Here is a 41,077-nt window from a genome sequence, read left to right on the forward strand (position 1 = left end):
AGGCATCCCTCTTTGCCGAAAAAGAACTCGCTCAAGTGACTCTCCAATCGATTGGTGATGCAGTTATTACTACCAATGCTCAAGGTAATGTGCGATTTTTCAATCCTATCGCTGAGCAACTGACAGGCTGGAAGGCTCATGAGGCTAAGGGACTCCCCCTGTCTACAGTCTTTGAAATTGTCAATGAAGTAACGCGACAGCCATTAGAGAATCCGAGCGACAAGGCTTTGTTGGAGAAGCGAATTGTGGGCTTAGCTAACCATACTACACTCATTGCGCGCGATGGGATTGAGTATGCCATTGAGAACTCAGCAGCACCGATTCGAGACTACCAAGGTCAAATTATCGGGGCAGTCATCGTCTTTCATGATGTTACCGAATCGCGCAATATTGCTCGTCAACTCTCTTGGCAAGCCAATCACGATGCTCTGACGGGTTTAATCAACCGTCGAGGATTTGAGCAGCGACTAATTGAGGCGATCGCCTCTGTTCAAGATAGCAATCAGCAGCACGCTCTCTGTTATTTAGATTTAGATAAGTTCAAAGTCGTTAACGATACCGCAGGTCATATTGCTGGCGATGAGCTACTGCGCCAAATCACTAGAGTTTTACAAAAGGGAGTCCGCGCTAATGACACACTGGCTCGCTTGGGAGGTGATGAGTTTGGTCTTTTACTTACTAAATGTCCCCTCTCTAAAGCAACTCAGATTGCGGAAAAGCTCAAAGACATAGTGCATCAGTTTCGGTTTATTTGGGATAGCAAAACCTTTATCATCGGGGTCAGTATTGGAGTTGTTGCCATTAACCAAACCAGCCAAGATTTGATGGAGGTTATGGGGGCGGCTGATGCTGCTTGTTATGCTGCCAAAGGCAAAGGTCGCAACTGTGTTCATGTTTATCGTCTAGACGATGGCGAACTCATATAATTAGACAACGTAGTGAGAGGCAGTTGATTTCCCAAATCAGCCGTGGGTTAGAAACCAATCGTTGTTGTCTCTACTCCCAAAAGATTGCCTCTATTACCTCTAATATCAAATCCGTTAGCATCGGAATAGTAAATTAGAGTTCACTGTTGACTGTTCACGGTTGACTGTTCACGGCGTCAACAGTCAACCGTCAACATCATAAGGAGTGTAACCGGAAATGATATTAATGATATTACCGCACTTTTTTAGCTATTTCCATCCTGCGAGTTTTGCGACTTGTTCTGTCCCGGTTTTTTGGCCGATCGCACCCTCTTCCTTCAGAATTACCACGGCGAACCGATCATTGTAAAAGCGGCCCAATAATAAGGATGCGACAAATTTCGATCGCCCCTAGTGACTAACTCCGACGGTAAAGGCAGAGCTTGATTGTTGCCCGATCGCACCAAATAACCATCTTGCAAGCGCACTTCTCCCCGCAGCATCGCCAATTGCGCTTGCCGCAAAGCCTCAGCCTTAATCGGCGCTGTACGCAACTGCTGGTAAAACTCAGTCATCAGCCCCAAAGTACCGACATCGCTGACATACCACAAACTCGCCAAAGCCGATTTTACCCCCGCGTGCACCGCCAACCCCGCAAACCCCAACTCAGCTTGTTCGTCTCCCACCGCCGTAGTACACGCACTCAAAACCAACAACTCCACCTGCGGGTTAGATAACTTCAACTGATCCAACTGATTCAACTGCAACTTAGTATCCCAAAACTGAATGTAAGAATTTTCCGCCCCCCCAGGCTGAAAATCGCCGTGAGTAGCTAAATGAATAATTTTGTATTGCGGTTGATTGCGCTTCTGCTTCAAATTTGCCAAAGTAAAAGCTTCATTGAGAAAAGACGAACCCGGCCAAATCTTGCCCACAATTGTCGATATTTCCAGCGGCACCGCAGGCAAAGGATTTTGCTCGTACTTGGCAGGAAAATTTGACGCACCCATCGCTAAGACTTCAGAACCTTTAACATCAGCATAGCGAGTATCAGTTAAACTCAAACTGGGAATCAGCCCCAAACTATACTTTTCTACCAAAAACTGCTTGCCGTCGTAAAGAGCCGCCAAAGGCAAAGTTCGCAAACCGGCATCCATCGAAAACACCAAAGTATCAATATTGTTAGCATCCAATTCCGGTTGCAGCGGTGCAATTAACCACTGGTAAAGTTCCTCGGCAGGTTCCTTGTAATCAGCAGCATTCAATCTCCTAGGACTTCTGATAGAATTAGTGAATTGTTTAGCAACTTGCAGCACTGTCTCGCGGCTTGCAGGCACGCTTTTAAAAACATTTTTGCCGTCTGGCAATAACAACACAAGTTCTAAATGTTTCTCTTTCGCCCACACGTAAAGGATGGCGGGTTTAACTCCCGTCAAGCGATTAACGCTGCTGAGAGTATCTCGAATACTTTGCTGCGTGACCGACTTTTGACCGAGATTGCCCCCAAAGTAACGTTCAAATTCCCGGCCCTGAGTTATATCCCTTTGCTGCACTGCGTCGATCGGATTTATTTGCGCGATCGAGTTCGATCGAGAAATCTCAGGAACCCTCACATTCCCCATACTTTCTGCTGTCACCGCACTCGCCGGTTTCTGTGGAGTTGTTGGCACGCTGGCGTTTTCTGTCGCTGCAGGCGTACCAAAATTGCCTTTTAACACCGACGGCGACAGCAGTACCGGGCCTGCAGCAGTCTGGTTAGACTGAGCCTCAACAGGCGCAGCAGCAGGTTCTGGCGAGACATTTGTGGTACTGATCTTTGGCTCCGACACTGGGGGGCCGAGACTCACCTGAGTCACAATTTGTTGAGAATTGTCTGTAGTTTGCAGTTCCACGCTGGTAGTTGGTGCCGGACTCGGCACGATCGCCAGCGGCCCGATCGCAGTTGAGGATGTGGCAGTATTCGACTTCGAGCTTCCCGTCCCAACACTCGCCGCCGTGCAGGTTCCCGACGGGCAAGTGCTTTGCAGCAGCGTCTGTGTACCCGATTGAGCCAGCCCGTCTGTAGAAATGCTGACCTCGGCGCGATCGGCCGCCGTTCCTGTTCCCGCAGGCCGAAACGCTCCCCCAGCTTCGATTGCCACATCGCCGCCGGTATTGCCACGAGCTTTGATCGAAACAACTTCAATATCTTTCTGCCCGGTAATTTGGCTCGAACCGGCACTTCCCGATTGCGAACTCGAGTTGATCACCCCTGTAACGATCCGACCCGGCGCCGCAATCGAAATATCTCCCCCGCTTCTGGCACCAAAAGCATCGATGTTGCCGGTTTCTACCGCACCGGCGCTGCGAATATTGATAGGGCCCGCCACCCCGGAAGTTGAGCGAGATGAAACCGTACCAGCAGTCAACTTGCCTTGACTGCTAGTGATGTTAATCCCCGCAGTCGAGGTAACGTCTCCGACGTTTACAGTACCGCCCATCAGAGAGATCGTGGCCTTATCAGTGCCGACGATCGCACCCGTTCCCACGATCGCGCCTGTACCATTGGGCGATCGAATAGTCGTCGGATCTTGAAATGTCACCGCCACTGGCGTTGAATTTGGCGTTGAATTTGGTGTTCCAGAAGGAATCGAAATCACACCGCTACCGTCAGCGCGCCCGATCGTGATCGAAGCAAACCCATTCCGAAAAGTGTTCAATTCAGCAGCAGTCAAGTTCAGAGCTTCTGTATCGCCAGAACCTTCAATTGTAATATTTTGACTTGGATCAGCCGGTTGCAGCACCAGATTGCCGTTGCTGGCGATCGAATTTTTGTCACCCGTCAAGTCAATTTCGTTGCCCGTCAGGGTAATATCTCCCGGTGTTTTCGAGCCACCAGCTTCGATCGCCCCGGCAGTGACGCCATTGCGCCCCGTCAGCGTCACCTTCCCCGCGCGATCGCCCCTTGTGTCGATCGCCCCGGCAGTCACCGTGCCCTGTGCAGTAACACTAACATCTCCCGCCGAATTGCCTATATCTTCGGAAGGATTGACAGAAGTGTTGATAGTGCGGGCAGTTCCAGTAAGTAGCTGACCAGTTGTGACATTGCCTGCGGTGCTGACGATGCGAACTTCCTGATTGTTGGTAGTGATATTTCCGGTTCTGATATTGCCGTCAGCTTTGAGAGTAATTGAGGCATTGTCGGCCGCTGTCAAAGAATTTGTGGTAGTGATTGTTCCCAAACCCGCTGGCGATTGAATAATTAGTGGATCATAAAATGTGAAATCGTTGGCAATCAGAATTGAACCTATACCGTTGCTGCGCCCGATCGTAATTCCAGCAAACCCATTTTCCAAACTTCCGAGGTCGTTTGCCGTCAGATTCAAATAAATATTAGTGCCGACATCTCCAGAACCGCCGATCGCAATATTTTGACCGGGACTCCAAGGTTGCAGTACCAAAAAGCCAGTACCGCTGACCGAATTTTTGTCACCTTTGAAATTAATTTCATTACCAGTCAAAGTAATGTTTCCCGATCCCCCTGCGAGCGAGCTAACTCCCAGAATATTCTGAGCTGTCACAGTTACATTTCCCGTCGCTTCCGGGCCGCTGGCATCAAGTTTTTGGGCCGTTACGTTCAGCCCTTCGAGCAAAATATTTCCGCTGCTGCCGGTGCTGGGATTCGATGAAGAAATATTGTTTGCAACAGTCGATCCCTGACTAATCAAACTAATATTTCCGCCGTTGCTCGACAAATTGCCCGCAGTAATTTGACTTCCCGAAATGGCGATCGCACCGCCAGCCGTGCTAATTGTATCGGCCGCATTCATCGAAAAAGCACCCGCACCATTGCCATCCGCATCTGATCTAAATGTTACCGAACCAGTAGTTGCTTGAAAGCTCAACTGATTGTCCGCCAAATCAGCAATTGTAATATCATTGAGCGCTTCGAGAACCACATTTGACGTAGCCGACATACTTTCCAAAGCTCTAGCCGAAATAGTCAGCGAAGGCTCAGAATTGTTTTGCTGTTCTGGTGGCGTTCCTGTTGCCAAAATATTATTGTTGGCAATTATTGCCGCATCGCCCGCACCTTCTGCGGAATCTGTAATTACAATATTTTCTGGATCTAACAGCAAAGTCCCCAAACCGTTTGTCCCAGAGGTATCGACAGTACCGTTAAAAATCAATCTTTGCTTGCCCGAAACTTCCACAAACCCGCCAACACCTGCGGTTGCCGTTGCAGAAACACCATTCGCGCTAATGCTGCCCAAAAATGCTGTTGTGTTGTCAGCCCAGACCACAACTCTGCCGCCGTTGCCTGATTCAGTTGCGTTGGCTGCGATCGAACTTTTGCCATCCACGTAAGTCATCCTGGCATTGGGCACAGTTCCCTCGCCTCGGTAATCTCCCCCGATCCGCACCGTTCCGCCGCCGTCGGGGCCCGAAGCCTCAATCTTCGCTCCAAACAGCCCTACCTTGTCGCCCAACACGTTGACGCTTCCTCCGACACCCCCCCTGGCAGACACGTCGGCAGCACCCGCTAGCAGCGCAGTTCCCGCCCCTCCAGGCACTGTTTGCCCGCCTGTGAGTACGACTTCACCTTGAGCGTTCGTAGTTATACCCGTAGCGTTAGCTACGCCGGGGCCCGAAAGCAGCCGAGGTAAACTCAGCGGAGAGAAGGGAACAGCTTCCGAACCCGACACTCCGGCTGCTGGAGAAACTTCTAAACTCAGCAAAAGTCCGTTTTGACTCAACCGCACCAGATTTTCGCCCCGGACAGCCGCCACAGTAATTTGACCGCCTGGGGCTGAAAGTTGCCCTGTACTGATGACCGTACCGCCCAGCAAAGTCAAATTTTGCCCCGTGCCGACAGCCAAGTTACCTGCATTGACAATACTCCCCGGCTGTGGGCCAAAAACAAAAGCATTGGGCATTCCGACTAGGGCTGCGTAGTCGTTCGCCCCAGTACCGTTAAACCAGCCGTTGTCAAAACCGATACCGGTAGCGGTGGTAGCCAAAAAAGACCCGGACACATCGAGTCGGGCATTCGTTCCAAAAATAATCCCTGCAGGATTCATGAGGAACAAGTTAGAATTGCCACCACTAACTTGAATTAAACCGTTAATTAAGGAAGCGTCGCCCCCGACAACGCGGCCGAGGATATTTTTAACGCTTGGGTTGGAGATGAAATTGGCAGTTTCGCCCGAATTCAGATTGAACCGAGTAAAACTGTGGAACAAATTTGCTCCGTCTCTGGAGGTAGTGCCGCCTTGAATGTCGTAGCGAGGAGGCGACCCTGTACCTGGGGCGGTGACAGCGGTTCCGGTGCCGTCTGGGGCTGGAGTAATAGATTGTGCAGCAGCAATTTGAGATTGGGGATAAATTGCCACGAGTACCCATCCGTTGCTGTTTTCTTTGAGGAAAACGAGGTTGGGGAAAAAATCTACTATCAAAAATCCAGCAAGGGGAATTGCTGCCAGAATCGACCGCACAGCACGTTGAGCATTCATAAGTTTGCCTCGGTCTAGACCTTAATTCGAGTTTAAAATTGAGATTTTAGGTAAAAAAGAGTCGATCGCACCCCAATGCTGACACTTCCTAACGCGAACTCTCGATCGCAAATCTTAAATTTTAAGTCTAAATTTGATTGTGTCACCAACATAGCAAAGACTGACAGTAAGTGTCGAAACACAGGAAGTTTAAACAGAGAAAATTATGAGCGATCGAATTGTGCGTCTGATTGGTTTAACTGGGGGCATCGCCACCGGTAAAACCGCTATATCTAATTATCTGAGAGATGCCTGTGGATTTCCGATTTTAGATGCCGATATTTACGCCCGCGAAGCTGTGAACCCCGGTTCGCCAATACTTGACTCTATTGTAAAACGATACGGCGTGGGTATTTTGCTCCCGGACGGCAATTTAAATCGGCCCGAGTTGGGAAGTATTATTTTTTGTAACGCAGACGAGCGGCAGTGGTTGGAACAACAGATTCACCCTTACGTGCGCCGCCGATTTGTTGAGGAAACTCAAACCTGCATTGCAGCAGCGAGTCCGGTATCCCAGGACACACAGAATTTAGGTACAAAGACTCAAAAAACCGGCTTTTTTCACTCTCCTCAAAAGCTAGAACCGAGTATTGTTGAAAAAAAACCCGGTTTCTGCGCCCCGACGGACACGTTGACTTTGGTTTTGGTAGTGCCGCTGCTGTTTGAAGCTAACATGACTGACTTGTGTACCGAAATTTGGGTAGTGTACTGTTCACCCGAAGTGCAGTTAGAACGACTAATGCAGCGAGACGGCTTGAGTTACGATCGAGCTAATGCCCGCATTAACGCCCAGTTACCCCTAGCTCAAAAGTGTCAACAAGCTGATGTTATTTTGGATAACTCGTCAACCATCGACTCGCTATTCCTGCAGGTAGATGTGCAAGTCAGTCGCTTTGAGATTTGAGATTTGATATTTGAGATTGACTCCGCGATAGCGGTTTTAAAACCATGTTTTTTTAATCCCTGCGTGCCAGTTAGTCGATTTGAGACGTGAGATTTGAGATTCAATCCACGATTTTGTGAAGGGGCTTTTTTTCCCCAACCGCTTTCGACTCCTCCTTCGGAGTGGCGCGTAAACGCTCTTGTCACAAAGCAAGATCATAAAAAATCAGAAAAAATAAAAGGTTCACAATTTACAGCATATTCCAGCTTCATGAAGTACAGTAGCAGCTATATTATGTGGTGTTAATCTGTGGGCTGCGTCGCTGCTTCATATTTCATAAAACTTGCAGATAGCCCGTGGGCGGCGCCCCTTACACGGGCGATAGCTTTTATTGTATGTACCACATATACATGGAATAGGCTGTATTTAAAAAGACAATAGCAACCATTTATGAAGTTAATGTGAAAAATTATGCATTGCCCCCTTTAAGGAATTTCATTCACCAATATATTTATATGTAACGTGCTGATGGCGCGCCTGGGTACTCTCCTGTTGTGTCTTTAATCCCCGGGTTGCCGCTTCACCTCAATAAAATATGAAGTTAATCATAAAAGTAGTAAAACTTTACAATTGGGGGTTTTTGTTTCTTTCTTGGAAGAATGTTTCAAAAGGATTCCAGGGGCGATACCCTTTTAGATTTGAGATTTGAGATTTGGGAATAATTTATAACTACCAGGGTGGGGAATACGGGCATAGAAGAGTAGCATTCTTTTTTTTGAACATGGTCTTGAGTTCTGCTGGTTGCCCGCAAGTACCAGAGAACTAGAAATTACCAGCGAACAAGCGAGCTAGATGATGGATTTCACCCGCTTTTAACCAAAAATAAAAAAAATTGCAGGTGCCCTCACTTACTAATTGATGACTTCGCCACAATTATTTTTTTTATCCTGATAGCAGAGTACAGACTGCGTATCAAGAAGGGGAAAATACAAACACCAAAATTTATGATGCGCGTTTACTCTTCCATCCTGATGTCAAGCCTGTTACTGAGTGGTACCGCAGTTAACGCTCAAAGCTTAGAAACTCGATCGACCTTTTTTGCTCAAGACAACCCTACTCCAGAAATTTTAACCACTCTAGCTAGCACTCCGACCTTTGACGCAGATAACGGTAAAGATGAGCCGCCACCACGAGGCACCGGGAGATAAAGCCGAAAAAAGCGATAATTGCAGGGAATTAGGGGTAGAATGGGAGAATTAAAAATTGGGAGAAGAAGAGAAAAATTAAAGCGGCTCAAGGCATAATTGTTCGCTATTGCGGTTTTTTGGCCAAGCGTCCTCAAAATATCAGACACAACCAACGGGCGGGAAATGTTGCACTCAAAAAATAAAGAAAGGTAAAGCGCGAGTAGGAATCTTACGCTTTACCTTTTTTTTTCAACTTTTGCAGCTTTAACTTTCTTCCGCAGCTTCGCCACCAACAACGACATCGCGAATCCGCAAACTCGGCCCGCCGCAGCCCACGGGCAAACCACTTTGTCCTGCCTTGCCGCAGCCGCCGGATTCATCCCAGTAGAAATCGTCGCCGATCGCCTCAATATCAGCTAAAGTGCTGAAAACATTACCCGAAAGAGTAACATCCCGCACCGGATTGTCTAGTTTTCCGTCGCGGATCATCCAAGCTTCGCCGGCACTGAAAGTAAACATTTCGCCGTTAGTCATGCCGCCTTGCCAATTGCGCGCATAAACTCCTTCTTTGATACCAGAAAATAAGTCAGCGACTGGCGTGTCACCGCGTTCGATCCAAGTATTCGTCATGCGGACGATCGGCGGATAATGATAATTCAAACAGCGAGCATTGCCAGTAGGCGTTTCTCCCAACTTGCCCGCCGTTTCCCGCGAGTGCAGTCGCCCGACTAAAGCGCCGTCTTTAATTAACTGAGTAGTAGTCGCGGGAGTACCTTCGTCATCGTAGAAATAGCTGCCCCGGTGTCCCTCTGGCGATGCACCATCGAAAATTTGCAAGTTTTTGGGGCCGAACTGGCGGCCGAGGGTCATAATTTCCAAAATGTCGGGATTTTCGTAGGCCATGTCGGCTTCGGAAAGGTGTCCGAAGGCTTCGTGGACGAATAATCCGGTCAAAATCGGGTCGATGACGACGGTGTAGGTGTTGCCTTGGACGGGGGGTAAGGCTAGGGAATCTACGGCTCTCTGGGCGGCGCTGCGAACTTGAACATCGAGATCGGTTAAGTCTTCGTAAGCTTTGCGGGAACCAGTGGTTTCGCGGCCGGTTTGTACGGTTTCCCCGCTGCGGGCTGTGGCGGCAAAGCGCATTTCCATGTCTGCCCAACCTTGTTCGAGCATGGTGCCTTCGGAGGTGGCGAGGATGATGCGCTGGGTGCTGTCGCCGTAGCGCACGGAGATTGTGGCGATGCGCGGGTCAATGCTGCGGAGAATGGCCGCGTAGCGATCGCACAATTGCTTTTTGTCAATTAGGGGAACCAGACGGGGGTCTGTTCCTGTCAGCGGCAGCAAGCAAATGTCTTGTACTGGGGTGACAGGCGCGAGGATCGTTTCTTCTTCGCCGATCAGTTTTGCCGCGGCGATGGCTTCTTCAATTCTTTCGGCGAGGGTGGAAAGTCGGTTAAAACTGGCAAAGCCCCAGCCGCCTTTGTGGCAAGCTCTGACTTGGCCGCCAATTGAGACTCCTTCGCTGAGGGTTTCAATTTTTTCGCCCCGCAGCAGGATGTCGGTGCCTTCGGCTTCTTCCAGTCGAATTGCCAGATAATCGACTTGGTGGCGGTAGCGTGCCATTAAGTCTGACAGCAGATTTTTCGAGTCGGCGATCGAGGTGGGCATAAGGAAAGCACGGTGTTTAACTTACTTCATTTTGCACTTTTGTCAGGGCGATCGTCCAAAATATCGCCCCAAGCGCGGAGATTGCGACTTATTGGTACGGTTCTGCCAATATCGTTAGTTGACAAATGTGGATATCCTGTGAGTTAGGAGGAAGGCGCAAGAAATTATGCGGGATTTTTCGATCGTGCTGGTGCTTGACTCCTAACTCCTGAACTTTCCTATACATAAATACTTCACCCTTCATGCCTCCGAAGGTGGGTTTATAACTGTGAATACTTACTTTTTACCGACAATAAGCGAAATTTTAGCCTCCGAAGGCCAAGAAAATGACCTCAGTCTCTTTGATGCTAAGTTGGCGGGAGAAAACAACCGTCATCGGTGTCCTGCAAGCCGTGGGGCTTCTCGGCTGAAAGCTGAACACGAATGGTACGGGGCGATCGCAGCTTTGAATCAAATGCTCGATCGGCAAAAAGCAGGACAAAAAACAGATGTCGATATAGCAAATTGTCGATCGACAATCCCCCATTCCTGTCAGGGATTGGTGTTGTCGGGCCCGTCTTCGGTTTTGACTCACCCCGCTTTGGCCAACGGCTTTGCCAATTGGATTTTTACCAGTATTCCTGACAACGATGCAGCTTTGTGGTCTTTTCGGGCTAGACAAACTTTAGCTTTAATGCCGGCGGCTGATGTGCAAACATCAGTGCCTGCAGCGGCCCCGGCTTTGGCTTTGACAAGTGGCGATCCCTTAGCCAACGAGCAGTTTTGTTTGGTTTTAACTGTTAGTTTTAGCCTGGTGATGGTTTTGGGTGAAAATTCTGCGGGAATTCCGGCTTTTCTATTTTCTTTCGATCCGCAAGTAGTGGCGAAAGCGTGGGAAGTTTTGCGGCGCCGGGTGACTGAAAGCGACAGTTTGCTTGCCAATTCTGACGCCAGCTTCAATTTACCAGTTAGCCAATTAACTAATAATTCTACTAAATTAGATGCGCTGTTCGAGCAGTTTTTGCCTGGGGAGCCAAATTATCAAACAGTGATGCAGTTCAGCCGCTTGCTGTTGCATAATTTGCCTTTGGGTAAAGATGAAGCAGGCAGGATGAAGGATGAAAGAATTGATGATGGTTTGAACCCGATGCCTCAAAAGTTATCGGCTACAGATATCAACTGTAAATCTCCAATTCCTCTGGCTACTAAAGAGGTGGAATTGCTACAGGCGATCGCCCACGAAGTCCGCACTCCTTTGGCTACCATTCGCACGCTGACTCGGCTGCTGCTGAAGCGCCCCAAGCTCGATGCGGTAGTGATCAAGCGTTTGGAAATGATTGATGCTGAGTGTACCGCTCAGATCGATCGCTTCGGTTTAATTTTCCGCGCCGTGGAATTGGAAATGTCGCAAGCTAAAAATTCTGGCGTGCAGCTAACAGCAATGTCCCTGGGGGAAGTGCTGCAAAATAGCATTCCCCGCTGGCAAAAACAGGCGAGTGTTCGCAACCACACTTTGGAAGTTATTGTGCCGAAAAAATTGCCTGCGGTTGTCAGCGATCCGACGATGTTGGATCAGGTTTTAACTAATTTGATTGAGAATTTTACTCGAACTTTGCCCTCGGGGAGTCGCATTCAGGTGGAGGTGACATTGGCGGGTGATCAGTTAAAGTTACAGTTGGAATCGGAACACCTACCTGAAGCTAATGGCGCATCGACTTTTGCAGCTAAGGCGAATGGTCCTTTGCGATCGATCGGGCCTTTGTTGATGGTGCAGCCGGAGACGGGAAGTTTGAGTTTAAACTTGAGCGTGACTAAGAATTTATTTCGGGCTGCTGGCGGGAAGTTGGTAATTCGCCAGCGGCCCCAAAAGGGTGAGGTGATGACGGTATTTTTGCCGCTGCAATAGTGATTAGTGATTAGTGATTAGTGATTAGTGATTAGTGATTAGTGATTAGTCATTAGTCATTAGTTTTAATCTATTAAAATCTCAATGACAAATTCCGTTCCTTCTCCCGGTGTAGAAAAACAACTCAGTTTGCCGCCGTGTTTTTCTTCTACAATTTGACGTGCGATCGCCAGTCCTAACCCAGTTCCTTTGCCCACATCTTTAGTGGTAAATAGATGGTCGAAGATACGATTTTTCACGTCTTCTGACATTCCTTTTCCATTATCGGCGATGGAAATTTTTACCTTTTCACTTTCTAGTTTTGTCCGAATAGTGATGTGATTGGGATGGGCTTGAATTTCCGCAAAAGTCCGTCCTTGATTCGATTCTTCTAAGGCATCGATCGCATTCGCCAGCAGATTCATAAATACTTGGTTTAATTGTCCCAAATAACATTTGACTTTGGGAATCTTGCCGTAATTTTTAATGATTTGAATTTCAGGATGCTTTTCGCTAGCTTTCAGGCGATGGCGTAAAATCATCAAAGTGCTATTGAGTCCTTCATGGATATTGGCCTCAACTTTATTGGCGGTATCGGCGCGAGAGAAAGTGCGGAGGGAGGTGCTGATGTTTTTGATGCGCTCGCATCCTATTTTCATGGAACTCAACATTTTGGGTAAATCTTCTACTAGATAATCTAAATCTATTTCCTCTGCTTTCTTAATCAATTCTGCTTCGGATGGAGGAAACTTTTCTTGATAGAGGCGCAAATAATCAATTAAATCTTGGACTCCAGCATTAGCTTCATTAAGGTTGCCGGCAATAAAACCAACGGGGTTGTTGATTTCATGGGCAACCCCTGCCACGAGATTACCTAATGCTGACATCTTTTCACTTTGGATCATTTGCATCTGAGTTTGCTGAAGTTCATTCAAAGTCTGCTGCACTTGGTGATAGAGGCGGGCATTCTCTAGAGCGATCGCCGCTTGACTAGAAAGAAAATTCAGCACTAGGAGGCGATCGCGACTAAACACCCCACTGGTTATCCGATTTTCTAGATACAAAATGCCGACCAAATTCCCCTGATTTAGAATTGGCAAACCCAGCAAACTCTCTGGGTGGTGGTGGTCTAAATAATCGTCCATCACAGGCAGATCAGTTTTGGCGTGATCAATGACAACTGCTGCTAGGGTGTTTTTGACATACTGGATTAATTTAACAGGAACGGTGGGATTATTCTCTAGGGGTTCCCTTTGCAGGCTAATGTGTTCCCTGGTAGCCATCGCCCGCACTTGCCATTCTTGATCTTGGCAGAGCATTAGTGCACAGCGATCGGCTCCAGAGTTTTGTAACATGGTTTGGGTGACAATTTGCAGCAACTCATCCAGGTCGATCGTGCTGGAGATCATTTGGGAGATTTGCAGCAGGGTCGTAAAATCTAGAGCATGGTTGATCGAGGTGCTTGAGGTAGTGGGGTGGGTACTCGAATGAATTGAGTAGGTGGGATTGGTGAGGGTGGATAGGGTTTCTAAAATAGTGACGGGTTGGGCGGACTGTTGTAAGATGGGGCGCAGCAGATCGGGATAACGTTTTTCTAAGTCATCGGTTTTGGCTTTTGCTCCCCAGCGAGCGTAACAATAATAGGCTTCCTGCATATAGCCTGCAGCGACTTTTTCTTTGCCCCAGCCGAGGTAGAATTTAGCGGCGAGTTCGTGGGCGAGGGCTTCTTCGTTGAGGAATTGGTTTTCTTTAGCGAGTTGAATGGCGCGATCGTAAAACTCAGCAGCCTGCCATTTTTCTTGAGCAACACGAGCCATCTCCGCCTCTAAAAGCAGAAATTTGGACAGACAGTTTTCAGGACAGTTGTCTGCCCACCTTTTAAGTTGTTGCCGATTATTCTGAACAACTTCTTGATAATCTTTTGGGTGTTTTTCCGGTGCTTCCCCATAAAGTTGCAAGATAGTCAAAGAATGATAAAAACAATGCAGAACCCGTTGAAATTGTCCATAAAGTGTATTAGAAAACTCTGCCGCCGCTACTAACATTTCATAAGCTTTAGTATACTCACCATAGGTAAAAAACAAAAATGCTTTAGCGAAATAGTAAGTGCTACTGCCATAGCCATAGCCAATTTCATTGAATGTTGCTAGCGCCGACTCTTCATCAAATGTTTCAGAGCTAAGGCTATACTTCCCTATCGTTAGCCCTTGCAAATTCTCTAGCAGTTTGCACTGAAGAATTAGGGCAAATGCTGTCGTAATCTCCGTCCGTTCCGCAAAGCTGATGTACTTTTCATGTCGAGCCAGCAAACTGTGAATATCGCTTGAGACGATCGCCTGCTGCCAGAAACTGAACAGAGCACTGTGATGACACCAAGAAAAATCCCCTACCTCCATTGCCCCCTGATAAGCAGCTTGTTGCAGAACAAGATTGGAACTGACGTGCTTGCGCCAATGGTTGATAAAGTTGCCGAAGGACATATAAATTTTGCCATTGAGGGTGGTGTTATGAAATTTTTCATTCACCTTCAACCCTAAAAGTCCAAACTCATAGCCCAATTCATAGTCTTGAAAGCGTTGGCAGAGAATTGTTCCATACCAAACATAAACAAAACCCGCCACATTTGTATTCCCGTATTGCAAACAGAGATTGGTCATGTGTAAAACAACCAACACTAACAACTCCTGATTAGTTAGGTAAGTGGGCGGTACCATGTTCATTAGCAGTTTGATCAGCATCTGGCGTTCTTCATCGACAATGAGGGGTGCGTCGATTAGTCCTGCAACTGGGCGCTGATTTAAGGTTTTTTTAACTTCCCGATCCATCCCTTCTAACTCTGCTTCATTTGGCATAATCGCCAGTTCTAAACCTAACAGTTTCAGCCCTTCTATTCCTACCTGAATCGCCTTTTGATACAGGGCCTTATTTTGATAATGAGTTAGCTGAATTGCAATAACTTTAGCTCGGTCAAAAATATATTTGGCAGAAGTAAATGCGATCTCTGTCAACTTTTCAGCTTCCTCAAAATTTCCTGCCAAAAATTCAGCCTCAAGGCTTTCTAAATATATTGTAAATGTTAATTTATATGCAGATTCCCATTTATTGCTGGGTAGGAAGCTTAAACCGAAAGCGAGATATTTGGTCGCCGATTCATAAGCCGTTGATAGTTTGGCTCTCTGCCCTGCAAAGAGGCTAATTTTAGCAAGCTTTGTTCGTTCTTCTTGCTGCGTTATTAGCTCCGAGCCAATGATAAAATGATTAATAATATCAAACACTTCTTCTCCTCTTTCAACTTCTGAGAAATTCGGAAGAAGTAACTGTCCAATTTTGAGATGAGTTGCTTGCTTTTGGTCATCAGGAATTAATGAATAAGCAGCTTGCTGAACCCGATCGTGGAGAAACTTGTAGTGAGGTAATTGAGCGGCTGTTGTTGGCAAGGCGGGGCTGGTTGTCCGCTCTTCTTTTCCTAGATAAAACTTGTAAATTTCACTGGTTGGTAAGATGAATCCTTCTTGCAATGATTTCCATAAATCCGCAGCAGTTTCTTCCGGTGACTTCTCGCTGACTACCGCCAATGTATTCAAATCAAAGTGCGCTCCTATGCACGCAGCCAACTTCAGCACATCCTGAGTTTCTGGCGGCAACTTCTGCAATTGCACCGCCATAAACTCCACTACATCATCGGTGATAGTTAGGGCTTTGACTTTGGCAATATCGCACTGCCACCCCTCTGTTACCCCTTTCTGCCCCCCGTTAGTAAGGGGGGATGAAAGGGGGGTGGGGTTAAACGCAATCAGCCCATCTTCCTGTAGCGCCCTGAGAAATTGCGTGGCAAAAAATGGATTGCCTTTGGTTTTTTGATAAACTAACTCGGTTAATGGCTGAGCAAGAAGGATCTCGCACGAGAGCGTATCTGCTATCAAATCGTTAATATCGACTTGACTCAGAGGTTCCAAGGTAATAGCATTTACCGTTACTTGGGATTTTTCCATCTCTGCTACTGCCAACATAAATGGATGAGCCGGAGATACTTCGTTATCTCGATATGCCCCAATTACCAGCAAATTCTGACTATCTTTTTCACTCATCAACACTTGCAAAAGCTTCAGGGATGCTGAATCTGACCATTGCAAATCATCCAAAAAAATCACTAAGGGATGTTCTTTGGTAGCAAAGACAGAGATAAATTTTTGAAACAGTAAATTGAAACGATTTTCGGCGGCACTTCCCGAAAGTTCAGAGACAGGCTGTTGTTTGCCAATAATTCGTTCCAACTCAGGAATTACTTCTACAATAACTTGACCATTTTCGCCAAGGGCCTTGATAATTTTCCTTTGCCATTGTTTGAGCTGAGCGTCGCTTTCTGAGAGTAATTGATCCATTAAATCTCGGAAGGCTTGCACAAAAGCACTAAAGGGAATGTTACGTTGAAATTGGTCGTATTTGCCTTTGATAAAATAACCGCGTTGGCGAACTATGGGTTTGTGAATTTCGTTAACTACAGCGGTTTTCCCAATGCCGGAAAATCCGGCAACTAGCATCATTTCGCTGCGGGACAAGTTCGAGTCACGCCAGTCCTCTTTAATCAAGGCGAGGTCTTCTTTTACATCATTTATATCGGTTCCAGGCTCTTCTGGAGAACGAGATTTAGAGGGGTTTGCTACTCGATCGAATGCTGCTAATAATGCAGCGACTTCGGTTGCTCTGCCGTAGAGTTTTTCGGGTATGATAAAGCGATCGCAAAAATCCCGCCGCCCAATGGTAAAACTCTCTATTTTACCTGTATTATTGAGTTGCTGCCAACAGTTTTCTAAATCGGCTTTCAGCCCTAATGCACTCTGATAGCGAGATTCGGCATTTTTGGCCATCAATTTGCTGACAATTTCCGAGAGGACAAGGGGTATTTCTGGATTAATTTCACGTACAGATGGCGGGTGCTGGGCAATATGACAGTGGATCAATTCCATCGGATCGCTGGATTGAAATGGCAATTTTCCTGTCAGCAATTCGTAAAAAGTTACACCTAATGAATAAAAATCTGTGCGGTAGTCAAGGCCGCGATTCATCCTTCCTGTTTGTTCGGGAGATAAGTAGCTGAGTGTTCCTTCGACCACGTTGGGACTCATCAGCATTTGAGTTTCTCGCGGCAGCAAAGATGCAATACTAAAGTCAATGAGTTTGATTTGTTTAGTCTCAGGATTAATCAGAATGTTAGCTGGTTTAATGTCTTTGTGAACGATGCGGTGGCGGTAAAGTATATCTAATGTATTGCTTAGGTCGATCGCAATTTGGAAAAAATCCACCAGAGATTGCACCGTTTTTCCTTTCCCCGTCCATTCCTTCAGAGAAATTCCCCCGAAGTCTTCCACAATCAGCGCATAGCCGTTCCGGTAGGATTCCAAGCTGTAGGTTTCGATGATTCCGGGCAAATTCAGGTTTTTGGCGATCGTGTATTGATTGCGAAAATGCAAGAGTTCGCTGAAGCTGGGATACTCATTCCGCAAGACTTTGATGGCGACCGGTTTTTGGTCGCAGAGGCGAGTTCCGCGATAAACTAGGGTGCGAGTGCCTGAGTAAATGCAAGCGAGAATTTGATAGTCAGTTAGTTCTATCATAGCAATAATTATTTTGCTGTTAAAATATTTTGTATTACTATTATAATCTAGTGCAAATCAGATTCTAGCTTCGTATCAATACTTAAAAATACAATAAATTTTACAGCCAGCGAACAGCTAACAGTTAACTGTTAACAGTTAACTGTTAACCGAATCTAGTTAACTGAATTTATTCTGGCTTTCAAGGCATCTCGCGCTTGTTCTCGATCGTCAAAATGGACTTTTTCGGTGCCCAAAATCTGATAATCTTCGTGTCCCTTTCCTGCAATTAGCACGCCATCTCCCGGTTTAGCGTCCATAATAGCACTGCGAATTGCAGCGGCTCGATCGCACATCACGATCGGCTTTACTGCGGCGGGAATTCCTGCTAAAACATCCTCCAAAATGCGATCGGGATTTTCCGTGCGCGGATTGTCGGAAGTAACAACAGTTAAATCGGCTAATTCTGCAACGATTTTACCCATGATCGGGCGCTTAGTGCGATCGCGATCGCCGCCGCAGCCAAACACGCAAATCATCTGACCCGGAATAAACGGCCGCGACGCTTTCAACAAGTTCTCCAAGCTGTCTGGAGTGTGCGCGTAATCGACAATGACGCTAATATCTTGGTCGGGACTAATTTGCACCCGTTCCATCCGTCCCGGAACTCCCGAAAACTGAGATAATTTCTCCACAATTGCGGACAAATCTAAACCCAATTCTAAAACAGCACCGACAGCAGCCAACATATTTGATAAATTGAACTGACCGACTAAAGGCAAAGAAAAAGCAGTTTCACCCTTGGGAGTGTGCAGCATTCCTTTAACTCCATTAGGCTGATATTCTAAATCATCAGCATACAAATCTGCCGTTTTCAGAACAGTGCTGTAACTCCAAATTCGGTCAGACTTTAAACTTTCAACTATCCGCTGCCCGTAGGGGTCATCAATATTAATTACAGCGCGATTCTTGAGGTAATCCGACCCAAACAAAAGCGATTTTGCCTCAAAATAATCTTCCATATCGCGATGATAATCGAGATGATCTTGAGTCAAGTTTGTAAAGACAGCAACTTCAAAACTACAGCCCAAAACTCGCTGCTGCGCTAAAGCGTGGGAACTGACTTCCATCACGCCGTGTTTGCATCCGGCTGCTACAGCTTCTGCCAGTTGTTTTTGGAGGTCAACCGCAAAAGGTGTGGTGTAAAGTGCAGTTTGTTGAAAGCCCGGCCAGCGAGTGTAAAGCGTACCGAAAATCGCCGTCGGCAACTGCATTTCATTGAGCAAAAATTCGATTAAATGAGTTGTTGTAGTTTTGCCGTTCGTACCCGTAACGCCGACAAGTTTTAATTTGCTAGCTGGATTGCCGTAAAAAGCAGTTGCTATTTGGCCGCAAACTTGAGCCATATCCGCTGCTGCGATGACGCAACTACCCCCGTCTTCGGAAGGTGTTTTCTCGGCTGCTTGGGTGGAAATTACGGCGGCAATTGCACCGCTGGCGATCGCACTTTGCCAAAAATCTCCCCCATCAACCCGAGTTCCCGGCATTCCCAAAAATAAATCCCCCGCCTGACAAGCGTGGGAATTAGTAGATAAACCCTTGACTTCGGCATCGAGGGCGGGATGTTTGGCGTCAAAGGAAATGCTGGGAACTGCTGCTAATAATTCTCTCAATTTCATCTGAAAAACTCCTCACTTGGATGTGTTGAATCTATTCTTACTCATCTATTTGCAAATATTTCTGTAACATTTGTTCCAATTGGACAATTGTGCAGCGGGGAGAAGGACGGGGCAAAAGTTCTTCCGGGGACAATGCAGCATCGCTAGCAGAATTTATTGGCTGAGGCTGCACTTTAAACAAAACTGGAACTTCGTACTGATAAGCTTGAAACCAGTCGTCGCGTTCAGTAATATCTCGGACTTCGAGTTGAAACTTCAGGCTTTCAATCTGTTCGAGTTTTTCTTGCAACCCTTCGCACAAGTGGCATCCGGGTTTGCTGTACAAAATCAATCGCATCATAAGAGTACAATTAGACTCGATCTTAAATTCTCGAAAGTGCGATCGCAAGTTGACGAACCCAACGCGAGTAAGACGCAACTCACGGCTTTATTGGTTGCAATGCGCGATCGAAGTTATCTTAGCATTGGCGGCGAACAGATTACCGCGCTTGACCATCAACACACTACAACCCCATCCCTCTCTTTCTCTGTCCCCTCTGCGTCTCTGCGGTTAAAAAATAAATCTAGTCCACCAATGAAAGAGTTAAATTTATTCACATCACCTAATTGTCAACTTAAATTTGACTAATAAATCAATGTTTAGTATAGTATATAAATAGCCCTACACAAAGGAGGCAGTATGGACTGCACCGAATACGCAGAAGCAAAGCGAAAAGCAGCTAAAAAAATTAGCGCCGACATTCGAGAACGCTGGAACAATCGCATTGTTCAGCGGGAATTGCACTTGATGGGTGAAGCGGGGGCCGTGCAGTATTTATCTGATTATGGGCGCGGCATCGGTACGGCAAAAGTTATCGGTTTTGCACTGTGTGCGGAGTCGGAAGGATACCCCGAAATGGCGATCGGATTTTGGAAAAGAGCCTTTGAATTGGAAACCGGAGAAAAGCCGATCACCCTCAATGCTCCAAACAATTCTACCACCGATCTCGCTCCTGATAAACAATCAACTTCCGCCCCAAAAATAGAAACTGCCAACAATCCTATTGTGGCAGAATTGCCGCCGCACTTGCAGCCGGGAAGGATTGTGACAATGCAGCCAGTTGACGCGCCGAGCGATCGTTCTTATTATATCGAAAATCCCGATTATTGGGGACAACCAAAGCGCGACGGCAATCGAGTCGTTGTTATCGCGACGCCAGATAAAGTATACTACCAATCGCGATCGACTAACCTGCGACAGCAGCCATCGGTTGAAATTGAACAAGCATTAATCGACACAGCCGCTAAAATGGGCATCTTTGTTTTAGACGGCGAACTATATTACAAAAGCTGTACCGGCAGCGAACACCGCACGGGGGCGCAAGCTGCTACAGTTAATATTGAAAGCGGTTTTCCGACAATCCAGCCCAGCGCAATTTATGCCATTTTTAAAAGTTTGTTTTTCAAAGGCAATGACCTAACAATGGTGGCAGAAGCCGAACGAATTGAAGTGGGATTTGAAGTTGGCAAAATGCTGGCGAATTTATCCCTAGCCTTTGAAATTGTACCGACATTTCGCACTACCGCCGAAAAAATAGTCCTGGCAAATCAGCAGGAATCTGAAAATAGAGAAGGCGAAGTTTGGGTGTTGCACAACTGCCGCTATGTCGGTGGCAAAGATGTCAAGAAATATCCGATGGTGAGGACTAAATACTGCCTGGAATTCGACCTGTTTATTGTCGGATTGACGGCGACAAAAGTAGCGGGGCGGCCCTTTAGCGCCGTGAAAGTGGCGCAAGAAATGGATGGCAAATTAGTGCCAGTAGGAACAGTGGGAACGGGTTTTAGCGCCGGGGAAATGCTGGAAATTGCCCGACTCTACGAGGCTAACCCTAAAAGTGTCAAAATTAAAGTGCGATCGCAGGGTTTGACAGAAAGTGGCAAACTGTGGCACGCACGGTTTCTGGAGTTTTGTTAAATTTGTAGGGAAACGGCACTGCCGTTTCCTTCCCCAAATATGCGAGTTCCAACACATAGTATCAGATAAAATCAGCGGAGTAAAAATCAATGGTTATTAGCAAAAACAATTTCTACATTTCTCCAGAAGAGTACCTAGAAGGTGAGCGGGTAAGCCCGATCAAACACGAATACAGACGCGGACACGTTTATGCAATGACAGGGGCAAAAAAGCCTCACATTATTATTGGTAGTAATTTAGTTCGGCTGCTGGGAAATCATCTTCTTAATACGCCATGCTTAGTTTTATCATCAGATATAAAAGTCCGACTGGAAGAGGCAAATTGCTATTACTATCCTGATGTAGCGGTGACTTGCGACGAAAGGGATAGCTCAACTACTGAAGATTTCATTTTATATCCATCTTTAGTAGTTGAGGTATTGTCGCCCTCAACGGCAGCTTTCGACAGGGGCGATAAATTTGCCGATCACCAAACTTCTCCGAGTTTGCAAGAATACGTACTCATCACTCAATCTGAGATTAAAATTGAGTGTTTTCGGCTCAATGAGTCAGGAAATTGGGTTTCTCAAACTTACGGACAAGGAGATAGAGTAGAATTTGTTAGTGCGAATTTTAGTTGTGCAATTAGCGAAATTTATCAAAAAGTCCCCGGCCTCATATTGTGATGTATGAAAAAAAAACTTTCTTTGGTTCGTAGTCAGGAATGCAAGTCCTTCTTCTGAGGACTTCCGTCCTCACTCCGAACCGAAACGATAGCTAACCAATAGAAAAAACAATGATTAAAATCTTACACCTTTCAGACATTCACATGGGAAGCGGCTTTTCTCACGGCCGCATTAATCCAGAAACCGGTTTAAATACGCGGCTGGAAGACTTCGCGGCGACGCTGAGCAAATGTATGGATAGAGCAATTTCTGAACCCGTAGATTTAGTCATATTCGGCGGCGATGCTTTCCCGGATTCGACGCCTCCACCTTTTGTAAAAGAAGCTTTTGCCCGCCAATTCAGCCGCTTGGTGGACGCGCAAATTCCGACTGTTTTGCTAATAGGAAATCACGACCAACATTCTCAGGGACAGGGTGGCGCGAGTTTGGGTATTTACCGGACTTTGGGTATACCTAAGTTTATTGTAGGCGATCGCCTGGACACTCACCTGATTCAAACCCGCAGCGGGCCCGTACAGGTGGTAACATTACCTTGGTTGACTCGATCGACCTTAATGACACGTACCGAGACTGAAAACCTTTGTGTGGGCGATGTTAACCAATTATTAACCGAAAAACTGACGATCGCCCTAGAAGGAGAAATCCGCCGCCTCGATCCAAACGTCCCCACCGTACTTTTAGCACACTTAATGGCAGATAAAGCGAGTTTGGGTGCAGAGCGTTTTTTAGCAGTTGGAAAAGGCTTTAACATTCCCGTTTCCATGCTAACTCGCCCGTGTTTCGATTACGTTGCTCTCGGCCACGTTCACAAACACCAAAATCTGAATGCTTCTAACAATCCGCCCGTAATTTATCCCGGAAGTATCGAACGAGTTGATTTTAGCGAAGAGAAAGAAGATAAAGGTTTTGTGTTAGTTAATTTGGAACGGGGAAAAGCTGATTGGGAATTTTGCACTTTACCCGTGCGAGTGTTTCAGACTATTAAAGTGAATGTTGCGGAATCGGAAAATCCGCAAGCTGAGCTGGTGAAAGCTATTGGGAAGAAGGAGATCGCAGACGCGGTTGTGAGATTGATCTACCAATTGCGCTCGGAACAATTAGACTTAATTGATAACGCAGAATTGCACGCACTTCTCGGCGAAGCCCACAGCTACACAATTCAACCAGAATTAGTCAGTCAGCTAGCGAGGCCGCGGTTGCCAGAATTGAATGCTAACAATAGTATAGAACCGTTAGACGCTTTGAAAACTTATCTGGCAAGTCGGGAAGATTTGAAAGATGTTGCCGACAGTATGTTAGAGGCGGCGCAGGGTTTGTTGGGCGGCGCGGAGGAAGTTTTGGTCGAATTTTAGTCAAGAATCGCGCATCTAATTACAGGATGATTTTGCTGCCAAATATTGTAGGGTGGGCATCTTGCCCGCCCTAAATATACTATTTAACTCCCAAAAATCTCACCCACCGCCAATCGAGTTCCATTGGCAAAATCCACCCCAGACTGCACCTTTTTCCCCGCCAACTGCACCTCCCGCAACAATAATAAACCATCACCGGTTTGGACGATCGCCCCCAAGCCCTTCACAACCTTGACAACTTCCCCATTTGCGCCCGACAACTCATCCAAAACAGGCCATTCGCGTTCCAAAACTCTCAAATCCGCTGGCATTTGCAGCCAATATTCCGGCCCGACGGGCACAGTAGCTATCACCTTCAGAGAATTGCCACGAAAAGTCGTCGTGCAATCCGGGAAAAAGCCCCTAACTTGATTGTGAAGGTCGATCGCACTTTTCGACCAATCCAGCACATAATCCGCACTCTTAATCATCGGTGCGTAAGTCGCCTCAGCATCATCTTGAACAACAGCTTCAATTTTGTCGTCCCTCAATTTCACCAAAGTTTCCACCAACAAATCGGCCCCAAGTTCCGCCAACCTGTCACCCAAAGAATCAGCATTATCCAACAGCGTAATACCCGCAAAAGCCTTCAACAGCATCCCGCCAGTATCCATACCAGCATCCATCAGCATAGTAGTAATTCCCGTCGCCTTTTCCCCGTCAAAAAGACAGCGCTGAATCGGCGCGGCACCGCGATACTTCGGCAAAATTGAACCGTGAACGTTAACGCAAGCCAAACTAGGAATATCCAGAATTTCTTGAGAAAGAATTTGGCCGTAAGCCACCACCACAAAAAAATCAGCTTCTGCTTCCCGCAATTTGGCAATTGTTTCAGAATCTTTCTTGATTCGCTGCGGCTGCCAAACCGGGAGATGGTGATTTAAAGCCGCCATTCTTACAGGTGAAGGTATCAATTGATTGCCTCTTCCCCGACGTTTATCTGGTTGAGTCACCACAGCCACTACCTCGAATTCGGGATGACTTAGCAGACTGGATAAAGTAGGAACAGCAAATTCGGGAGTGCCAAAAAAAACAATTTTCATAGATTTTTAGTTATTAGTAAGTAGTTATCAGTCATCAGTTAGAGCGTGTAACCGTGATTCCTCTAGATACTGTCTTGCACTGTCAAAACGAGAAATCTACCAATCAACCCGGTTTCTAGCTCCCAATGCGTCTAGGACTCCAATAATGGTAGTTTCCTCCTCGATTATACACTTCGACGATAGTTCCGCCTTGTGCGATCGACAAAAAGGAACTCGATTGATACTCAGGTGCAGCCAGACTCAAACGCTCACAAGCAATGGGTTTGATAGACGCAAAAACCTTTGCATCTATTCTTCCCAAGTTAACTTTAACTGTTCTACATTAGGAATTCTCATCGAATATACCTTTATTACTGCTAATCTCAATCTTATCATATTTCCCCGAACATGGAAAAACCGTCGAATCTCCTGCTTAAACTCAGCCGCAGCTTATTTGCAGACACCGCCGAACAAGAAAAGTTTATTCATGCCGTCACCAATCCCCAAGCTTTTAATCCTGCTATCTTGTGGCGGCAACCCAAACCAACAGACAACCCATTTACTGTCGAAATTCCAGTTTCTTGGCAACCGGAATTTGTAGATAGACTAGCCTTAGAAGGGCAGCCGGGAAAACATTCCTTACATCAAGCAGGACATTACTACTGTCTCGACTTTTCCTCAATCTTCGCCGCCTCCACCTTATTAACAATAACGCAGCCAATCAAACTAATCCTAGATATGTGCGCCGTGCCGAAGGTAAAAGTGTATTTTCCTGGAAAACATTAAACCCACAATTGCTGTGGTGCCACGAAGTCATAGGCAAACGCATGGGAATGCTTATCTCTAATTTAAGACGCTGCCAAATTCAACCATCCGTCGCCACTAACGTCGATTCAAAAATACTTGCCGAGAAGATACCACAAACTGCTAATTTAGTAATAGTAGATGCTCCTTGTACTGGTCAGTCACTCTTACCAAAAGCAGACAAAGCACCCGGATGCTTTCATCATGTCACCATCAACAGCCATGCCAACCGCCAAAAAATAATTTTAGCCAATTCTGCTAAAATTGTAGCGCGGCCAGGTTATCTTGCATACATGACCTGCACTTATTCAACCGCAGAAAATGAAAAAGTCAGCGAATGGCTGTTAAGCAAATTCCCTGCATTTCCGCCAGTCACTGTTCCTCATTTAGAAAAATATCGATCGCACCTGACAGAAATTCCTTGCTATCGGATGTGGCCACAAGATAGACTAGGAGCAGGAGCTTTCACCGTTTTGTTTCAAAACACCTCCGATGGAGAGAGAAATCAACTACCAGCAGATTTTCTAGATTTAGCTCGTTTTACCAACATCTAACTATCCGCGTCCATCCGCGTGCATCTGCGGTTAAAAAAATCTTCTTCCCTGAATCCAATAAAAAATGATTTTATCCCAATTATCCCAAGCAATTAAAATGCCACTAAAACTAGCTGTCTGCATTTTATTTATCTTAAATATCCTAATACTAAGCGGTTGTCAAAACAGCACAACCCCAGCCTCAAAAAACGGCGAGCCGATCGAACTCACACTGTGGCACGGCATCAATCCCCCGCCAAATCGCGACGTATTTCAAACCCTAACAGACCACTTCAACAAAACGCATCCCAACATCCAGATCAAACCAGTTTACATCGGCCAGCCAGACCAACAACTGCCAAAAATATTAACAGCAATAGTTGGAAATGCACCTCCTGATTTGCTTTGGAATGCTGCCACAAGTTCCGGAAAACTAGCAGAACTCAACGCAATTAAGCCCTTAGAAAACTGGCTTGACAAATCGCCCCGGAAAGCCGAAATCTACCCGGCCCTCTTCGAGTCAATGGAACTCGACGGACACACTTGGTCAGTTCCCCTAGCGACAAACAACGTCGCCATCTTTTACCGTCCCAGCTTATTTGCAGCAGCAGGAATCAAAGAAGTGCCCCAGAATTGGGCGCAATTAAAGCAAGTAGCCCGATCGCTCACCCGAGACACCAACGGAGACGGCCGCACAGATCAACACGGCATAGTGCTCCCCCTAGGCAAAGGAGAATGGACAGTATTTACCTGGCTGCCATTCATGTTCAGCGCCGGCGGCGAACTCAAAGGCAAAACACCTCAAAGTCCTGTACCCCAAATAGATAATCCCGGTTCTCGCGCCGCCTTAGAATTGTGGAACGACTTGTTAAAAGAAGGTTCAGCAATATTGTCAGCACCCGAACGCGGTTACGAACTCGACAACTTCATCGCCGGGAAAGTCGCCATGCAAATTACCGGCCCGTGGACGCTAGCACAGTTGCAGCAAAGCGCGATCGACTACGCAGTAATGCCTTTACCGAGCCTCAAACGCCCCGCAGCCGTCGTAGGGGGTGAAAACCTATTTTTAATGAAAACCTCGCCAGAACGAGAGCGAGCAGCCCTAGTATTCTTAGAATACGTTCTAGGTGAAGAATTCCAAACAGCATGGGCATTGGGAACAGGTTATTTACCCATTAACTTAAAATCGAGACAGAGCAAAGCTTATCAAAGCTTTGTGGAAAAAAACCCTGTTTTGCAAGTATTTTTAGAGCAAATGAACTCAGCCAGAGCGCGACCCATTATTTCAGGTTACTCCCGCCTGTCAGAAAACCTCGGTCGTGCCATAGAGGCAACCCTTCTGGGGCGCAACCCCCAAGACGCCCTTAAAGAATCTCAAGAGCGTTTGACACTAACCTTAGATATTGCAACAGCAACAGGGAAATAGAGAAGGGAAAATATTTTTTGTGCTGTAACTTCTCCGCCTTCACTGTATTCGATCGCAATACTTGAAGCCTCGATTGATGGGTTAAAAATCTAGTGAAAATTACTACCGCCTGCACTTCTAATCAGAAACCGTGTTTCTTGCCCCAAACTTACCTAAAAGCAGAGATTTTACGTCGCTGTTATTGATATTTTAGGTATTTTAGGTATTTTAGGTATTATTGAGCATGGTGCAAGATGTTAGGGTGAATTGACTTACGATCGCCCGACACAAAAAGACACCCGCTGTGGCTCGGTAATAAATTTTTAAGAAAAACCAAAAATTTACAAACCAATTGCTTAGCCATTAGAGATATATTTACAAAAAAGCGATACTCCCGAAATTCATGGGCAGATTTGATCGAACAAAAAAACCGAACCCTCAACGGCACCACAAAAAGTTAGCTCAAACGCTTCTCTCACTACCTACCACCCATGACCTACTATCACCTAATAGAAACATTTTCTCTACCCTCTGCCTGTCCCGTGCCACCTACTGAGACCCCAACAACCGTCCACCTTTTCCCCAAACGACCATGCAGACAAAGTTCCTTAACCCAATCAAAGGACATTCCTGGCGGTACTTCCTCGCAGTAGGCGCGATCGCCCTGGTCTACTATTGGGCGTCGCAATTCGCAATTTCCACCCTCACCCTCAGTTCAGAAATTTACCCGATGTGGCCAGCAGCAGGAATTGCCCAAGTCGCCCTGCTGCTGTTTGGGCGGCAACTGTGGCCGGGAATCGCGATCGGAGGCTTCCTGTTCAGCATGAGCGTACCGTCGGCCAACATCGGCACGGCATTGATCTCGGCAGGCGCCAGAACCCTGCAAGCGTGGGCGGGAACTTATCTACTGCAGCGCATTAACTTTAGCGCAGGGCTCGATCGGCTCAAAGACGTTTTAGGAATAGTCGGACTAGCAGCCTTGGGCTCTACTCTAATCAACTCCAGCATCGGCAGCATCCTCGTATGCCTGACCGGTTTATCTAGCTGGAGCAATTTTGGCACGATTTGGGGGACTTGGTGGGTGGGAGACGCTATGGGAATTTTGCTCGTCGCCCCGCTGCTACTGACGTGGCAACAATTGCCCAAAGTCCCCACCCATCGCAAACAGATAGCTGAACGAGCGATTTGGCTGCTGCTGCTACTAGCAGTCGGCTGGCTCGTCTTTTGCTCCCGCACCCGCGCCGCCTACGCCCGCTATCCCCTCGAATACTTACCATTTCCCCTAGTAGTTTGGGCAGCCTTTCGATTCGGTCAGCGCTACACCGCCCTCTCCAACCTCATCCTCTGCGGCTTCGCCATCTGGGGTATAGCCCGAGGCAGCGGCCCCTTCCTCAAACACGCCAGCAGTATCCCCCAAGCGCTGTTATCCCTGCAAGCCTTCATCGCCGTCATCGCCGTCACCGGCTTAGTTTTAGCTGCCACCGTCGCCGAACGCCACCAAGCAGAAGCCTCCCTGCGGGCCAGCGAAGCCAGCCTCGCTAACGCCCAACGCATCGCCCAGCTAGGCAACTGGGACTTAGACCGCAACGCCCAGCAATTGCGATGGTCAGAGGAAATTTACCGCATCCTGGGACAGCAACCGGGAACTTTTGAACCCAGCCTGGAAGCCTTCTTGGAATACGTGCACCCTGAAGACCGAGAATTAGTCAAAACCTCGATCGAAGCCGCTTTATTTCAGCAACAGCCTTACAGCATCGACTACAGACTCATACTCCCCGACGGTAGCAACCGCACAGTCTACGAACAAGCCGCCGTCACCTCCCTCTACATCACCAGCACCGTCCAAGACATCACAGACAGAAAGCAAGCCGAAGCCGCCCTGCGTTCTTCAGAAGAAAGATTTTCCAAGGCCTTTCACGCCTCCCCAGTCGGGATCAGCATCTGCACCCTCACAGACGGATGCTTCCTCGATGCCAACGAAAGCTTTTTGCGCTCATTAGGCTGGCTGCGGCACGAATTTATCGGCCGCACTCCCAGCGACTTAGGAATATTTGTCAATTCAGAAGACGGGGGGCGGCTCGCCCAGATTTTGCAATCACAAAATTCAATCAGCAACCAAGAAATCAAAATTCGCACCAAAGCCGGCGAAGTGCGCGACTGGCTGCTGTCAGTGGAACTCATCCACCTCGGCACCACTCAGTGCGTTTTAATCATGACCACCGACATCACCGAACGCTTGCGTTCCGAAGAATTCCGCCGGGCCGCATTAGCCGCCGAAGCTGCAAATAGATCCAAAAGCATTTTTCTCGCCAACATGAGTCACGAACTCAGAACCCCCCTCAACGCCATCATCGGCTACAGCGAGATCCTGCAAGAAGACGCCCGAGACCTCGGTGCCGAAGAATTCATTGACGACCTCCAGAGAATTAATACCGCCGGCAAGCACCTACTAGACCTGATTAAAGATATTCTCGACTTGACCAAAATTGAAGCAGGCCACATCGACTTCCACCTCGAAACCTTCACCATTTCCACTCTGGTTGAGGAAGTAGTTGCCACGATCGCGCCGATGGCAGACAAAAATAGCAATATCCTAGAAATACAATGCCCCGATGATATTGGCTCGATGCAGACCGACTTGACTAAACTCCGGCAGTCTGTGCTCAACCTCCTCAGCAATGCCTCGAAATTTACTCGCTCCGGCGCGATTACCTTCGCCGTTACCCGATCGGTCGAAATCCCCGCCGACGCTGCCAAGAAAGGCAAAAAACTTGGAGCGTATAGAGGAGGTGGCCAAGCTGAAAATAGCTTGTCTCTTTTATCTTCCGCTCAAGATTGGATCATTTTTACGGTCAAAGATACCGGCATTGGCATGAGTCCCGAACAGTTAGCCAAAATCTTTGAGCCTTTCACCCAAGCCGATTCCTCAACTACTAAGAAGTACGGCGGCACTGGTTTGGGGCTGACGATTACTAAGAAATTCTGCGAAATGATGGGCGGAGACATTACTGCATTCAGCGAGGTGGGCAAAGGTTCTACTTTTACCATTCGGCTGCCAGCTATTTTCACCGACCTTTCAATCTCAACTGAAAAGTCTGACCAATAATATTTTTTTGACAGTTATTTTCGAGACCTGCAAATTTTATTTGCCTCCTCACTTAGCTGATTATTTCGCTAGCAGTTAGGGAAATTTGAAACATAATTTGTCACATTATTAACTCAGTTTTTTTAGTAGGTGTTCGTAATATAGAACTCGAAGATTAGGTGGGGCTATCTAACCCTAATTAAGTTATAAGTAAGTAAGTACGAAAAGTCATGAAATCGTTTCCGCTTGCATTAAAATAAGAATTTTTCCAGTGCAGTGCGAGCGTCCCGCGATCGTTGTTTGGCTGTCACCGAGTTTTTGAGCGTAAGTTCACTTGATAAGATGATATTATTTTTGAGCGTGCTGCCGACATTCAGATCATTGGTTTGTTGACAACCCTTAAAAGTACAGATAATCAATATAATTAGGGCATTTTGAAAAATTTTGGATAGCAGAGCTCCTCCATCGGCTTCTCGATAAAACCTGTGATGCGGGTTCGATCCCCTAATTTTCCCTTAACTGTATAGGTGCGTATATATACTATTAATTAAAAAGATATACTGTAGAAAGTTGCCTACAAAGCGCCAGAAAATATGCACCCCCACCTCCAGCGCCAACTCGAACAGCTCGGTTTAGCCAGCGAGTCTCCCCCTCCCACTGCTGAGCAGTGGCAGCTTTTATTAGAGCAGGTAAGTTGTAGCTATGACCGAGTTCAGAGTCAGCAAGAACTTCAGCAGGAAGATTGTTTTAACTTGGAGATGGTGGCATTAAAGGATTTAACTGACTCGCCCCAGTCCCCTCAAGACTCTCCAACAGCTTCAGAATTCGATCGACTGCGGGGGATTGTCAACAGTTTGGGGGCGGGATTGTGTATCCTTGACGCGAAGGGCTGTGTAATCTCGGTGAATCCAGAGGCAGAACGCTTGCTGGGATGGCGAGAGTCGGAACTAGCAGGCGTTTCCCTGCTAGAGCGCATCGGGAAGCAAAAGAAAGGCAAGAAATCCCCACTTTTGACAGCTCCGAAACAGTCGCTAAGTAAAAGTGAAGATGCGACGATCGCACCTACACTAGATTTACAAGAGGCGATCGCTTCCCGTCAACCTTGCAACAATTGGGACGACGAGTTTTTGTGTCGCGACGGCAAGATTTTACCAGTTTCCTATTTTTTCAATCCTGCAGTTGAGGGCGGCGAAATCTCAGTCTTGGTGTTTTTTGAGATTAGAGAACAACAGCGATCGATCTCGATGCTGCAAGCAGTTCTAGAATCTACAGATGCGGGAATTATAGCGGTTGACAGAAACGGCAATATATGCAATTATAATCAGAAATTTTTAGAGATGTGGGGTTTGTCCGCCAGCAAAGGAAAGTTGAGCCGATCGACCTTTGGCACTGTCAAAAAACCGCTCGAAACAGGATTCCCCTTCGCTAGGGAACAATTAAAAGACCCGCAAAGATTTCTCCAAAAAGTGATCAAAGTGTCGGCCCATCCAGATACTCAAATCCGCGAATTATTAGAATTTAAAGACGGAAAAATTATTGAATTAAATTCCTTGCCGTCAAAAATCGGAGCGAAGACAGTCGGCAGAGTCTGGAGCTTTCGAGATGTTACCGATTGCAAAAAAGTAGAACAATCTTTGCAGTATCGAGTAGAATTCGCTCAGTTGATTGCCAGTTTGTCAACCGATTTTATCAGCCAGCCCTTATCAGAAATAGATAAAAGCATCGATCGCACTCTAGAAGCGATCGCCACCTTCACCGGCTTTAACCGCAGTTACATCTACCTGTTATCAGAAGACAAAACCCGCGCCGACAAAACCTACGAGTGGTGTGTCGGCAGCATTCCGGCAATCAAAGACAGCACCGACAAACAAATAGACATCGCACAAATCCCTTGGATTGCAGAAAAACTCGATCGCGCCGAATGCCTCTATATTCCAGAAATCGGCGAACTCCCGCCCCCAGCGATCGCCGAAATTGCCTATTTTATCGGTCAAAATCAAGCCCAATTCCAGACAGAATCCCCATCCCCAACAGTCAATCAAACAGCAACCGCCTCAATACCTTCGATTGGCGCTTCCCTAAATAATTTAGAATCAAAAAAACAGCTTAAAAATATCCAATCGCTGATAATTATTCCCCTAATTTGTAGTAAAAACCTAGTAGGATTTCTCGGATTCGATGCCTTAAAGCAAACAGCAGATCGAGGAACCGAAATATCCCCACAGCTAAAAATGGTAGGAGAAATGCTCGCCAATGTCCTAGAGCGCAAGCGAGCAGAAGCAGCCTTGAGACAATCCGAAACAAAATACCGCAGCATCTTTGAAAACGCAGTCGAAGGCATATTCCAGACAACACCGACCGGGCACTATCTCAGCGGCAATCGCGCACTAGCCCGAATTTACGGCTACGAATCCTGTTCCCAAATGCTTGCCGAACTCACCGATATCAACCGTCAATTTTACGTTAACCCCAATCGGCGCGCCGAGTTTATGGCCCAATTGGGCGCGCGCCGCCAAGTGTCAAAATTTGAATCCCAAATATACCGCCGAGACGGTAGCACGATCTGGATTTCCGAAAACGCGCGCAGCATCGGCGACGAAAACGGCAGCGTTTTGTACTACGAAGGCACAGTCCAAGACATCACCGATCGCAAACAAGCAGAATCCGCCATGCAGTTGGCCCTAGAAGCAGCAGAATCAGCCAACCGAGCAAAAAGCACATTTCTCGCCAACATGAGCCACGAACTCAGAACCCCCCTCAATGCCATCATCGGCTACAGCGAAATGCTCAAAGAAGAAGCCGAAGAATTGGGCAGTGGCGAATCCGTCCCCGACCTCGAAAAAATTTGCAGCGCCGGCAAACACCTGCTATCCCTGATTGACGACATCCTAGATATTTCTAAAATTGAAGCAGGCCGAATGGATCTCTACTTAGAAACCTTCGACATCCATACCTTAATTGAAAGTGCTGTTGCCACGGCCAGGCCGCTAGTCGAGAAAAACGGTAATACCCTAGAAGTGTACTGTCCAGACAACCTCGACACCATGCACGCGGACATGACCAAAGTGCGGCAAGTGCTGCTGAATTTGCTCAGCAACGCTGCCAAGTTTACCCAAAACGGGAGAATTGCGATCGGAGTGGAAAGAATTAAAAATGAACAATTAAAAATGAAAAATCAAGAGGAATCTTCCCAAATTTTAATTTCCAACTCCGAATTTTTAAGTTTCCGCGTCGCCGACACCGGCATAGGCATGACACAAGAGCAATTGCAGCGAGTTTTCCAACCTTTCACCCAAGCTGATGCCTCGACTACCCGCGAGTACGGTGGCACCGGTTTGGGACTAGCAATCAGCCAGCGCTTCTGTCAGATGATGGGTGGCAGTATTGAGGTCAGCAGCAGCTTGGGTGCAGGCAGCACTTTCACCGTGCTCTTGCCCAGCGCCATCAAACAGCCGGAAATCCCCAACAAAGTCCACGACAGCACTAGCCCTCCGGACGCCCCCGCTGTCGGCACGGTGCTGGTAGTGGACGACGACCCGATCTCGCGGGATTTAATTCAACGCGCCCTCGCTCGCCAAGGACTGCACATAGAAGTCGCCGGCGGCGGCGAGCAAGCTCTCCGGCTCGCTAAGCAACTACGGCCAGACGCCATTACCCTGGACGTGATAATGCCCGGAATGGACGGCTGGGCGGTACTTTCAGCGCTGAAGGCAGATCCTGACCTTGCCGAAATTCCCGTAATCCTGCTATCCTTTGTGGGCAACAAAAGCCTCGGCTTTGCATTGGGTGCCTCGGACTACCTCACCAAACCAGTGGACGGCAAACGGCTGGCTGCTTTGTTGAAGAAGTACCGACGCGACCAAGACGGCGTTGCAAGTAACAATTTGACCTGTCAGATTCTCATTGTGGAAGACGACGTGGCCACGCGCAAAATACTGCGACGCATACTAGAAAGACAAGGCTGGGCAGTAACAGAAGCTGACAGCGGACGCGCTGCTCTCGATCGGCTAAAAGTTGCTCGCCCGCACCTGATATTACTGGATTTGACGCTGCCAGAAATGGATGGTTTTGAGTTGATCGGGGAAATTCGCAAATCGTACTCTGGAGATCCAATACCGATTGTTGTGATCACGGGGAAAGACCTGACACCGGCCGAAAGCCAGCAGCTAAACGGCTACGTGGAGCGGGTGCTACAAAAGGGAGTCTACAGTTGCGATACTTTGTTGCGCGATGTTCGCTCTATAGTCAATGACAGGTTCGATCGCAGGTACGACTCGAAAGGCAAGGAGAACACCAATGGCTAAAATCCTGTTGGTCGAAGATAACGAAATGAACAGGGATATGCTTTCTAGGCGTCTGGCCCGCAAGGGACATGAGGTCTTTATTGCTGTTGACGGTGCTGAGGGAGTGTCCATGGCGCTCGCGAAAGTACCCGATTTGATTCTGATGGATATGAGTCTGCCGGTTCTCGACGGGTGGCAAGCAACGCAGCAAATTAAGGCGGCTCCTGAAACTAGCAGGATTCCGGTGATTGCGCTGACGGCTCACGCAATGGCGGGCGATCGTGAAAAGTGTCTTGCCGCCGGCTGCAACGACTACGACACTAAACCGGTCGAGTTTCCCCGACTTTTGGGTAAAATTGAAACTCTTCTGAAAGAGGCCCTGACATGAAAGGTGATGAGGGCAGCGTACTGGTTGTTGACGACAATGAGGTAAACCGCGATTTGCTCGCCCGCCGACTTCAGCGTCAAGGCCATGTGGTGACTGTTGCTGAAGATGGTCTGCAAGCTCTGGAAATGTTGCGAACAGAGCCTTTTGATTTGGTTCTCCTCGACATTATGATGCCGCAAATGAACGGCTATCAAGTGCTCGAAAGTCTGAAGGCGGATGAAAAGTTGCGCCATATCCCGGTGATTATGATTTCGGCGGTGGACGATATCGACAGTATCGTCCGGTGTATAGAGTTGGGGGCGGAGGATTATCTTTCTAAACCGTTCAATCCGGTATTGCTTAAGGCTCGGATTAGCGCTTGTCTGGAAAAGAAGCGACTGCGGGATAAGGAACAGGCATATTTACATGAGTTGGCGCAGGAAAAGGAAAAGTCCGAGCGTTTGCTGTTAAATATTTTACCGAAGGCGATCGCGCAACGCCTCAAACACGGGGAAAGTACGATCGCAGACAGTTTCGCTGAGGTGACAGTGATGTTTGCCGATTTGGTCGGTTTTACTAAGCTTTCGGCTCATTTATCGCCGGCCCAATTGGTGGAGTTGCTCAACGAGATTTTTTCGGCTTTTGACGAGTTGGCCGAGCGCTACGGACTTGAGAAAATTAAGACGATCGGCGATGCTTATATGGTGGTTGGCGGTTTGCCGACGCCCAGCGACGACCACGCCGAGTCGATCGCCGAAATGGCGCTGGAAATTCAAGCAGCAATGACTAAGATACATACCAAGGGAGGTCAGCCGCTCAGCATTCGCATCGGCATCCACACAGGCCCGGTAGAAGCTGGGGTAATCGGTACTAAAAAATTTACTTACGATTTGTGGGGAGATACGGTAAATACAGCTTCCCGGATGGAATCTCAAGGCGTCCCCGGCAGCATTCAGGTGACAGTTGCTACCTACGAGCGCCTGCGGGATAAGTACGTTTTTGAGGAGCGCGGCGTGATTCCAGTGAAGGGCAAAGGCGATATGATGACTTATCTGCTTATGGGCCGAAACGCCTCATGACTAATGACCAATTACCAACTTGACAAATGAGCGTAAATTCTAACCTTTTAATGTACGCCCAATGGGCGGGAATTCTGACAGTAGCTTTGGCTATTTTAACAGTTATAGCATTTATCTTCAAATGGGGTTTTCGCTTCCGATTGGTAGGAGTGACAAGCTTTATGGGAGTAATTGCTGCGAGTATATTCGGTCTGGGTTTGGGACTGTTTTCCCGCACAGAAATTCCCGGTGCAGTTCGCTATTCTTTAGTTTACGATACAGGCGGCGCTCAAACAGTAGTTACTGTGCCACCTTCGATCACCGAATCCGAATTAGAAGCAACGATGCAGCAAGCGGCTGCGGATTTGTACTCTCCAGGGCGCTCTGGGCGGGGCAGAGACTACATGACAATCCGGGTTCGTACAGTTGTACATCCTGAACCTGGGCTGTCGCAGCCGCTGTTTTTGGGCGAGGTGAGGCGATCGCTCGCGACTCGTTATGATGACAAAATGGCGATCGAAATCTTCCCCGAAAAAGTTGCTATTCTGAAAAAATATCAAGCCTAAAAGTAGTGATTGTTGGGTGCGCCATGTGCACCCAGCCTTTTGCATAGATTCGATCGCTCTTCTTATAATTATCTGCATTTATCCGTGTTCATCTGCCTTAAATCTGCGGTTGAGCCTATAAAAAACCAAAAATACTAAAAAAATTTATGACTCAAAATACAGAAAAACTACTAAAAGACCTCTACAACGCCTTTAACCCATCTTCTCCTTTGCCAGCAGGCGACCCGCAATATGTTGACTGTGGGGAAGTGCGAGGAGATGACAATATTACCCTAGACTTGGGCCTCAACATTGAGCGTTCAGAACCGATGACTTGCCAGTTGTATGCAGGACATCGCGGTGCTGGAAAATCAACCGAATTGCTGCGGCTACAGCAACACTTGAACAACAAAGGTTATTTTGTAGTTTATTTCGCGGCTGACGCGGAAGATATCAATCCCGAAGATACTGAATATACAGATATTTTGCTAGCTTGCACCAGACATTTATTAGAAGCAATTAAAGAGGCTGACTCCAAGCCTTTGCTCAATTGGATGAAAGACCGCTGGGACGATTTAAAAGATTTAGGGCTAACAGAAATATCTTTTGAAAAATTGAGCTTAGAGGCGCAAATTAGTCAGTTTGCCAAGTTGACGGCGAATGTGAGAACTCAACCGAGTCTGCGCCACAAAATCCGAGAAAAAGTTGAACCCCAAACACAAACGCTGATTGATGCGCTAAATGAGTTTATTGGCGACGCTAAAAAAAAGTTGCCCAATAAATATTCGCAACTGGTAGCGATTGCCGATAATTTAGACCGGATTGTGCCATTTTCTGCGGCAGACGCAGGAGGACGCAGCAATCTAGACCAAATTTTCTTAGACCGCAGCGAACAACTCCAAGCTTTAGATTGTCACGTCGTTTACACTGTACCGATTTCCATGGTGCATTCTAACCGCGCTGCTGATTTAAGCGATAAGTACAATACTCCGCAAGTGCTGCCAATGATTCTGGTACAGAATCTAGATGGTAGCGCTCACCAACCGGGACTTGCTAAAATTAAAGAGTTAATTAAGAAGCGGGTGCAAAAAATAGATCCAAATCTATCTTTAGAAACAGGATTGTTTGACACCGAAGAAACCCTAGAACGGCTGTCCTTGATGAGTGGAGGTCACGTTAGGGATTTGATGAAGATGATGCGAGAAGCTGTGAATCAAACACAGAATTTGCCAATTACTGCCAAAGCGGCCCAAAGAGCAATCACCAAAGAGCGGGATGTCTACCGCAGAACTCCCGGAAAAGATGAATGGCAAATTTTAGCCAAAGTATCTCTTTCTCACGAGATAGATAATGACGAACAGCACCGCAATTTGCTATTTAACCGCTGTATTTTGGAATACCGATATTTTGATGATGAAGCAGAAAAGCTGCCTTGGTATGATGTTCACCCACTAATTAAAGGCATTCCGCAATTTAAGGAAGCAATTGCACTAATGCAGCCATGAAACCACAAATAATTGATTGGGACGAAGATTTGCCACCAGCAGAACCGGAGGAAGAATATCTAACTCTGGTACGCACTCTCAAGCGGACAGATGGCTTTAGCTTGTTGTTTGTTGAGTGTTCGCCGGCGCAGGGAGAACGCTGGATTGCTAGAGTTAAAAGAGATATTCCGCAGCAAAAAATTGAGGTTTTGCGGCTGAAGGAATCGGTTTATGATTTTTACAATCTAATTGAAGAGTTGCCAAATCGCGATCGCATCAATGTCCTATTCGTCCAGGGTGTAGAATATTCACTTTATGAATACGAACAAGAGAAAAAAGATATCGGCTGGGAAAGTAAGGATATTTATTCTTACAGTTGGCGGGGAGTGCCACCTGTTTTAATTAATTTAAACCAGCAGCGAGAACGATTTCGAGATAATTTTAAAATCTGTTTTGTTTTTCTGTTGCCTAAGTTTGCTATTGATTATTTTATTCAGCGGGCACCTGATTTCTTTGATTGGCGATCGAGTCTATTTAAGTTGTCGATGGATGAAGAAAGCTTACAAGCAGAATCAAAGCAGGCTTGTTCCGAAAGAGGGAAGCGAGAAGATTATCTAGCTTTGACTCCCCAAGAACGGAAACGGGAATTGGTGAGGATTCAATCTTTAATTGATGAGGATGGGCAAACACCCGAACAACAAGCAGAATTGTTTTATGAACAAGGTTTATTGTATGGCTATGCTGAAGAATATACAAAGGCGAGATCCTCCTTCGACAAAGCCTTAGAAATCAAACCAGATTCATATGAAGCCTGGAACTATCGGGGCAGGGCACTAGGTAATCTAGGAAGATTGGAAGAAGCGATAGCCTCCTTCGACAAAGCCTTAGAATTCAAACCAGATGATCACAAAGCCTGGTACATTCGGGGCATTGCACTGCGTAAATTAGGAAGAATGGAAGAAGCGATAGCCTCCTACAACAAAGCCTTAGAAATCAAACCAGATGATCACGAAGCCTGGTACTATCGGGGCATTGCACTGCGTAATTTAGGCTTATTGGAAGAAGCGATAGCCTCCTACAACAAAGCCTTAGAATTCAAACCAGATCATGACGCAACCTGGTACAATCGGGGCAAGGCACTGGATGATTTAGGCTTATTGGAAGAAGCGATAGCCTCCTTCGACAAAGCTTTAGAATTCAAACCAGATTATGACGCAGCCTGGAACCTTCGGGGCATTGCACTGCGTAACTTAGGAAGATTGGAAGAAGCGATAGCCTCCTTCGACAAAGCCTTAGAATTCAAACCAGATGATGACGCAGCCTGGAGCCTTCGGGGCATTGCACTGCGTAACTTAGGAAGATTGGAAGAAGCGATCGCTTCCTACGACAAAGCCTTAAAAATTAAACCAGATTATCACGTTGCCTGGGACATTCGGGGCATTGCACTGGATGATTTAGGAAGAATGGAAGAAGCGATAGCCTCCTTCGACAAAGCCTTAGAATTCAAACCAGATTATCACGTAGCCTGGTACTATCGGGGCAATGCACTGGGTAATTTAGGAAGATGGGAAGAAGCTATCGCCTCCTACGACAAAGCCTTAGAATTCAAACCAGATTATCACGTAGCCTGGTACACTCGGGGCAATGCACTGGGTAATTTAGGAAGATGGGAAGAAGCGATCGCCTCCTACGACAAAGCCTTAGAATTCAAACCAGATAATCACGCAGCCTGGAACAATCGGGGCTATGCACTGGGTAATTTAGGAAGATGGGAAGAAGCGATCGCCTCCTACGACAAAGCCTTAGAATTCAAACCAGATAATCACGCAGCCTGGAACAATCGGGGCTATGCACTGGGTAATTTAGGAAGATGGGAAGAAGCGATCGCCTCCTACGACAAAGCCTTAGAATTCAAACCAGATGATGACGCAACATTTTATAATAAAGCTTGCTTCTATGCGTTACAGAGTCAAATTGACCAAGCGATCCAGAATTTGCAGCAAGCCATCAATCTGAATCCTGACAAATACCGAGAAATGGCAAAAACTGACTCGGATTTTGACAGCATTCGATCGCATACTCGGTTTCAAGCCTTGATTCAAGAATAGAGATTTGCCCGTGGGCGGGGCGAGTTTATGAGATTGTCGGTTTTAGGCAATTATTGTTGGTAAAACCCGCCCCTACAGCATCAAAAACACTTTTCAACCGAAGCTAGTACACACGATATGATAGAAGAATTAGTAGCGAGGTAAAAGATGACTCAACTAAATGTAACCGTAACCCATGACAGGTTTCCCGAACTCATCGCCCGTGTCGAAGATACTGGAGAACGAATCGTCATAGAACAGGAAGGAAAGGCGATCGCTGCTATCATTACTTATGCAGACCTGAAGCGACTGGAAGCCCTAGAAGCTGCCATAATTAACAAAGCAAAACTAGAAGAATATGAATCGCTAAAAGCTGCGATCCGCAATCCAGCTTTTGATTCTCTGAGAGACTCAGCAGAAGATATCTACACTTTAGCTGATGGCTTGCCATTCCACGACCCTGAATGGGTTAAAACAGTAGCAAGCGAGCCTAAGTTTGGTTCGACCTTGGACTCAGAAGAAGACATTTATACCATAGCTGACGGTAAACTATTCCATGACCAAGGGTAAGATTTTCCTAGTACCGTTTCCCTATGACGATTTATTGGCTAACAAACTGCGTCCAGCAGCTTGTTTGAGTCAGCCTTTGGGATCACGGCGCCATGTGATTCTTGCTTATATTACAAGTCGTTTGCCAACAAATCTACTGGAAACAGATATCGTATTAGAAGCTTCTCATCCCGACTTTGCTGCTTCGGGGCTGCGTGTGCCATCTACTATCAGGCTGCATCAACTTGTAACTGTTTCTACAGTGGTTGTTCAGCGTGAGTTGGGTGAATTGTCACTAGATACACAAGCTCAAATTGCTGAAAAGCTCTGCAATTTGCTAAGTCAGTGATCGCCGATAGGTGAAAATTCTATCAGGACTTAGGCAAATTTTAAATTTTTACACTACCCGTAGTAGTAACATCTGCAATTCACTACAAATAGGGTTGAGGTGTAACCCACATTCCGCAGATGTGTGTGGAATTTTTTATCAGTTGTGAAAAGTTGGAGTCAAAAAGTTTTTCCCTTTAA

Annotated in this window: 25 protein-coding genes (1 of these 25 running past the window's edge); 19 read left to right on the top strand and 6 right to left on the bottom strand. The window is 46.9% G+C overall.

Annotation, left to right across the window (positions count from 1 at the left end; genetic code table 11):
- Positions 1-926: the 3' portion of a diguanylate cyclase domain-containing protein gene (locus tag QUA70_RS09590; protein WP_333346513.1), read on the top strand. Its footprint begins 502 nt before the window's first position; only the last 926 of its 1,428 coding nucleotides appear in the window; its start codon lies off the left edge, out of view; the stop codon is at positions 924-926.
- A 323-nt stretch (positions 927-1,249) separates the two neighbouring features.
- Here the strand turns inward: QUA70_RS09590 and QUA70_RS09595 are convergent, their stop codons facing one another.
- Positions 1,250-6,397, bottom strand: coding sequence for a CHAT domain-containing protein (locus tag QUA70_RS09595; protein ID WP_333346511.1), 5,148 nt, complete (start codon positions 6,395-6,397; stop codon positions 1,250-1,252).
- A 205-nt stretch (positions 6,398-6,602) separates the two neighbouring features.
- Between QUA70_RS09595 and coaE the strand changes: the two genes are divergently transcribed.
- Positions 6,603-7,340 carry a dephospho-CoA kinase gene (gene coaE, locus QUA70_RS09600; protein WP_333346508.1) on the top strand — a complete coding sequence of 246 codons (738 nt, stop codon included), beginning with the start codon at positions 6,603-6,605 and terminating at the stop codon, positions 7,338-7,340.
- A 983-nt stretch (positions 7,341-8,323) separates the two neighbouring features.
- Positions 8,324-8,527, top strand: a complete 204-nt coding sequence (patX, locus tag QUA70_RS09605; protein ID WP_333346507.1) for a heterocyst-inhibiting protein PatX — start codon at positions 8,324-8,326, stop codon at positions 8,525-8,527.
- A 243-nt stretch (positions 8,528-8,770) separates the two neighbouring features.
- Here the strand turns inward: patX and QUA70_RS09610 are convergent, their stop codons facing one another.
- A complete protein-coding gene (locus QUA70_RS09610; RefSeq protein WP_333346504.1) occupies positions 8,771-10,177 on the bottom strand; it encodes a TldD/PmbA family protein in 1,407 nt (468 codons plus the stop codon).
- Between the two features lie 268 nt (positions 10,178-10,445).
- On the opposite strand from QUA70_RS09610, the gene QUA70_RS09615 reads away from it, so the two are divergent.
- On the top strand, positions 10,446-12,062 hold the full coding sequence (locus tag QUA70_RS09615) for a HAMP domain-containing sensor histidine kinase (protein ID WP_333346502.1): 1,617 nt from the start codon (positions 10,446-10,448) through the stop codon (positions 12,060-12,062).
- A 65-nt stretch (positions 12,063-12,127) separates the two neighbouring features.
- Here the strand turns inward: QUA70_RS09615 and QUA70_RS09620 are convergent, their stop codons facing one another.
- The 3 genes from QUA70_RS09620 to QUA70_RS09630 all read right to left on the bottom strand — a co-directional run bounded on the left by QUA70_RS09620 (position 12,128) and on the right by QUA70_RS09630 (position 19,651).
- On the bottom strand, positions 12,128-17,656 hold the full coding sequence (locus QUA70_RS09620) for an AAA family ATPase (protein ID WP_333346500.1): 5,529 nt from the start codon (positions 17,654-17,656) through the stop codon (positions 12,128-12,130).
- A 155-nt stretch (positions 17,657-17,811) separates the two neighbouring features.
- Positions 17,812-19,314 carry a UDP-N-acetylmuramoyl-L-alanyl-D-glutamate--2,6-diaminopimelate ligase gene (locus QUA70_RS09625; RefSeq protein WP_333346497.1) on the bottom strand — a complete coding sequence of 501 codons (1,503 nt, stop codon included), beginning with the start codon at positions 19,312-19,314 and terminating at the stop codon, positions 17,812-17,814.
- 37 nt (positions 19,315-19,351) lie between these two features.
- Positions 19,352-19,651 carry a glutaredoxin family protein gene (locus QUA70_RS09630; protein WP_333346568.1) on the bottom strand — a complete coding sequence of 100 codons (300 nt, stop codon included), beginning with the start codon at positions 19,649-19,651 and terminating at the stop codon, positions 19,352-19,354.
- A gap of 342 nt (positions 19,652-19,993) precedes the next feature.
- On the opposite strand from QUA70_RS09630, the gene QUA70_RS09635 reads away from it, so the two are divergent.
- From QUA70_RS09635 to QUA70_RS09645, 3 genes are all read left to right on the top strand, one after another.
- Positions 19,994-21,271, top strand: a complete 1,278-nt coding sequence (locus QUA70_RS09635) for an ATP-dependent DNA ligase (protein WP_333346495.1) — start codon at positions 19,994-19,996, stop codon at positions 21,269-21,271.
- An 89-nt stretch (positions 21,272-21,360) separates the two neighbouring features.
- Positions 21,361-21,936 carry a Uma2 family endonuclease gene (locus tag QUA70_RS09640; RefSeq protein WP_333346492.1) on the top strand — a complete coding sequence of 192 codons (576 nt, stop codon included), beginning with the start codon at positions 21,361-21,363 and terminating at the stop codon, positions 21,934-21,936.
- Between the two features lie 110 nt (positions 21,937-22,046).
- Positions 22,047-23,288: an exonuclease SbcCD subunit D gene (locus tag QUA70_RS09645; protein WP_333346489.1), complete on the top strand. Its 1,242-nt coding sequence runs from the start codon at positions 22,047-22,049 to the stop codon at positions 23,286-23,288.
- Between the two features lie 83 nt (positions 23,289-23,371).
- Here the strand turns inward: QUA70_RS09645 and fmt are convergent, their stop codons facing one another.
- Positions 23,372-24,370, bottom strand: coding sequence for a methionyl-tRNA formyltransferase (gene fmt, locus QUA70_RS09650; protein ID WP_333346486.1), 999 nt, complete (start codon positions 24,368-24,370; stop codon positions 23,372-23,374).
- A gap of 387 nt (positions 24,371-24,757) precedes the next feature.
- On the opposite strand from fmt, the gene QUA70_RS09655 reads away from it, so the two are divergent.
- The 12 genes from QUA70_RS09655 (at position 24,758) to QUA70_RS09710 (ending at position 40,898) form a co-directional block, all read left to right on the top strand.
- Complete coding sequence (locus QUA70_RS09655) at positions 24,758-25,135, top strand: hypothetical protein (RefSeq protein ID WP_333346484.1); 378 nt, start codon at positions 24,758-24,760, stop codon at positions 25,133-25,135.
- Positions 25,136-25,182: 47 nt separating this feature from the next.
- The gene (locus tag QUA70_RS09660; RefSeq protein WP_333346481.1) at positions 25,183-25,707 is read left to right on the top strand and encodes a hypothetical protein; all 525 of its coding nucleotides are present in this window, start codon (positions 25,183-25,185) and stop codon (positions 25,705-25,707) included.
- A gap of 64 nt (positions 25,708-25,771) precedes the next feature.
- Complete coding sequence (locus QUA70_RS09665) at positions 25,772-27,112, top strand: ABC transporter substrate-binding protein (RefSeq protein WP_333346478.1); 1,341 nt, start codon at positions 25,772-25,774, stop codon at positions 27,110-27,112.
- Positions 27,113-27,683: 571 nt separating this feature from the next.
- A complete protein-coding gene (locus QUA70_RS09670) occupies positions 27,684-30,197 on the top strand; it encodes an MASE1 domain-containing protein (protein WP_333346475.1) in 2,514 nt (837 codons plus the stop codon).
- Positions 30,198-30,769: 572 nt separating this feature from the next.
- Positions 30,770-34,480: a response regulator gene (locus QUA70_RS09675; RefSeq protein ID WP_333346472.1), complete on the top strand. Its 3,711-nt coding sequence runs from the start codon at positions 30,770-30,772 to the stop codon at positions 34,478-34,480.
- A complete protein-coding gene (locus QUA70_RS09680; protein ID WP_015177895.1) occupies positions 34,473-34,847 on the top strand; it encodes a response regulator in 375 nt (124 codons plus the stop codon). The genes QUA70_RS09675 and QUA70_RS09680 overlap by 8 nt, the downstream gene beginning before the upstream one ends.
- Entirely contained in the window at positions 34,844-35,905 is a 1,062-nt protein-coding gene (locus QUA70_RS09685) for an adenylate/guanylate cyclase domain-containing protein (RefSeq protein WP_333346470.1), read from the top strand. Before QUA70_RS09680 ends, QUA70_RS09685 begins: the two co-directional genes overlap by 4 nt.
- 26 nt (positions 35,906-35,931) lie before the next feature.
- Entirely contained in the window at positions 35,932-36,450 is a 519-nt protein-coding gene (locus QUA70_RS09690) for a Ycf51 family protein (protein ID WP_333346468.1), read from the top strand.
- A 146-nt stretch (positions 36,451-36,596) separates the two neighbouring features.
- Positions 36,597-37,934: an ATP-binding protein gene (locus tag QUA70_RS09695; RefSeq protein WP_333346466.1), complete on the top strand. Its 1,338-nt coding sequence runs from the start codon at positions 36,597-36,599 to the stop codon at positions 37,932-37,934.
- Entirely contained in the window at positions 37,931-40,021 is a 2,091-nt protein-coding gene (locus tag QUA70_RS09700; protein WP_333410388.1) for a tetratricopeptide repeat protein, read from the top strand. Before QUA70_RS09695 ends, QUA70_RS09700 begins: the two co-directional genes overlap by 4 nt.
- A gap of 147 nt (positions 40,022-40,168) precedes the next feature.
- Positions 40,169-40,570 carry a type II toxin-antitoxin system Phd/YefM family antitoxin gene (locus tag QUA70_RS09705; protein WP_333346462.1) on the top strand — a complete coding sequence of 134 codons (402 nt, stop codon included), beginning with the start codon at positions 40,169-40,171 and terminating at the stop codon, positions 40,568-40,570.
- Positions 40,557-40,898, top strand: a complete 342-nt coding sequence (locus QUA70_RS09710; RefSeq protein ID WP_333346460.1) for a type II toxin-antitoxin system PemK/MazF family toxin — start codon at positions 40,557-40,559, stop codon at positions 40,896-40,898. Before QUA70_RS09705 ends, QUA70_RS09710 begins: the two co-directional genes overlap by 14 nt.
- Positions 40,899-41,077 lie beyond the last annotated feature (179 nt).

It is taken from the genome of Microcoleus sp. LAD1_D5 (assembly GCF_036702115.1).
GTDB lineage: Bacteria > Cyanobacteriota > Cyanobacteriia > Cyanobacteriales > Microcoleaceae > Microcoleus.

Excerpts from the sequence above, each read along its gene's own strand:
- QUA70_RS09695 (WP_333346466.1), top strand. The coding sequence starts at position 36,597 with ATGACTCAAAATACAGAAAAACTACTAAAAGACCTCTACAACGCCTTT.
- QUA70_RS09630 (WP_333346568.1), bottom strand. The coding sequence starts at position 19,651 with ATGCGATTGATTTTGTACAGCAAACCCGGATGCCACTTGTGCGAAGGG.
- QUA70_RS09635 (WP_333346495.1), top strand. The coding sequence starts at position 19,994 with ATGGACTGCACCGAATACGCAGAAGCAAAGCGAAAAGCAGCTAAAAAA.
- QUA70_RS09675 (WP_333346472.1), top strand. The coding sequence starts at position 30,770 with ATGCACCCCCACCTCCAGCGCCAACTCGAACAGCTCGGTTTAGCCAGC.
- QUA70_RS09705 (WP_333346462.1), top strand. The coding sequence starts at position 40,169 with ATGACTCAACTAAATGTAACCGTAACCCATGACAGGTTTCCCGAACTC.
- QUA70_RS09610 (WP_333346504.1), bottom strand. The coding sequence starts at position 10,177 with ATGCCCACCTCGATCGCCGACTCGAAAAATCTGCTGTCAGACTTAATG.
- fmt (WP_333346486.1), bottom strand. The coding sequence starts at position 24,370 with ATGAAAATTGTTTTTTTTGGCACTCCCGAATTTGCTGTTCCTACTTTA.
- QUA70_RS09710 (WP_333346460.1), top strand. The coding sequence starts at position 40,557 with ATGACCAAGGGTAAGATTTTCCTAGTACCGTTTCCCTATGACGATTTA.
- QUA70_RS09620 (WP_333346500.1), bottom strand. The coding sequence starts at position 17,656 with ATGATAGAACTAACTGACTATCAAATTCTCGCTTGCATTTACTCAGGC.
- QUA70_RS09640 (WP_333346492.1), top strand. The coding sequence starts at position 21,361 with ATGGTTATTAGCAAAAACAATTTCTACATTTCTCCAGAAGAGTACCTA.
- QUA70_RS09700 (WP_333410388.1), top strand. The coding sequence starts at position 37,931 with ATGAAACCACAAATAATTGATTGGGACGAAGATTTGCCACCAGCAGAA.
- QUA70_RS09595 (WP_333346511.1), bottom strand. The coding sequence starts at position 6,397 with ATGAATGCTCAACGTGCTGTGCGGTCGATTCTGGCAGCAATTCCCCTT.
- QUA70_RS09680 (WP_015177895.1), top strand. The coding sequence starts at position 34,473 with ATGGCTAAAATCCTGTTGGTCGAAGATAACGAAATGAACAGGGATATG.
- QUA70_RS09665 (WP_333346478.1), top strand. The coding sequence starts at position 25,772 with ATGATTTTATCCCAATTATCCCAAGCAATTAAAATGCCACTAAAACTA.
- QUA70_RS09655 (WP_333346484.1), top strand. The coding sequence starts at position 24,758 with ATGGAAAAACCGTCGAATCTCCTGCTTAAACTCAGCCGCAGCTTATTT.
- QUA70_RS09625 (WP_333346497.1), bottom strand. The coding sequence starts at position 19,314 with ATGAAATTGAGAGAATTATTAGCAGCAGTTCCCAGCATTTCCTTTGAC.
- QUA70_RS09645 (WP_333346489.1), top strand. The coding sequence starts at position 22,047 with ATGATTAAAATCTTACACCTTTCAGACATTCACATGGGAAGCGGCTTT.
- coaE (WP_333346508.1), top strand. The coding sequence starts at position 6,603 with ATGAGCGATCGAATTGTGCGTCTGATTGGTTTAACTGGGGGCATCGCC.
- QUA70_RS09660 (WP_333346481.1), top strand. The coding sequence starts at position 25,183 with ATGCTTATCTCTAATTTAAGACGCTGCCAAATTCAACCATCCGTCGCC.
- patX (WP_333346507.1), top strand. The coding sequence starts at position 8,324 with ATGATGCGCGTTTACTCTTCCATCCTGATGTCAAGCCTGTTACTGAGT.
- QUA70_RS09685 (WP_333346470.1), top strand. The coding sequence starts at position 34,844 with ATGAAAGGTGATGAGGGCAGCGTACTGGTTGTTGACGACAATGAGGTA.
- QUA70_RS09670 (WP_333346475.1), top strand. The coding sequence starts at position 27,684 with ATGCAGACAAAGTTCCTTAACCCAATCAAAGGACATTCCTGGCGGTAC.
- QUA70_RS09690 (WP_333346468.1), top strand. The coding sequence starts at position 35,932 with ATGAGCGTAAATTCTAACCTTTTAATGTACGCCCAATGGGCGGGAATT.